This is a genomic window from Paenibacillus aurantiacus (genome assembly GCF_042431225.1).
In the GTDB taxonomy this organism is placed as follows: Bacteria; Bacillota; Bacilli; order Paenibacillales; family Paenibacillaceae; genus Paenibacillus_Z; species Paenibacillus_Z aurantiacus.
The window spans coordinates 461,374-518,211 of record NZ_JBHMDO010000047.1 but is presented as its reverse complement, the minus strand read 5'-3'; the positions used below and the strand labels follow the sequence as shown (position 1 = coordinate 518,211).

Here is a 56,838-nt window from a genome sequence, read left to right as displayed (position 1 = left end):
ATCCGCAAGCGGCCAGTACAAGCACGAGCGCCGCGAGCGTCAGCAGCATGAGCCATGTTTTCTTGAACAAGGTGGTACCCCTTTCCATACGTGGACTTATGTATTGGTGATTCGTACTTAAGTATACCGTTATTCGGACAAAATACCAGTGACGAACTATTGAAGGAATTGGGGGAAGGCTCATGAAGCGGACATAAAACGGGCCCCGCATGAACGCGGGGCCGCGCTTTATTGAGGCGGATTGCTCCGAGACCCGAAAATGCATGTGCTTGCGAACGCGTTAGCCACGCTCTTCCCGGCGTCCGGCCTCGTACGGCGTGCTGACCGGAATGAACAAGTCGATAATCCCGATCACCAGGGCCGCGAGGATGGCGCCGAGCCACGTGACGGCTACGCCGCTGACGATGAATTGCGCAACCCAGATGACAGCGGCGCTGGCGATGAATCCGACGATGCCTCGTCCGAACGGCGTCACGCGTTTGCCGAAGATGCCTTCAATGATCCAGCCGAAGGCGGCGATGACCAGCGCCAGGAAGAACGCGCTCCAGAATCCGCCGACGCTGAACTGTGGAACGATATAGCCGACAATCATCAAGACGATCGCAGCCACGATGAAACGGACGACGTGACCCAAAAAATGCATGACGAAACCCTCCTAAACGAAAGTGTTTGACGCAAGTTTCGTTGCAACAACTAGTGTCCCCCCGGACGTAAACGTCATGCATCCCAGCTTCCGTCATGGCATACGCATACAGCTTCGGCTATAATAAGGAACGAGAGGAGTTGTGCTCTGATTGGACACCAAAATACTGCAAACCTTAGAGTTTTCCAAGATTGTACATAGATTGACCTCCCATGCGGCGACGTCGCTTGGCAAGGCGGCTGCCGAAGCGTTAAGCCCTAGTTCGGACTTAGAGGAAGTAAAGCTGCGCCTGCAGACAACGGACGAAGCCTATAAGGCTGACCGGCTGAAAGGCAACGCGCCGTTCGGCGGCGTAACCGATATTCGGCCGCAGCTGCTTCGCTCCAAGATCGGCGGCACCCTCAACCCGGCCGAGCTGCTCGAGGTCGCCGAGACGATCCGCGGTTCGCGCAGAGTGAAGCGCCATGTGCTTAATCTGCATGAGGACGATCCGATCCCGCAGCTGGCCTTCCATGCAGAACAGCTCACCGAGCACAAAACGCTCGAGGACGCGATTCTCGCCTGCATCGACGATCAGGCGGAAGTGATGGATAACGCAAGCAGCGAGCTGGCCGCGATCAGGCGGGAGATCCGCGGCGGGGAAGGCCGCATTCGCGAGAAGCTCGAGAGCATGATTCGCTCCTCCTCCGTGCAGAAGATGCTCCAGGACGCGATCATCACGATTCGCGGCGACCGCTACGTCATTCCGGTCAAGCAGGAGTACCGCTCTCACTTCGGCGGTATCGTGCACGATCAATCCGGATCGGGCGCGACGCTGTTCATCGAGCCGGAAGCGATCGTAGCAATGAACAATAAGCTTCGGGAGATGCGGGCGGCCGAATCGCGCGAGATCGAGAAAATTCTCCAGATTCTCACGGCGCAAACGGCTGAATATGCAGATGACCTGCTGCTCGATCTCGATGTGCTCGCCCAGCTGGATTTCGCGTTCGCCAAAGCGCGGCTGGCTCACGGCATGCGCGCCAGCCTGCCGATGATGAACGACCGAGGCTTCCTGAAGCTAAAGCGCGGCCGCCATCCGCTCCTCGCGCCGGAGAAAGTCGTGCCGCTGGACGTGGAGCTGGGCAATCAATATTCCGCCATCATCGTGACCGGCCCGAACACCGGGGGCAAGACGGTATCCCTCAAGACGATCGGCCTGCTCAGCCTGATGGCGATGTCGGGGCTGTTCGTTCCGGCCGAGGACGGCTGCCAGCTGTGCGTGTTCGACGCGATCTATGCCGACATCGGCGACGAGCAAAGCATCGAACAGAGCTTGAGTACGTTCTCCAGCCATTTGACCAATATTATCCGCATCTTGAAAGGGATGACGCCGAAGAGTCTTGTTCTGCTAGATGAGCTCGGCGCAGGGACGGACCCGGCGGAAGGCTCGGCGCTGGCGATCGCGATCTTGGAGCACATGCACAAGATGGGCTGCCGGATCGTGGCCACAACGCATTACAGCGAGCTGAAGGCATACGCCTACAACCGCAAAGGCATCATCAACGCGAGCATGGAGTTCGACGTGCAGACGCTGAGCCCGACGTATCGGCTTCTCGTCGGCGTGCCCGGCCGAAGCAACGCGTTCGCGATCGCCGAGCGGCTCGGCCTGCAGCGAGCGATCATCGAGCATGCGCGCGGGGAAGTCAGCGAAGAGGATATGCGCGTCGAGTCGATGATCGCTTCGCTTGAAGCGGATCGTCTCGGCGCCGAAGCGGAACGGAACACGGCCGAGGCGCTCCGCAAACAGATGGAAGCGCAGCGGGAGCGCCACGAGGAAGAACTCCGGCGATTCGAAGAGCAGCGCGACAGGCTGCTGGAGAAAGCGCATGAAGAGGCGCGAGAAGCGGTGGCGAAGGCGAAGCGCGAGGCGGAGACGATTATCGCGGACCTGCGCAAGCTGGCGATGGAGGAAGGCGCTTCGGTCAAGGAGCATAAGCTGATCGAGGCCAGACGCAAGCTCGAGAACGCCGCGCCGGCGCCGAAGCTTTCGAAGAGCGCCAAGGCGAAGCCGTCCAAGTCGCAGCAGATCGGACCTGGCGACGAGGTGACGGTATACAGCCTGAATCAGCGCGGCCACGTCGTAGAGCTCAGCGGATCCGATGCGCTCGTTCAGCTAGGCATCATGAAGATGAAAGTGGCGCTGTCCGATCTTGAGCTCGTGAAGCGGGCTGAGACGGCGAAGACGCAGCAGCCGAAACAAGCGGCCAGCCTGAAGCGAACGCGCGACGAGAACACGCGGATGGAGCTGGACCTGCGAGGGGCTAACCTGGAGGAGGCGATCCACGAGGTGGACCGGTTCTTGGACGAATCGTTCCTTGCGGGGCTTGGCCGGGTGTACATTATCCATGGCAAAGGAACCGGCATTCTGCGTACGGGCATTAGCGATTTCTTGCGCCGCCACAAGCACGTGAAAGGATACCGCCTGGGCGATTACGGCGAAGGCGGAACGGGCGTTACGGTAGCGGAGTTGAAGTAAGCTTACACACAGGGGGGGCCCGCAGGTGGAACGCGAGGTCGATCAATTGCTGAGCAATCCGTATGCGGCTTCGCTCGCGTACGTATCGGTTGCGGTTTTGGCCCTAATCGTGTTTTTATTTCTGTTCGAGGTCGTCACGCGTTATAATTGCTGGGACGAAATTCGGAAGGGCAACGTCGCGGTGGCGATGGCAACAGGCGGCAAAATATTCGGTATTTGCAATATTTTCCGTTTCTCGATCGAAGCGAACGAATCGGTCTATGCGAGCATGGGCTGGGCGGGCTTTGGATTTGTTCTGCTGCTCGCGGCGTACTTTTTGTTTGAATTTCTGACACCCGTTTTTCGAATCGACGAAGAGATCGGCCGGGATAACCGGGCTGTCGGATTTATCGCCATGATGATATCAGTCGCGCTATCCTTTGTCATTGGCGCTACCGTTATTTGAGGGGCGGCCATCATTGATGATGCGGGAAGGGACGTTTACTGGGGATGAAATATTTATGGGGAACGCTGCTTACGCTGGCCGTGCTGTTCTTTGCGCTCGGCGTCTGGTATGTAACCAAGTAAGGAAACTATGTTAGTTTAGTCCGGAGGAACAGGGAATGAGCGAATTAGAAACAACAGCGGTGTGTCCATGGTGCCATACCGAAATTATTTGGGATAGCGAGATCGGACCGGAGAAGCATTGTCCATACTGCGGTAACGAACTATCCGGCTATCGGACCGTACAGATCGGCATCGATCAAGCGGAGGATGAGGACGGAGAAGAAGAGGACGAGGAAGCAACCGGCGGCGCTCGAGACAACGAGGCTTACGACGATCTATGGGATGATGAGGAGGCGGGAGCACCTCGCGCGCGCGCTGGCGGCAGCCGCGGAGGCTCTATTGGCGTCGGCGGCGGTCATCTGGCCGCGCAGGCGACCGTCCAGCAGCTGCTGGACCAGCAAGCGGACATGCCAGAGTGCCCGGTATGCCGGGAGTTCCTGCTTGAGGCGGGCACGCAGACGGTCGCTGAGGGCACGTTCGCGCCGGTCTACTCCAAGCTGCTGAAAGGTCCGCTGCTGGCCGCACCGTTCCAAGTCGTCACGTACGTATGTCCGGCATGCTTCCACGTGGAGAATAAGCTGGCCAAGTCGGATCAGGACCGAGTGATTCAGACGCTGGCGGAAGCGGCGGACGATCTGTAATCTCGCTGCCTAGCTTGCAGATTGGTAACTGAAGCCAGACGCATCGGCTATGGCATCGTTCCTCCTCCTGCGGGGTATCTTACGTCAAGAGCACGTAAGCAGCCAAGGTGGGAGGAACGAGAGCTATGGAGCAGGGCAAACATTCGGTGCAATCCCGATGGATGGCCACGATGGCACGCGGGAAGATGCGCGCAGAATCGTTCGGCGGCGGTAAGCGCAACTACGACAGCCGCTCGCTGGACGGGCAGGCTGTTCTTTTGCTGGTCGTGCAGGGACTGCTCGGCATTGCCAATGCGTTATCGGGTACATTCGTGCCCGTCTATTTATGGAAGGCGAGTCAGTCGCTGGCGCTCATCGGCTGGTTCAATCTGTTTCAGGCCACGGTAAGCGGGCTGACGTTCTGGCTGGCCGGCAAATGGGTCAAGGAGCATAATAAGATGCACTGCCTCCGGCTGGGCGTGGCGCTGTCGGGGGCCTTTTATTTAACGGTGCTCCTGATCGGCAAATCGGCCGTCGATTACGCGATTGCGCTTGGCGTATTGAACGGGCTTGCGCTCGGTCTCTTTTGGCTCGCGTACAATGTCGTCTATTTCGAGGTCACCGAACCGGGCAACCGCGACCGTTTCAACGGACTGGCTGGTTTTCTAGGATCGGGGGCCGGCATTCTCGCCCCGTGGATTTCGGGTCTCATTATTACATCCCAAAAGGGAGAACGCGGGTATTCGATTATTTTCACGATATCGGTCGTCTTGTTCGCAGTGGCGGTCGTCATGAGCTTCTGGCTGAAGAAGCGGAAGGCGGTTGGCCGGTATGAGTGGTTTCACGGCGTACGCCAGCTCGCGCGCAAGGGCAGCCCATGGCGGCGCGTCGTGCCGGCGATCATGGCGCAGGGCGTACGCGAAGGCGTATTCATGTTCTTGATCAATCTGCTGGTGTATATCTCGACGAACAACGAGCAGAAGGTCGGCAACTTCTCGCTCATCACGTCCTTCGTCGCGCTGATCAGCTTCTGGCTCATCGGCAGACTGCTGACTCCGCAGCGGCGCAAGGCCGCGATGTTAATCGGCGCCATCATGGTGACGGCAGTCATTATTCCGCTGTTCTGGCCGCTGCGCTATGGCACCTTGCTTATGTTCGGCATCGGTTCGGCGATTTTCATGCCGCTCTATATCATCCCGATGACGTCGACGGTCTTCGATTTGATCGGGCAGTCCGAAGAGAGCGCCAGCCAGCGGGAGGAATTCATCGTCCTGCGCGAGGCGGGACTTACGATGGGGCGCGTCATCGGGCTGACGTCCTACCTGTTCGTGCTGCCGATCACGAAGGGGACGCCGGAGGCGGTGCCGATTCTGCTGCTCGCGGTCGGGATGTTCCCGATTATCGGCTGGCTGTTCATTCGGCCATATATTTCAAAAGTGAAGCGACCTGCATAAGGAGCGGCTCATAAGGGAGAGAAGCGCTTATGGTGCGTATAGTGAATAATGTGGCGGAGCTCATCGGCGACACGCCTGCGGTTCGGCTGCGGCGACTGGTCCAAGAGGGCGACGCGGAAGTATTGGTGAAGCTGGAGAAGTTCAATCCGAGCGGCAGCGTCAAAGACCGGGCCGCCTCCTCGCTCATCGCCGACGCCGAGCGGCGCGGCATTCTGCGCCCCGGCGCGACGATTATCGAGCCGACGAGCGGCAACACGGGAATCGGGCTTGCGATGAACGCCGCCGTGAAAGGCTACAGGCTCATTCTGGTCATGCCTGACAATATGACGAAGGAGAGGATCGGGCTGCTGAAGGCGTACGGCGCCGAAGTCGTGCTTACGCCGGCAGCCGAACGCATGCCAGGTGCGATCGCGAAAGCGAAGGAGCTGCAAGTCGTTAACCCCGGCAGCTTCATTCCGAATCAATTCGAGAATAGCGCCAATCCGGATATCCACCGGACGACGACGGCGCCCGAGATTATCCGTCAGACCGGCGGACGACTGGACGCATTCGTGGCGACTTCCGGGACGGGGGGCACCGTGACTGGAACCGGCGAGACGCTCCGCGCCTCCATTCCGGGCTTGTACATCGCCGTCGTCGAACCGAAGGGATCGCCTGTCCTATCCGGCGGTCAACCCGGACCGCACAAGCTGGTCGGCACAAGTCCCGGCTTCATCCCATCCGTGTTGAACACGGAAGTGTACGACGAGATCGTACAGGTGTCCGACGAAGACGCGCTTGCGACGATGCGAGCGCTAGCGCGCGAGGAAGGACTGCTGCTCGGTCCGTCTTCAGGCGCTGCCGTGTGGACTGCGCTGCAGCTGGCGCGCAAGCTAGGTGCGGGCAAACGCGTCCTGTGCATTGCGCCGGATAGCGGCGAACGTTATTTAAGCATGGATATTTTTTGACACATTTCCTTACATGGCATAAGGAAGAACCCGCAGCCCGCGTAATCCGCGGTCGCTGCGGGTTCTTTTTTTGCGCTCGTCAGCTAATCCCGCCACTCGGCGAGCTGCGTGAGCAGCACTTCCCGGCGTTCCCGGATGAATCGGCTGATGATTGCCGCCTCACCCAGGAACGTGTCGAACGGCCACTTGCGCGTGAAGTCATCCCGCACGTCGCCTTGGATGTGGTCCATCATGTCTTTGACGATCGGTTCAATGGCGCGAGTGGTGAACGTCTCGTTCAGCAATCGTTTCAGCAGGCTGCGGTACCGGACGCGAACCGATCGGTAAGCCAGAAGTTTGCGCGTCAACGTATTCATTCCCCGTACCGGCACGAGGTCGCTTGGACACAAGCGGCCAAAGCAATTTCGCCCCCACGTCCCTTCGTAATCCCAAGGCACAATCCGGTATTTGTTCGTTGCCCGGTGTTCATATAGCGCATAGTTCTGATCGAATCCGTCGTAATTGTTCGTCAGCACCGCGCCGGCCAGCCAGCGCAAATATTGGTCGATGTCCAGCCGCTTGCCGAGATAAGCACGCAGCGCGGGACTTGCTGGTCGGTTCACATTCGTGATGAAGGAGGCGAGCCGCTTCTTCGTGCCGTCGCCCCCCTTGACGAGCTGATAACCGGAGAACAACGAGCGTTTGCGTCGTTTGGTCTCGTGGTCGATCAGCGTAAAATCGGCGTTGTCGTTCACGGCATAGACGAGAGAGGATGCGCCGATGCGCCGGCGCCGAAAGAAGCTCCCGTCGACCGCTTCGATCTCGACGTATACGCCGTGCGGCTTGCCGTTCCAATGCAAGAGGACATGGCGCGTACGCGGCGCCGGGACGCCGATCTCGTTGAAGAAGCGAAAGGACAGCGCGTTGCGGATCAGCGACGGGTCATCGTACTCGGCATTCCAATGCAGCGTGCGGCCTTCCGTCTGAATCTCATACGATTTCTTCAAATAATTGCGGGTATGGCCGCCCCGGATGCGGATGCGGGCTTCGGCCCCCTTGCCGTCCTCAATCAGCCGCGCGGGCACGTAACGGTCGCTCCACACGTCCCGAAGCAGTTCATGACTGGCGCCGGGTTCGATCGCGATCGAGCGAACCGGCAATCCCTTTCCGGCCATGGGATCATCCTCCAGGCATCAGGCTTCGGCCTGCCCCTTCCGAATGGCGGGCAAGCCGATATACCTTACTCTATGCGCGAGCCCGGTCAAAGGTGTGCAGCAGCGCGCTGAACCGTAAGAACGCGGCCAAGCACGGGGGAAGAGCGGGCGATGGTGGAATAGGATCGAATCTAGACTGGCGTACATCTGGTAGAAAATAGATTGCTACCCTAGTCCCTTTGAGAGTGGGATACATATAAATATATTACAAACGTCATCCGGAAGATTCGGGGAAAAACGGCGGCTGGAGGCGGGTTCTTCAGGCAGGGCCACTCGATAGATTGGAAGGATGACGCGCATCAAGTTTTCTATTTTCTTCACTCATACTATATCAAACGGGAGGAATTCGAGATGGCTTACGAGTACCATGGCAAGTCGTTCGGCAAGAAGTGGGACGGCCACAAATCCGACGGCCATAAATCGCACGATAAGAAATGGGAGCACAAATCGTTCGACAAAAAATGGGAGCACAAATCGTTCGACAAAAAGTGGGAGCACAAATCCGACAAGGATCGCTCCCATGGGTTCAAAAAGGAAGAGGACTGGAAGTGTTTCATCAAGAAGCACGTCATCATCAAGCTGAAGAAAGGCTGTCCGGATTGGATCGAGGGCGTGCTGATCAACTTCGACTGCCACAAAATCGTGCTGTGGACCAAAGGAGGCGTGGTGTTGGTCGACGTCTCCTGCGTGAAACGCATCTTCGAGAAGAAAGAGAAGAAGGAGCATTGCAGCTGCGGCAAACACGACGGCCATCATTCCGGCGGACACAAAAGCCGCGGACACGACGATTGCCGCAAGGATCATCATAGCGGCAGCAAAGGCCACCACAGCAACGGCATAGGCTTCGGCCATGGCTTCATGGGCGGCAACGATTGGTTCGGTGGTCATCGGACGAAAGGTGGAGACGGTCTGCGCAGCGAAGGGCACCGCGGCTCCGACAAAACATGGGGCGATAAAGACGGAGGCCACCACACCAGCGGCAAGAAGGAACACAAAAGCAAACACGACTGCAAGTGCAAACATGGCCACAAAGGGAAAGACGGCCACAAAGGTCACAAAGGCGGCTGCGGCTGCAAATGTAAATGCGGCAAGAAAAAAATCGTCCGGTAACACGGCACGGTAAACCTGACATCGTCACCATCGCATGATGCATCGCGGGCTCCGCGCGCTTCCATAGCGCGCTTGCCCGCGGCTTTAAGCATCTATCGCCGCTAGAGGAGGAAAGGGAAAGCCATGAGAAATCTACGATCGCTCCTTAACCGTTACGTCGAGCTTCAAATCAGCGATGCCGCTCAGCCGATCCGCGGCTGGCTGGCCGATCTTGGACAAGACATTCTCGTCGTCTACACCGGTGCGAATTACGTCTACGCGCCGCTCGTTCATGTCCGGCGTCTTAAATTGCTGAATGCGTCCCCGCCCCCTGCCGGACTGCCGGAGATGCCGTACGAGAACATGAATGACGGAATCTCGTACCGCAAAATACTTATGAACGCCAAAGGGATGTTCTCCGAGCTGTGCATAACCGGGGAGCAAACGGTTCACGGCTATGTCAACAGCGTCATGAACGATTTCTTCGTCTTTTATTCGCCTGTCCATCACTCCGTAATCGTATCGCTCCAGCATCTCAAATATTTGATCCCCTATCCGCAAGGCGAGACGCCATACGCGCTGACGCCCGAGCAATTCCCCCTTAAGCCTTCGCCGCTCACGTACGCCCGTTCCTTCGACCAACAGCTGCACAAGCTGATTGGGGAGTTCGTCATTCTCAATCTTGGCGAACAGGCGAGCTGCATCGGCGTGCTGAAAGGGATCGACCAGCAGATCGTGGAGCTGTCGGACGCGAGCGGAACGCCAGTCTTTCAGCATTTGAGCCACATCAAGACGGTTCACTTGCCTTAATATGTTGGCAGGAACAACCGCTTCTTTCCAAAATCGGGAGGAGCGGATACATATTTTGGATGCGGTCCGTTCATAATACGAAGGGTTTGAAAAAATGGCGATAAGGAGGGGAATCGCTTGTTACAGCCGATGTCCTCAAAAGAGTTGGAGTATATCATCGATTCGATTTCGAATGAAGACTTGCTCATGAAGCAATGCGCGGTTGCGGCGACGTCGACGTCGAACCAGGCGCTCGTTAACGTGTATCAGCAAGCCATCAGCCAACACCAGCAGCACATCCAGACGCTCATCCAGTCGGTCCAGCAGCATCAGCAGCTGGCTCCTTCGCAGCCGCAAGGGTAAAGGTCCGGCGAGGGACAAGCTCTCGGCAATGCGCGAATGAAATCATTGACAGCGACCATAAGGAGGTTATCCACGTGTTCCAACAATCGAACGGCCAGAAACAGGCGCATACGCATCTATTGGCAGAAGAAGATTTGGCGTATTCGGTGCTTGCCGACTTGAAGCGGGTGTCCAAAGAGTATGCGACAGCCGTGACCGAATCCAACTGCCCCGAAATCCGTCAGATGTTCACATCGCTGCTGAACAGCACGATTCGTCTGCAGGGCGAGCTGTACAGTGTGATGAGCCAGAACAATATGTATGACACGCCGACGGCCGCACTGCGCCAAGAGGTGGACAAGCAGCTCCAGAAACAACAGCAGACCCAGCAGAAAGGGGCGCAGCTGCTCCAGCAGATCGGCCTGCAATCGCAAGCGCAGTTCCAGCAGCAGCAAGCGCAGCCTCAGTTCCAGCAGCAGCAAGCTCGTCAGCAGTTCCAACAGCCGCAGCAAGCGCAACCGATCAACGCGCAGGAGCAGCACTTTCAGCAAACGCAAACTCCGGTGGCCGCGAGCGCTTTTAATCAGAATGGACAGCAGCGCCAACAGTTCCAACAAGCTCAATATCCGATCCATGCGAATGCGTTCCAAGGGAACGAGCAGCACGCGACGGCGCATTATCAGCCCGTTCACCAAGCGAATGCGTTCCAGCAGCAATCGGGCATTAGCCAGCAGCAGTACCAGCAGGCAAGACAGAACCAGCAATCGCAGCAGTTTCAGTCGACGGCGCAAAATCAGGCGTTCAAGACGAACGTCCAGTCTTCAGCCCAGCAGGCGCGTGCAAACGCGGGCAGCAGTTTCATCCCGCTCCAGCCGCTCCATCAGACGCCAGGCGGCAACCAGTCGAATTATTTCTCTTAAGCGCGAAGCCCCCATCCAGGGGCTTTTTTAGTTAGGGAATTGCAGCGGGAGCGACGTTGCGGAGCCATCGGGATCGCCGTCAGCGACCCCAAGCTTCCGCCAGCCTGCAGATGCCGGGGCCTACCCGTTCGATTGGGATGCCGCCGTAGCCAAGGAGCACGGTGCCGGGGGCGGCCAACTCGGGAGCAAGCGCATAGATGGAGGTCGGGTAGACGAGCACGCGCGCGGATTTGGCGGCGGCCACAAGCTGTTCTTCGCTCCGACCGTCACGGTCGCGCAGCAGCAGATGCAGCCCGGAGCCTTGTCCGATGACCTCGGCGCGCTCTCCGAGCTCCTCTCGGACGGCGGTCAGCATCGCATCCTGCTTACGGCCGTACACGATGCGCATGCGGCGGATATAACGCTCGAAATCGCCGGCGCGCATGAACTGGCGCAGCGCGGACTGGAAGATCGGCGAGGCGAGCTGATCGTAGCTGTGGTCCATCGCCCTGAAGTCTGCCAGCAGCTCCAGGGGCAAGACGAGATAGCTCAGGCGCAGCGACGGAAAGAGCGCCTTGGAGAAGGTGCCCAAGTAGATGACGCGGCCAGCGGAATCCAGCCCTTGCAGGGACGGGATCGGCTTGCCGCCGTAGCGGAATTCGCCGTCGTAATCATTCTCGATAATATAAGCATCCTGTGCCTTAGCCCAGGCGAGAAGCTGCATGCGTTTGGCGATGGAAGTCGTCATGCCGTACGGAAATTGATGCGAAGGCGTGACATAGACGGCTTGGGCGGAGGTGGCCCGGAGCTCCTCTATGCGGATGCCGTCGGGCGCGAGCCGGATCGGCTTGACCGGCACGCCTGCTTGCAGCAGCAGCGACTTGACGCCGTCGTTGACCGCCTCTTCGGCCGCGATCTCCCCAAGACGCGGACGCAGCAGCTGAAGCAGCAGATCGAGCGAATGATACGTGCCGGCCCCGACAACGATCTGCGCGGGGGAACACCGGACCCCGCGGGCGTGGAGGAGATAAGCGGCAATCTCCTCCCGCAGTCCTGCATCGCCCTGATAATCGCCATACAGCAGCGTGCGTCCATTCTCGGGCAAGAAGCAATCGCCGACGAGCTTGCGCCACCGGCCGTGCGGGAATTGGGACAGGTCGACCGCTCCATAGCCGAAATCATAATCCGCTTCGGCCGCATCAGCGGCATGGTAGGCGCGCGGCGGCAGAGCACGATTATCCGCGAGCTGCGGTCTTGAGGAGAGAGGCGGGGTCTGACCGGTTCCAGCAGGCTGACCTACCTCCGGCAGATGAGCCGTTATATCTGCGACGAAGAGCCCGGAGCGGGGACGGCTGACCGCATATCCTTCCGCAACGAGCTGGTCATAGGCCAATGCGACTGGCGTCCGGCTTCGGCCGAGCAGCGAGGCGAGCAGGCGGACCGAGGGAAGCTTCTCGCCAGGCTTCAGCTGCCCGGCGCCGATTCGATCTTTAATATAAACATAGAGCTGCATATAGACGGGGACGTCGGAGGCGTCGTCGATCGTAGGCATGAGCGAATGCATGCGGTTTTCCTTCCTTTCCCTAATCTGTCACATGAGAAAAGTATAAACTGTACATTTTCCATATGACAATCCTGCATTACGATGGGTTCAAACCGAAGGAAGGGAAGGAATGCAATGATTCGTACTTACGCGTTGCCTCATATTGAACGGCTGGAGCCCTATGCCTTGGGCGAGCAGCCGAAGCCCGGGCGGGTATGCGCCAAGCTGAACCAGAACGAAAGTCCGTATCCGCCGTCGCCGGCCGTGATGGAAGCGCTGCGGGCAATGCCCGAGGAATCGCTGCGGAGATACCCCGACCCTGCGGCCGCCGCGCTGCGGGAAGCGATTGCGGAGCGGACGGGACTTGCGCCGGAGCAGCTCTACTGCGCGAACGGTTCTAGCGAAATCATCTCGCTCTTGTTCAAGCTGTTCGTCGGTCCGGGCGGACGGGCGGCCGTAGCGGATCCGGGCTTCGGGCTGTACCAGACGGAAGCGGCAGGCTATCAAGCGTCGTGCGTCCCGATCCCGCTGCTGCCGGATTACCGCGTGGATATGGACGGACTGCAAGCTAGCGGCGCCGATGCGATCATCTTGATCCATCCGCATGCGCCGACCGGGCTATTGACGGACACAGGGGAACTCGAGCGGCTCGTCCGCACCTTCCCGGGATTGGTCGTCGTCGACGAAGCGTATATCGACTACGCGCCATCCGGTTCCTCTGCGCTGCCATTGATCGCGAAGTATCCGAACCTGCTCGTGCTGCGGACCTTCTCCAAGTCGTATGGCTTGAGCGGACTTCGCGCAGGTTATTGCGCCGGGAACGCGGCGTTGATCGAGGCGTTAGCCAAGGGCGGCGGCATCTATAACGTCGACGCGCTCGCCCAGTCGCTGGCGCTGGCCGCGGTGAAAGACGACGCTTATATGAGAGACAGCGTCTCGCGCGTCGTTGCGACCCGGGAGGCTTTCGCAGGCGAGCTGCGCCGGCGCGGATATGTCGTGCTGCCGTCGTCGACGAATTTCATCCTGTGCGCACCCCCCGCAATCGGCCCGGACGCCCGAACCTTATACCGGAGACTGGCCGAGCGGGACATTTATGTCCGGCACTACGAGCATCCCCGCCTTCAAGCGCTTCTTCGGATCTCGATCGGAACGGACGCAGAGATGGAATGGCTGACGAAGGAGCTGGACAAGCTCGCGACGGAATCCGGTTAAGGGCCGAGCGGGGAGAACCGACGGGCAGACTCGATTCTTCCTGGTCCTCCGATAGGAAGCTGGAATGGCGGCAGGCCGCAAGCCGAGCCGCTTTTTCCGCTTTGCAGGAAGCTTGGATTCGTTGTAATATAGACTTTATTACTTAGTGACACATCATGTAAAATTATGCCCTGCAAGCAAGGCGCGAGCGCTTTACTGTTTGAATGGGCAAGCGGAGGTATTGACGATGAGTGAGCTTAAAACGAAGATTTTGGAGCTGCTGAAGGAAGATGCGCGGCGCAGCGCGGAGCTGATTGCGACGATGCTGGATGCGGAGGCCTCGGCGGTGACGCAGGCGATCGCGGAACTGGAGCAGGAGCACGTCATCGTCAAATACGCGGCCGTTGTGAACCCGAGCAAGATCGACGAGGAGAAAGTCACGGCCTTGATCGAAGTGCAAATTACGCCGGAACGCGGCCGCGGATTCGAAGGTATCGCGGAACGGATCTACCAATATCCAGAAGTACAGTCGGTCTACTTGATGTCCGGCGCTTATGACTTGCTGGTCGAAGTACAAGGGAAGACATTGAACGAAGTCGCTTCGTTCGTATCGAGCAAGCTGTCGACGATCGATGCGGTGCTCTCGACGAAGACGTTCTTTATTTTGAAGAAATACAAGCAGGATGGCATTATATTCGAGGAGCGCGAAGACGACCAGCGTCTTCTCGTCTCGCCGTGAGGATGATGAGCCATGATTAAAGAAGAAGAGAAACCGCAGCCGCAAACGCAACCGCGCACCATGAGCGATTACCTCGCGCCGGGCGCGCGTGACATGAAGCCGTCCGGCATTCGCCGCTTCTTCGACCTGGCGGCGGGACGCAAAGACATTATTACGCTGGGCGTCGGCGAGCCGGACTTCGTCACGCCCTGGCATGTGCGCGATGCTTGCATCTATTCGCTCGAGAGAGGCAAGACGCAATATACGTCTAATGCCGGCATGCCGGAGCTGCGCGAGGAGATCGGCCAATATCTGAGCAATAGCTTCCAGGTGAATTACAACCCGGCGAGCGAAATTCTCGTAACGGTCGGCGGCAGCGAAGCGATCGACCTTGCGCTGCGGGCATTGATCACGCCGGGCGACGAAATTCTTGTGCCGGAACCATGCTACATCACCTACTCGCCGATCACGACCCTGAGCGGCGGCGTGGCGGTTGGCGTTGAGACGTTCGCCGAGGACAATTTCAAGCTGCGCGTCGAATCGCTGCAAGCGGCGCTCACGCCGCGATCCAAAGTGCTGATACTTTGCTACCCGAGCAATCCGACCGGCGGCATTATGACTTACGAGGACTGGCTGCCGATTGCCAAGTTCGCCGAAGAGAACGACCTGATCGTCATCTCCGACGAGATCTACGCCGAGCTGACCTACGGCATGAAGCACGTCAGCTTCGCGGCCATGCCGGGCATGAAGGACCGGACGATTCTCGTCAGCGGCTTCTCCAAGGCGTTCGCGATGACCGGCTGGCGGATGGGCTACGCTTGCGGTCACCCGGAGCTGATCGGCGCCATGCTGAAGATTCACCAATACACGATCATGTGCGCGCCGATCATGGGCCAGGTCGCGGCGCTCGAGGCGCTGCGCAACGGGCTGGATGAGAAAGACCGAATGGTCGAATCGTACAACCAGCGCCGCCGGATCGTCGTGCAGGGCTTCCGCCAGATCGGGCTGGAATGCCACGAGCCGCAGGGTGCGTTCTACGCGTTCCCATCGATCAAATCGACGGGGCTGACTAGCGAGGAATTCGCGACCCGTCTGCTGCAGGAATACAGCGTGGCGGCTGTGCCAGGCGACGTATTCGGCAGAGGCGGCGAAGGCCATCTGCGGTGTTCGTACGCCAGTTCGATCGCGAATTTGACGGAAGCGATCGAGCGGATCGGACAATTCGTTCAGAAATTGAAGGCAAACTAAAAAAATAGTTTCATTATTGGCAGACTTTGTTATAATAAATTTAACAAATCTTTATAAACATAGTTTGCACAAGCGATTACGGCAACCGATATCGATGGCAGAAGGAGGAATGAACATTGGCTTGTGCGGATTATGAGTTCCCGTTTCGCAACGAATCGGGCGCCATGCAAGCGAAGCAGTACTCCTCCTCCATACGCGTATTGGAAGACGAGATCTACGAGCTGCGTCAACGAATGGAACAATCGTACCTGGAGCAGAAGACTTTCAGCTCCGACATCGTAATCGACTTAAGCCGCAAGCTCGACATCAAGATTAACGAATACATGCGGTTTATGGTCAGAAGAAATTCGCTCCAATAGCATGATACAGCAGCCGGCCGACAGGCCGGCTTTTTTGCGCGCCGGGAACGACCCAAGGACAGGAGACGGATTTACAAACAAGAACATGTGTTCTATTATAAGGGAGCAGGTTCAAGCAATGAAGACATTTCGTTCAAAGGGGAGAGAGTCTACGATGGTGAGCAGAGAGCAGCTTCTGCATGATTTCGCCGCGCTTATTCCGTTCGCGGAATCGCTGCGCGAGCTAGAGGAGGCGGCTTGGACAGCGCCGGTCGCGGCAGACAAGTGGGCCGTGCGCGATATCGTATCCCATATCATGCTGTGGGACAAGTATTTTCTGGAAGAAGCGATCGAGCGGATTACCCAAGGCGAACCGCTTACGGTGCGGCATCTGGATTACGATGCATTCAACCAAGACGCCGTCACCTTTGCCGCGACCCGCAGCCCGAAGGTGATCCTGGACCTCGCCATTCGCTTCCGCAGCGAGATCATCCGCCAGCTGACGATGCTTGGGGAGGAGCGGGCGGCGCGCCTCTACGTCGATGCGGACGGGCATCCATTCGAGGTGAAGCAGTACGTAACGGATTTCATCGCGCATGATGCGCATCATATGGCACAGATCCGGCGCTTCTTGGGCCGGGGAACGGACGGCGCGATGGCCTCGGATTCGCCGCAGCTTACATAACTCGCCGGACGCTGCCGTCAGGATAGAAGCGAGCGCGTTCTCCCGCGGGGGAGAGTGCGCCGTTTGTCTTTTTCGTGACGAAGGAGCTAGGAATCTCTTGAACCTATCGCCTCCCGGATGTGGGGAGCGAGTCAGATATGATATAGTGGACGTAGACACTTATGCCAGTGGAGGGAGCTTATTTGCCGAAGATGAAGAGAACGAAGAGATTTGCAGCGCTGCTGCTCATTCTGTCCTTGTTTGGCGCGCTGCTCGCGGGCTGCGGGGATGAGCCGGATCTGACGGTGTTCATCATGCCGAAGGAATATATCAATCCCGACGCGGCGAAGAAGCTCGAGGATAAAGTGCAGGCAGGATTCGGCGAGACGAAGTCGATCGCGGTGAACGCAAGCCCGATGTATAACGCGCAGAAGCTGGTCGTCGAGATCGCGGCTGCGGGCAACGGGATTATTGTCATGCCCAAGGACGCGCTTCAGATGATGATCGAGCAAGGGCCGGCCGTGCAGCTTGACGATACGTTCAAGGCAGCGGATTATCCGGATGGCGTCATGGACAGCATGGTCGAAGGCGAGAATGGCGAGCTGAAGAAGGTGAAGGGCTTGTTCGCGATTCCGGTTGATCAGATGCCGGCGTTCAAGGCCGCAGGCTATGAAGAGAAGGACGTCGTGGCGATCATTCCGGTGAACGCGCCGGATCAACAATTGTCCAAGCAAGTGATGAAGGAGCTTATGAAGCCATGAGACTATATACGAGAACTGGCGATAGCGGACAGACTTCCGTCAAAGGCGGACGGGTGCGCAAGGACGACATCCGCGTCGATACGTATGGTACAATCGACGAGCTGAACAGCTTCGTCGGACAAGCCGCCGCTGTGGCGGTACGCGAAGGGAAGCAGGAGGCGCTGGTCGCCGAGCTGCTGGAGATCCAGCAGGAGCTGTTCGACTGCGGTTCCGATCTGGCGTTCGCCGACCCGTCTGGCCGCGCATTCAAGATGGACGCGCAGCCGGCCGAGCGGCTGGAACAATGGATCGACGCGCATATCGCGGCGGCGCCCGAAGTAACGCGCTTCATTCTGCCGGGCGGCAGCGAGACATCGGCCGTCCTTCACGTCTGCCGCACGGTCTGCCGCAGAGCCGAGCGCCGCGTCGTGACGATGGCATCGGAGATGGAGATCAATATGGATGTGCTTAAATATATCAACCGTCTCTCGGACTATTTCTTCGCCGCGGCTCGCTCGGCGAACGCCGTGCTCGGCGTGCCGGATACGGAATACGTACGAAGCGCGGAAGTGTTCCGCAAGAAGAAGAAGCCATGACGATGAAGTATTACCCGCCCTTATCCGTGCGCGTGGAAGCGAAGGACGCGGGGATGATGGTGCGCACGCTTGTCGAACGCCGACTCGGCGTCTCGCGCAAGCTGCTCTCCCGTCTGAAGCTGACCGAGCAAGGCATAACGGTCAACGGGCGGCGGGTGTATGTGAATGACCGTGTACAGGAAGGCGACATGGTGGAGCTGCGGATGGAGCAGGAGCGGTCGGATGACATACTGCCTGAACCAATGTTGATCGATATTGTGTACGAGGACGCCGATCTGCTCGTCGTTAATAAGCCGCCGGGCATCGTCGTGCATCCGACCCACGGTCACTATACGGGCACGCTCGCGAACGGCGTCGTCCATCATTGGCAGACGCGCGGCGAGATCGTCCGGTTCCGTCCGGTTCACCGGCTGGATGAAGACACGTCTGGTCTTGTCGCGATCGCGAAGACGCCTTACGTGCATCAGCAGCTGTCCGAACAGCTGCAGGCCGGCGAAGTCTATAAGTCGTACTATGCCTATGTATATAGCGCGCCAGCGGCGATGGCCGGCACCGTCGATGAGCCGATCGACCGGGACCCGGCATCGCCGCATGTCCGAATCGTGACGCCGGACGGTTACCCATCGGTGACGCATTACGAGACGGCTGCCGTATTCGGAGGCGGCATCGCGTCGAAGGTGAAACTCAAGCTTGAGACAGGGCGGACGCACCAAATTCGCGTGCATATGAAGCATCTCGGCTGTCCGCTGATTGGCGACGCGATGTACGGCTTCGCTTCGCCGGAGCGGCTGGCGGATGGTCTGCCGAAGCTCGAGGCGCTAGTGGCGCGCCAAGCGCTGCATGCTGCCGTGCTCGGCTTCACGCATCCGATTCGTCGCGAATGGATGCAATGGGAAGCATCGCTTCCCGAGGACCTGCGCAGCTTGGAGGCGGCGCTCGACAAGCAGGATTTTTGATGACAGATAGGAGCAATGACATCATATGAGTAAACTTACGGTATATGAATATCCCAAATGCGGCACATGCCGCAGCGCGCTAAAGTGGCTGAAGGCCAATGGCCATGACGAGATCGAGACGCATGACGTGTTCACGAAGGCGCCCTCCGCCGATACGATCGCGGAGCTGATCGCGCGCAGCGGGCTTGATATCAAGAAGTTCTTTAATACGTCCGGCGAGGTGTACAAGGAGCTCGGATTGAAGGATAAGCTCGGCGCCATGACAGACGAAGAGAAGATTGCGCTGCTCGCGTCGAACGGCAGACTGATCAAGCGCCCGGTCGTCACGGACGGCCGCAAGGTGACCGTCGGCTTCAAGGAAGAGCAATACGAGCAGGAATGGAAGAAGTAAAGCCGGAAAGCGGCGTGCTGTTGCCGGGCATCATGGCAGGCGGCGCGCCGTTCGTCGATATAGGGGAGGCGCGAGAAGCGATGAAGAAATCTTGGCGGGCAGAGAAGCTGGACCGGCTCGGGTCCTCGATCTTTGCCGAAGTGAGCGGCTGGAAGCGGGAGGCGGTCGCAGCGGGGCTTAACGTGATCGACTTGAGCATCGGCAGTCCCGACCAGCCGCCGGCGCCCGAAGTTAGGCAGGCGCTCGCGGATGCGGCGCTTAGACCAGACGCTTACGCTTATCCGGGCACGAAAGGCAGCCGCGGCTACCTGAGCAAAGTCGCGGCGTGGATGGCGTATCGGTTCGGCGTCGAGGTGAACCCGGAGACGGAGCTGCTATCGTTGATGGGGACGCAGGACGGGCTTGGGCACCTGGCTCTGTCGCTTTGCAATCCCGGCGATATCGCGATGATTCCGAATCCGGGCTACCCGGTGTACGCGGCTGGACTAGCCGTGGCGGGCGTTGAACCTTACTTGATGCCGCTGCGCGAGGAGCGCGGATATTTGCCTGATTTCGATGCCATTCCGGATGAGGTCTGGCGCAGCGCGAAGTTCATGCTGCTGAACTACCCGAGTAATCCGCTGTCGGCTGTCGCGGATTTGGCCTTCTACGAGCATGCGGTCGCGGCTGCGAAGCGGCACGGCGTTCTGATCGTGCATGACTTGGCGTATTCGGAGATGGCGTTCGATGGCTTCCGCCCGCCGAGCATTTTGCAGGTAGAAGGGGCGCAGGACGTCGCGGTCGAATTTCATTCCATGTCGAAGAGCTTCAATCTGGCTGGCGGGCGGATCGGCTTCGTGGCAGGCAATGCGGAGGCTGTGTCTGCCATGACGGAGCTGAAGGGAAACATCGACTTCGGCGTGTTCCTTCCTGTTCAGGAGGCGGCCATCGCTGCGTTGGAGCGCGATATGACGGGAACGGTCGCACCGGTAGACGGGTTGTACGAGCGGCGGAGAGATCTGTTCCTCAGCGCGCTAGAGGCGGAAGGGTGGATCGTGCCGAAGCCGAAGGCGACGATGTTCGTCTGGGCGAAGCTGCCTCCGATGCGGTGGGAAATGGCGGAACCTTGGAATTCGCGTCGAATTTCCCGGGAAATGCTGGCTCGGCAAGGGGTCGCGGTCATCCCGGGCGATGCGTTCGGTTCGGAGGGCGAGGGGTACGTGCGGATTGCGCTCGTCGAAGATGAGGCGAAGCTGCTGGAAGCGGCGCAGCGGATCGGCAGGTTTATCCGGGGTGAATAGCTGGCAGGCTAGCGAACGGAATATTGACCCAATGATGCTGCCCGTGAAGGAAGAGGCGTGTATTAGCGAAGCTTGAGCGGCATGGCCGAGCGGGAGCGGTTGTGTACGCTGTTAGCAATGTTTTGGCATTGCAGGCTCCTTGTACAGTGCTCTATGATGAGTAGTAGCAAGTATTACGGTATGGGGATGGAAGCGAATGAACGAGAACAAAATTTTGATCGTGGACGGCATGGCCTTGCTGTTCCGGGCGTTTTTCGCCCAATCGTACAGTGCGAGACGGCTTGAGGACGGGACGCCGACGAACGCCATCTACGGCTTCATGCAGTACCTGTTCGACGCGGTGAACGAATTCCAGCCGACGCATGTGGTGTGCTGCTGGGATATGGGAAGCAAGACGTTCCGCACGGAATTATTCGCGGATTATAAGGCGAACCGGCCGGATGCGCCGGAAGATCTGATTCCGCAATTCTCGCTCGTGAAGGATATCGTCGCCGCCCTGAACATTCCGAATATCGGACTAGAGGGTTACGAGGCGGACGATTGCATCGGCACGGTATCGAGCAAGCTGAGCGAGCTGGGGCATGTCTACATTCTTACGGGGGACCAGGATATGCTGCAGCTGGTGAACGAGCGCATCCACGTCGTCATCATGAAGAAAGGCCGGAACAATTACGCGGTATACGACTTAGATTTCCTGAAGACGGACAAAGGTATACATCCGTTCCAGGTCGTCGAGATGAAGGGGCTTACGGGGGATACGAGCGATAATTACCCTGGCGTCAAAGGAATCGGCGAGAAGACGGCGCTGAAGCTGCTGGCGGAATTCGAATCGATCGACGGGATCCTGAGCAACCTCGAAGCGCTGCCGAAGAGCGTCAAGGCGAAGATCGAAGCCGACCTGGAGATGCTCCACCTGTCGCGGACGCTCGCCCGCATCAACATCGATGTGCCGGTCGCCTGCAGTCTGGAAGAGTGCACATGGAGCGTACCGCTCGAATCGGCATCCGAAGTGTTCGATAAATACCGCTTAACGAACTTATTGAAAATGATCGGTTAATAGGAAGGCTAGGAAGCCCTTTTCCCGCTCGTGGGAGGAGGGCTTCTTTTTGCTAAGTATAAGCTGCTGTTCGAAGTAACTTGCATGGGTCGGGCGAATGTCAGCCGAAAGTAGCGGCAGCTGCTGATGCTTTGGCCCCATACAATAAATTCCACCGACAGAAGTCAATTCCGTCGACTAGCGGGGCCGGCGAAGGCCGACTACAATATCCATTGTAAGCGCTTTAACGAGAAGGTGATGCTTAGCTAATTGTGCAAACGTTTGAACAAAAAGGGAGGCGGTATCGCAATCCGGCGCGGGAGGCGCGCCGAGGAAATCATGCCGAAGCGAGGCACAGATCGCAATCGGCCATACAAGGGAGGATTATTCGTACATGCGAGCAAGAACATTCAGCAAGCGGATTATGGCATGGCTCATGGGCTTGGTCGTGCTCATGACTTCCGGGGTTGTTCCGCCGGCGGCGGTAACGGTCGTCCAAGCGGCGGAGTCGTCCGCAGGCACGGCCGTCGTCTATTACTACACGCCAACGCGCAATTGGAGCACGGTCTACATTCATCACAATGGAAGCGGCACATGGACGCAGGTGCCAGGTACGAAAATGGATGCGGCTTGCACGAACTGGACGCGGTCGACCGTTACGCTCGGCACCGCGACCACATTCGAGCTGGTCTTTAACAATGGCTCCGGCACTTGGGATAATAACGGCGGCGCTAACTATAAGGCAGGCGTAGGCGAGCACCAAGTGAAGGACGGTAAGCTTACCGCTGGCGCTGGCAATCCATGTGGCACCGGAGGAGCGGATACGACGGCGCCAAGCGTGCCTGCCGGTCTGACGAAAGGGACCGTGACCAACACGACCGTGGCTCTCTCGTGGACGGCTTCGACCGATAACACGGGCGGCAGCGGGGTTGCCGGCTATGACGTCTACCGCGGCGGCGCGCTCATCAAGAGCGGCGTAACCGGCGTCACCTACACGGACACAGGGCTCGCGCCTGCCACGACATACAGCTACGCCGTCGTGGCCAAGGATGCGGCAGGCAACCAGTCCGCCCCGTCCGCTGCACTGTCGGTCACCACTGCGGCCGCGGGCAATCAAGCCACCGTCTATTACTACGCGAAGACGAAAGGCTGGACGACAGTTAATCTGCATTACATGCCGGCTGGAGGCAGCTGGACGGCGGTGCCCGGCGTGGCAATGAACGAGACCGCCTGCGTGGAGTGGGTGAAGAAGACCGTCGATTTGGGCTCCGCCACCTCCATGAAGGCGGCCTTCAATAACGGCTCGGCCTGGGATAACAACGGCGGCGCCGATTATACGCTGGCCGCGGGCGTTGCGACTGTGAAAGATGGCGTCGTGACGGCCGGTGCGGCGAACCCGTGCGCGCCGCTGCCGGATGACGTTACCCCTCCGTCGGTACCGCAAGGCGTCGCGGCGGTCGCAAGCGGGCTCGCGATTACGCTGACCTGGAATGCTTCGACGGATAATGCCGGCGGCCGAGGCGTAGCCGGCTACGAGATTACGCGTACCGGCGGCACGGCCGGTACGAAGACGTTCACGACATCAAGCACGTCGTTCCGCGATGCTTCGCTGGAAGCGCGCACGGCTTATACTTATACCGTGAAGGCGTACGACGGCGCACAGCCTGCCAATAAATCGGCGGCAAGCACGGCAGCAAGCGCCACGACGGGCGATGCGCCGCCTCCGGTGCCGGGCGGAACGCCGATCGGAACGGATATGCGCGAGGACTCGATTTATTTCGTCATGACGGCTCGCTTCTATGATGGCGACTCCTCCAACAACCGGGGCGGGTCCGCGCATGTCACGAGCGGCAACGCAGCGAACAACGACCCGATGTTCCGCGGGGATTTCAAGGGGTTGATCGCGAAGCTAGATTACATCAAGGCGCTCGGCTTCTCGGCGATCTGGATTACGCCTGTCGTGCTGAACCGCTCCGATTACGACTACCACGGCTATCACGGCTACGACTTCTTCCGCGTCGACCCGCGGCTGGAATCCACCGGGGCTTCGTATCAGGATTTAATCAACGCGGCGCATAACAAAGGTCTCAAGATCATCCAGGACGTCGTCTACAATCACTCGAGCCGCTGGGGAGCCAAAGGCTTGTTCACGCCGAAAGTGTTCGGCATCCGCGACACGCAGTGGAGCTGGTACTACGACGAACCGGTCGCCGGCGCCGAGTATGACGGGCTGACCGTCAATGCGAGCGGCAAGCCGTACAACGGCGATCTGTGGTCGACGACCGAACCGGCCGGCAATACGTGCCGCAACTGGGGCGTGCCGACAGGCGCGACGAGCAAGGAAGGGTACAAAATCTATAACTGCCAATGGCCGAATCCGACGAGCGGCATGTTCCCGTCGAACCTGTACCATCAATGCTGGATCGGCAACTGGGAAGGGGAGGACTCCCGCAGCTGCTGGATTCACGAGGATTTGGCCGACTTTAATACCGAATCCAAGCCCGTGCAAGATTATTTGATCGACGCCTACAACCGGTTCATCGACATGGGCGTAGACGGCTTCCGGATCGATACGGCCGTTCACATTCCGCGCGTCACCTGGAATCGTCATTTCCTGCCTGCGGCGCAGGAGCACGCGGTCGCCAAGTTCGGCGACAAGGGCAAAAACTTCTTCATGTTCGGCGAGGTCGGCTCGTTCGTGAACGATAAGTGGAACCGGGGTTCGGTCAACCATTCCGCCCAGTTCTTCACGTGGAAGGAGCGGAAGACGTACAGCGCGGACGATACGGCGGCGGCCTTGGAGCAATACAACTACGAGAATACGATGGGCACTGGCAACCAGCCGACGTCGACGAATGCGTTCTTAAGCGGCAATGCCTATCATCAGCCCGATCATTCCCAATTCTCGGGGATGAGCGTCATCGATATGCGCATGCATATGAACTTCAGCGACGCGGGTAACGCCTTCTGGAACGGCAAAGATTCGGATGATAGCTACAATGACGCCACGTACAACGTCGTCTACGTCGACAGCCACGATTACGGTCCGAACAAATCGTCCACCCGTTATGCAGGCGGTACCGCCGCTTGGGCGGAGAACATGAGCCTCATGTGGACGTTCCGCGGCATCCCGACGCTGTATTACGGCTCCGAGATCGAGTTCCAGGCCGGCAAGCCGATCGACTGCGGCCCGACCTGCCCGCTGGCGACGACGGGACGCGCTTATTTCGGGGACCATCTGGAAGGTTCGGTCGTGGCTAGCGGCTTCGGCCAAGTCGCTTCGGCTTCCGGCACCGTCGCCCAGACGCTCCAGAAGCCGCTCGTGAAGCATCTGCAGCGGCTGAACCAGATTCGCCGCGCCATCCCGGCGCTTCAGAAGGGGCAGTATTCGACGGAGAACGTCAGCGGGGGCATGGCCTACAAGCGGCGTTATACCGACGCGGCCAAAGCCGTCGACAGCTTCGCGCTGGTCGCGGTCAGCTCCTCGGCCACCTTCAGCAGCATTCCGAACGGCACGTACAAAGATGCCGTCACGGGCGACGTACGCATCGTAACGAACGGCACGCTGACCGTGAACGTGAGCGGCCAAGGCAACCTGCGCGTGTATGTGCTCGACCTGCCGGGCAATCCGGCGCCGGGCAAGATCGGCGAGGATGGGCCATACTTGAAGGCCTAGATCAAGTTCTATTGTTGTAGGAACAGTAACGGAGATGAACCGTGAAACCCGCGCCACGTTGCGCGGGTTTTTGGCTATCTAGGAGGTGTGCTATACCGCGCCAGTCCATTGTTTGCATCTTTTCCATAAACATGCAACATCCCTTTATAATGGAGCGTTATTTAAATATAGCAATGATCGCATGAAGAGCGGAGCAGCCAAAGGGGGAATGGCAGTGCGATTCAAGCGAAGCTATTGGATTCTACTCATGGTCTTGCTTCTGACGGAATGCGAACCAAGCAGAAACGAGGTACTCGCCAAGCTGGTCTCCCATGAGGAAGGGCGGCTTCGCATGCATATTTTCTCGGCTTCTCAAGAGTGGGATCTCGCGGTGAATCGAGTGCTTAATGCCAGTCCCGTTCTTCTTGCGCGCATTCAACTCGTGGAGATTCACGCGGAGAAGGATGAGATTGCTTGGCTCAAGGCGATCGGCTTGGAAGAGCAGCTTCCCGTAGTTCTTGTATTCGATACCGAGCAGCTGGTCTTTCAGACGAATAATCCCGAGGAGCTAGAAGCTTTTGCCGATACGCTTGTGGAATAAGGTTCGTTGGCGGCGTTGGGGGAGTCGGGTGACAACAATCTATCAAGCCTCGAAGCGTCAAAAAGGCTGAACAGGCCGCGACCTGTTCAGCCTTTCTTTCGCTGTAAGCGAGAGCCGTCCCCTATACGATGATGTCGATATCCGGTATCGAAATGACCGGCGGCGTCGTGATCGTCGACGTCGTATTCGAGAAATCGGCGACCTCCAGGACGACCGGGGCGCCGACAGGGATGTCCACCGTGTTGATGACAAGCGAGGCTGTCGTTAGCACGGAGAGGTTCGCTTCCTGCATCATGCCGTTGACATGCACGTTCAAGTAGCCGTTCGCCGGCGGCGCGGGCAGGTCGGTTATCGCATCGCCGTTATCGTTGACGAAGCCGGCGGCAGGAATCGTCGTCACGTTGCCAGCGATCATCGGCGCGGTCACGGCCGCGGCGAAACGGGATACAGCCGGAACGACGTTAGTCGTCACCGCGCCGCCGGAGGCGACGGGAGCGGAAGCGCTGGCGGTGATGAACAGTTTGATAAGCGAAGCTGGCATCGCATTCACCCCCTTTCGTTCAGGCTAGAATCTGGATCGACTGGACGATGATCGGCACGCCCTTCTGCGGAATATCCTCCGACAAGAACCGGATGGAGCCCTTGCGGATCCGGTACATGTTCGCCGGCTGCAGCACGGCGTTCACGAATATCTGGAACAGCGACATGTCGCGCGGGTTCGGAATGCGATTGGACCCTCCGTAGCCGTCGACACGGTCTTCGTCGCGGTATACCCGCTTGACGCCGTCCGCAACGGCATAGAAGAGATACACCTTAGTTCGCACCGGACGGCGCGTCCTTCCGCGGGTGGCCTTGCGCTTCGGTTTTCGGGAGACTCGTTTACAGGTCGAATGCCGGCTGCGCACCTGGTCGTCACCTTCTTGGCCGGAAATGGGATTCCTTTACAGAATATGCGTTCGCGCTCGTGCCCGCGTAGCCGTATGACCGCGGTGTGAATGACCAAAAATGTGATCTAGCCTACACTTTTCTATTGTTGGAAGTCCTGCAAGGATGCTATCTTTAAACTAGACGGATATCCAATAACTAGTTCTTACGAACGACTATAATCCGGCGACAGAAAGGGCTGAGGGAGATCGTTTTGCTTCGCTGCCTCCATATTTGCACCATGATTCTACTTCTAAGCATGTGTTTGCCCCGAACGCTTCACGCCGAAGAGGCTGTCCCACAGGCGCCTGTACTCCAGTCGGAAGCGGCAATTCTGATCGACGCCCGCTCCGGAACCGTCCTATTCGAGAAGAACGCGACGGAGCGACTCTATCCTGCCAGTATTACGAAGATCGTCACCGGCATTATCGCGCTCGAATCGGCCGACCCGGAAGAACTCGTAACCGTTTCCAAGGAAGCGCGGAACGAAGACGGTACTCGGGTGTATTTGGCCGAAGGCGAGCAGGTGACGCTCGGCAATCTCGTCTACGCGCTCATGCTCAATTCCGGCAACGATGCGGCGACCGCGATCGCAGAGCATATCTCGGGTTCGAAAGCTTTGTTCGCGGACAAAATGAATGCGTTCGCGAAGGAAACCGTCGGGGTATTCGACACGCAGTTCACCAATCCGCACGGCTTGCCCGATCCGGAGCATTACACGACAGCTTCGGATATGGCGAAGATCGCGCAATATGCGATGCGCAACGAGCGGTTCCGCGAGATCGTCGCCACTGAGAAAATGCCGTGGAACGGCTTGGAATGGCAATCCCAGCTCGTCAATCATAACAAGCTGCTGACGACCTACGAAGGCACGCTCGGCGTCAAGAACGGCTATACGCAGGCCGCAGGCAATACGCTCGTCATCGCGGCGCAGCGGGACGGCATGGAGCTGATCGGCGTCATTCTGAAGGCGAGCACGAACAAAGTGGTCTATGCCGAGATGACGAAGCTGCTGGATTACGGGTTCGCGGCGTTCGAGCCGAGGCAGCTGTTCGCGGCGGGTGAAACGTACGAATATGGCAGCGTCGAAGCAGGGGAGACGTCGCGCATGTTCGTCGCCGTTGAGGAGCTATGGACAGCGGTCCCTAAGCATGAAGTCGCCGATATGCAGGTCGACGCGCTCGGCGCGATCACGATGAGCACCCCGTCGCGAACGTGGACGGCCGGCATGCTGAAGCTCCAGGAGCCTCCGGTTGCGAACGCGCAGGTCATGTCGGCGGTAGACGCAGGTACGGGAGTTTCCGACGCGAGCGAGGAAGACGGCGCAGCCGCCAATTCCGACTGGGAGCTTCCCATTGCCGGCGCCTGGCTGCTCATGAATGTCATGTTGGGCACGATCGCGTACCTGAAGCTGCGTAAGCGCGCGATGCGCAGAGCGTAGCGCTTGAATATTCGCCCGCACATAAACTTGTCCGATACCAGGAATATCGCGTCTTGGCCGACTGTCGGTCGAGGCGCTTTTGGCATGACGCGACCTTCGTAACAAACAACACAATCTTCGTAACGATGCACATCGCACAGCCGGAGGTCCTGTACGATAATCGACTTGCAACCATAACGAATCGAAATGGATGCGAGGCGCATTTCTCGGTGGTTCGCTTGGCGATGCCGCCGCCGACCCCAAAGGGGAATGAATGTTCACGGGCGGTCTACTCAAGCGGACAGTCTTTAGCTTAAATATACAGACAGACGAAGTTAAGCGGCCGGAGGGGAACTACGCTGAAAATCGGACTGACGAACCCGATCACGCAGCTCAACGTCAAGCAGCAGGTGATGCTGCTTTTTGCCGTCATGGTCATTCCGATCCTGCTGCTGAATTTCTATGGGAACAGCAAGGCGGAGCAGATTTTGAAGGGGCATGTGACGAACGCGTATCTGGAGCTGAACAAACAAAATCTCGATTTGATCAACCGGGACATCGATACCGTCAACAAGGTCACGACGACGATCATCCAGAACCCGATCACCCAATCGCTCGTGCCGCGCGGAAATGAAACCGTTTACCAGCGGGTGCGAAAGTTTGCGGAGATGGACAAATTTCTTGCGAGCTACTCGGTCGGCGTCAAAGGCGGGGAGGCGGTGTACTACTCGCTCTACGTCTACGATCCGAACGACGATTATGCCTTCGCCCCTTACGATCCGCAAATTAAGAAGGCCGGCGTCTACTTCTTCTCGGATGACGACAAGCCGGCCTGGTTCGACGAGGCGGTACGCAAACGGGGAACGGGGTATCTGGCTATTCTTGATGAGATCGGCACGCTGCCGAACAAGACGACGCTGGCCTACATCCGCTCCGTGACGAACATCTCGCTTGGCACCGGCGTCATCGGCGTGCTCGTCACGACGAATATGGACGAGAAGATCTCGGAGTCGCTCCGCTCGGTTAGCCTGCCGGACGGCGGCATCTACCTGACCGACTGGCACGACCGGATTCTCGCGGCGGCGAACCAGCAGATCGGGGAGCGGTTGACGCTGCCGGAGAGCGACGGCGCGACGCTTGCGAGCATCGGCACGACGGATTTCATCGCAGCGGGCTTCCTGCATGTGATGAGCTATAACGCTACTCTGCAGCAGAAGCTGGTCTACCAAATTCCGATCGCCTCGCTCCTGCAGAAGCAGAACGAGCTGAAGCACGTCATCCAGCTCATCTCCATCGTCTACACCGCGGTCACGCTCATCATCATGATCTACTTCTGGCGTTCGCTCATGACGCCGCTGCAGAAGCTCGCCGTCTTCGTGCGCTCGTACGAGCCGGGCCGGAAGCTGCCGGCCGCCGCGGGCAAGCGCCGAAAGGACGAGGTCGGCGTCGTCGTCTCGTCGGTCTACGATATGGCCGGCAGACTGAACACGCTGATCGAAGACCGTTACCAGATGCAGATTCGCGAGAAGGAAGCGCAGCTTCAAATTCTCTACCACCAAATTAACCCGCATCTGCTCTATAACACGCTGGAGAGCATCTATTGGAAGAGCTCGCTGGAAGGCAATTCCGAATCGGCGGAGATGATCAAGGAACTGTCGCGGCTAATGAAGATTAGCCTGAGCCGCGGCCGCGAGCTCATCACGATCAAAGAGGAGCTGGAGCATGCCGCCGCGTACATCGGGTTGCAGGAGAAACGGTATCAGTACGGCTTTCGCGTGAAATGGGACGTCGATCCGGACATCGAGTCTTACTTGATTCCGAAGATTACGCTCCAGCCGCTGCTCGAGAACGCGATGATCCACGGCGTGCGCAACATGGAGGACGACGGCGTCATTCGAATAAGCGGCGAACGCCGGGGAGACGAGGTCGTGCTGCGGGTCGAGGATAACGGCTACAAGGAGGTCGACTTCGCCTCCATCGACCGGCTGCTGCGCGAGGAACGGCCGAACCCGTCGCTTGGGTACGGCATCCGCAACATTCACCAGCGCATTCAGCTGCATTTCGGAAGCGAGTATGGCTTGAGCTACGGGCCGAAGGATGGCGGCGGCACGGTCGTGACGATCGTCGTGCCGATCCGGATGGAAGAGCAGCCCTCTTCGGGCTCATGATACGAATGCGGGAAGAACGGAGTGAACGACATGCATAATATCCTGATCGTCGACGACGAGCCGCTCATCTGCAAAGGCATCAGCAATATGCTGGCAGGGGCGGGGCTCGGCATCGGCCAGATCTATATGGCGCATAACGCCTATGAGGCGCTCGATTATTTGCGGATGGAGGATGTCGATCTGCTCATCACGGATATCCAGATGGGCGCGATGAGCGGCCTCGAGCTGATGCAGCAGGCGAAGCTGATCAAGCCTTGGGTACAGACGATCGTCATCTCGGCGCACGAGACGTTCCACTATGCGCAGACGGCGATACGCCTGGGGGCGAAGGATTACTTGATCAAGCCGCTCAGCGGCACGCAGGTGATGGATTCGGTTCGGGACGTGCTGCTGCAAGCCGGGAAGTCGGACAGACCGGATGCCGGCTTCTCGCCGAAGGTGCAGGAGGACTACCGGATGGAGTCGCCGCTAGAGGAGCGGATGGCGCTGCTGCGCGAGCTGATGGCCGGCAAGGACGGGGGGCGGGAAGCGCGGGAACAGCTGGCGCTGCAATACGGAATCGAGCTGCGCGGTCCGTATTTCGCCGTCATTACCGTCCAGCTTCGGCTGCCGGACGAACTCGGGGAGCGGGATCGGAATTTGCTGCGGTACGCGGCGCTGAATATCGGGGGCGAGCTGACCGGCCAAGGCTGCGCGGCGCTCGGGTTCTATACCGGGCCGGCAAGTCTGGGGCTGCTGCTCCAATGGGATGAATCGCAGTACGCGTCGCTTGGTCCGAACAAGATCAACGGGCTCGACATGACGGGGCGCAGCCTGCATTTTACGATCAAGCGGATGCTGAAGCTGGATGCCATCGTCGGCCTCAGCCAGATTTTGCGGGGAGAGGGGTTTGTGCCGGAGCTCTACGACCAAGCGCAAAAAGCGGCGCGGTGGCACAAGGAACTCCCCGACCACGAAGTATTCTATTACGGGGATTTCAAGTGGAGCCAGTCGTCGCATGAGCCGACGGAGGAGGAGCTGGCGGCCCAAAACAATATGACGGTCGAGCGGGCCATGCAATATATCCACGACCATTACAGCCAGAAGGGACTTAGCCTCCATGAGGTCGCGCAAGGAACGTTCGTCAGCCCGAACTACTTGAGCTATCTGTTCAAGAAGAACACCGGCACGAATCTGTGGGAATACGTGACGAAGCTGCGCATGGAAGAGAGCCGGCGGCTGCTGCTGGAGACCGACCTGAGACGGTACGAAATCGCGGAACGGGTCGGCTACGATTCGCCGGAGCATTTCGGCAAAATGTTCAAGAAGCATTACGGCATCAGCCCAAGCGAGCTGAAGCGATAACGGCAGGAACAAGGAGGCGCAACCGATGCGCAAATTCGCGGCCGCGTTAATCGCGCTGATCATGGCCGTTAGTACCGGGGGATGTATCGGCGATCGCGGCGGGCCTTCGGGTCAACCGGCAACGGACGGAGGCGGGGTATCCGGTCCGTCTGCTGCGCACGAACGGGTCACCATCAGCATCTATTATCCGACGCCGGATCTGCCGGAGAACCGCGCGCACGAGGACGACAAGATCCGGCGGTTCACGGCGCAATACCCGTATGTCGATATCATCAAGAGCAATTGGCAGTACAATCCGAACGAGATCGGCATTAAGATGGCGTCCGGCGAAGCGCCGACGCTGTTCAACACGTTCGCCTCGGAAGGGCGTTACTTGGCCGAGCGCGGATGGGCGGCGGATATTACGGAGCTGTACGACGCCTACGCGCACAAGGAGCAGATCAATCCGCTGCTGCAAAACCAATTTATGATCGGAGGGCGCGTATACGGTTTGGCGGAACGGGGCTACGTGACCGGCATTGTCGTCAACAAGCGGCTGCTGGATGAGCGTGGCGTGAAGCCGCCGTCCTACGACTGGACGTGGGACGATCTGCTGGAAGTCGCCCAGGCGGCGTCCAATCCGGCCAAAGGCGTGTCCGGCATCGCGCCGATGGGCAAGGGCAATGAATCGGGCTGGAATTGGACGAATTTCCTGTTTGAAGCAGGCGGGGAGATCCTGACCGTGGACAAGGGAAAGGTGCGCGCGGCCTTCCATGGGGAAGCCGGACTGCGCGCGCTGCAGCTGTATCATAAGCTGGCTTGGGAAGTGCGAGCGATTCCGAAGGACTGGGCGGTCGGCTGGAACGACGCCATCAGCATGTTCGTGCAAGGCAAGACGGCGATGATCATCTCGGGTCCGGACAGCCCGATCATCCAGGCGCTCAACCAGTGGCGGATGCCGCCAGAAGACGTGCTGTTCTATCCGATGCCATCCGAGAAGGCGGGCGGGAAGCATACGGGCATCCTCGGCGGCGACTATCTCGTTATCAATCCGAATGCGACCAGAGCGGAGCAGGAGGCGGCTTTCCTATACGCGACATTCGACATGTTCACCGATCAGAGCTTGGAAGCGCTGGATGCCGAAATCGCGGAGCGCGAGCAAGACGGACAATTCTACATTCCGCCTTTCATCCCGTACTTCAAGAACGATTCGGATTTCGGCCGGCGGGTAAAATCCATCTATGGGCGTCATACCAACGTGTATGCGTACGACGAGGATGCGGCACGCTTGTTCGACGGTAAAGTCGAAGGCCAATATAACACGCAGCAGTATTACGGTGCGGTAACCTCGATGGTGCAGGCGGTCTTCGCCGATCCTGGCGTAAATTTGAACCAGCTGCTGCAAGAGACGGCGAAGAACGTACAAAGCCAGAATTTCGACAAGTTAACGGTGCTGGGGCTCCCGTAAGCGATTTGGCGGAAGACGGCAACATGCGGTATACTAATGCTGGCCTTGTTGCTAGCGAATATATGTTGAAGAGGGCGCGCGCTTTTCGGATGAACCGGAGGCTCGCGCCCTTCCTTGCCGTCCGGGTGGTATGGCCTCCGGTCATTTGGCGGAAACTGGGTACAGAAGGAGTGGACATGCAATGGATGGGCAACTGTGGGTAGGCTTGGTGGAGCTGATTCTGATCAACATCGTCTTAAGCGGCGATAACGCCGTCGTCATCGCGCTCGCGTGCCGCAATCTGCCGGCGGAGCAGCAGAAGAAGGCGATTTTCTGGGGAAGTATGGGCGCGGTGCTGCTGCGCGTCGTGCTGACGTTCGTCGCCGTCTGGCTGATGGAAGTGCCGCTCGTGCAGGTGGTCGGCAGTATTCTGCTGCTTTTCATCGCGATTAAGCTGCTGCGCGGTGATGAGGGCGAAGAGAATATCGCCTCCAGCGGGAACATGAAGGAAGCGATCAAGACGATCGTAGTCGCCGACCTCGTCATGAGTCTCGACAACGTGCTGGCCGTCGCCGGCGCGGCGAACGGCAATATGCTGCTCGTCATCATCGGCCTGGCGATTTCGATTCCGCTTATTATTTGGGCGAGCCAGCTGTTGATGGGACTCATGAAGCGGTTCCCGATTATCGTCATCCTCGGCGCGGCGCTGCTCGGCTACACCGCGGGGGAGATGATCATGAGCGATCGCATCGTCGGCGAGCATCTCGAATCGTGGGTGCCGCACATCCACTACGCGCTGCCGATCGTGCTGGCCGTGTTCGTGGTGCTGGCCGGGAAGCTCGGCGGCCGCAAGGACCGCGACGATCATGAGCCGGTGACAGGGGAACGGTGAAAGGTGAGCATGGGTGGAATTTTCCGGCTGGCTGCTTTGGGTCGAGCTGTGGGATCGTGAATTGAAGAGATCGGACAAGCCGCTGCGGGATGCAGCGGCTTTTGTTATTATGCAGTGATGATTGACACGGATCGCAGATCATGTGACGATAGCGAGGAAATTAGAGCGAAGGAACGGGCAAACGCAATGGACAACAAGCCGCGAAAAAGAACGCTTTCGGCAGGAACATGGATCAATTTATTGTTCGGCGGTTGGCTGAATGGGACAGGCTGGACGCTGCTGATCGGCGGGTTGATTTTGAATGCGCTGCTTATGCCGGGCATGGATATGACCTTCATTCACGCGGATCGCGAAGCGGTAGAGGTCAAGGGCTTTGTAGTGGATGTGCAGGTAGCTTACTACATGGGCAAGAAGCGGAATAAAAAAGCAGTGTATGCGACGGAGTGGTACTCCCCCTTACCATCGGGCAAGCGATTAGAAGGGACATCATACGTGGGAGGGGAACAGCCGCGACGCGGAGGTGATGTTCGGATCGTTTTTCCTTTAGGTCATGACGACGAAGCCAAGATCGAGGGCAGTCTCGCTCGGCCTTTGCCGCCGAGTTGGCTTGTACTCTTGCTTATCCCGCTCTTGGGAGGCATTATAGCGGTAGTCCGGTTGCGGCATTCATGTCGCAAGGCATATCTTCTTTCGCGGGGCGCGCTTACGCAAGGCTCGTTGGTATCGAAGTTACGCACAAACGTACAGGTGAACGAATCTCCCGTTTATTGTCTGACATACACCTATGCGTCAAGAAGCGGAGAATCATTCGAGATATCCGTTCGTACGGGCGATTCGGCTCGAATCGAAGGCGAGAATGCGGCGATGGTTGCATACGATCCCAGGCGGCCAGCGCGAGGGTTGATCGTGAGCACTTTGCCCGGCAGAACGAGAATGGAATCGGAACGTGTATGGACGGAAGTCGATAGCGCGACGATGGCGTTCGCTTGCTTCTTCGGCATGTTGCTGTTTGGCTTAATTGCTTCTTGCTTATATGCGACGATGATGTTTCAAGCAAGGCCGTTTTGGTGATGCGGCCAAATGGCGTGGATTCACGGTTCACGTTGGCCGCAAGACAGAAAGGAAATCCGCCGGACTATCGGCGGCTTTTTTGTTTTCCGCGAGGCTTTCGCAACTTCCCGCCCTCCGCTAACGTCTAATTTGCGCTGGAACATGGAATTTCTGGAACAAATGGGCGGAGATGCTTGCTTTCCGATCGGTATTGTCACTCGAGTTCTGGGGCTGAGGTGTAACGCGCGGCCGACGAGGATGACGCGATTCATTCATTTAAGGAGTGTAGAACATGCGAACGAAACTTCACGCTATTCGGTCCATAATCGATCCGGTCAGTTTGCGGGAATGCTTGCAATCGGACTATGACTTGGGAACTTGGCAGCAATGCATATTGTGGCTGCGCGGTCTGAATGATACCTATCGCGTTCGGACGGAGCGCGGAGCGTATGTGCTTCGGCTGTATCGTCCTGATATTGTAGAGGCTGACGTGCGGTATGAGATCGAATTGCTGAATCGCTTGGCGTTAGAGCTGGAAGGCCGCGATACGCGGGTTGCCGCGCCGGCCGTCAGACGAGACGGGCGCTATCATACCGTACTCGAGGCGCCGGAGGGCGAGCGAGTCGCGGTGCTCTTCCCATATATTGAGGGAGCAGATAACGCGCTTGCCGACGAGGCAGCTTGCTTTGCCTTCGGCCGTTCGGCAGGCGAGCTTCACGCGGCGATGGATGGCATGACGCCGACAGCGCCGAGACAGCCGTTGGATGTTCATTTTCTCGTTCAGGAGTCGCTTGCGCGAATTCTCGGCTATATCGGTGCAGACCATGCTGCTGCGCCGTTCCTGCGTGCTTATGCCGAAGAACTTGTCGCGCGAATCGAAGCGGCGGCAGCGAAGGGGCTGGATTATGGTATCTGTCACGGGGACATGCACGGCAACAACAACGCGTTTGAAGCGGGCGGCAGCTATACGCACTATGATTTCGAGTGGGCGGCGCCGGGCTGGCGTGCATATGATCTGGCGCAGGTGAGGGCGAGGAAGCGCCAATCGCCGGGGACGAAGGACAAGCTATGGGCGCAGGTGCTGGCCGGCTACCGTTCGGTGCGGGCGTTCAGCAAATCGGATGAGGAAGCGGTCGAGCTGTTCGTACTGGCGCGGCGGTTGTGGATTATGGGCTTGGACGTGATGTTCATTCCGTCCGACATGGGCGCGCTCGATTATGGCGACGAGTGGCTCGATGGATTCGTGCAAGAGTTCAGAGACTCGGGATTGGTGGCAGAGGCGGTGCAGTAAGCTCTCGGAGGTTGAGGAATGTCTTTCTCGCTCTTGCCGACGAGCCTTCGCGCCCTGTGACATCGGCGAACTCCCTGCGCTTGCGGTATGGAATCAGATCGTGCGCGGGAGCGATGGCTTTGGCTTTTAAGACGATATCAAGATAACCTCAAAGAGCACAACCGAAGTCAGGGACTTCGGTTGTGTTTGTTAATAAGCGCAAGTTATAAAATTGCTATGTTTAAAGGAAAGTGTTAGTGGTTCGCGAATGATATGTTACGTAAATCGTATCGTGAGGATGTAAGAAAGGCGGACATTACTTTGGAGAGGAAGTTCTATCACTACTTAATTGCACAATATTCCATTGTGTTGATGCCTCCAGCGCTAGCAGCAGCATCGTTTGAGGTGAATCCCTATACCTCTAGCTTTTTGGAAGAGTATGTTGGATATTTAGCAGGAATCTCAGGCTTAATACTCCAGCTTATTTTATATCCGTTTTTGCATAATGAATTATGGATTGGTTGTTTCCTTTTGGCAGCTAAGGTTTTTAGCTTATATCCATTCTTCGTTATTATGTACCTCAAAATAAGAAGATACAAATGGCTGCCTATACTGGTGAACGCTGTGCTGAGCATATGGGGAATACTGGTCGGGCTTTTATGGATGACCGCTGCCATGCAGTGAATCTTGTATTGGAATAGAAAAAAATAACCGATTTTACATGTATTCGCCAGGCTTTCTCACCGCAACAAGCAGGAACATCGGCCGACGGAACTCGTCTTTCCACGCGGCCGCAAGCTCCGGCGTAGGCGGCAGCTCGGACAGCTTCGTAATCGCGAAGCCCGCCGCGAGCAGCGCGTTCAGCTGGGTCGATACGGTGCGGTGGTATTTGACGACGTCGTTGTCCAAGAATCGCGCCTGGCGTGCGCCTTCCTCGTGGTAGTCGTCCAGCGGCCAGTGGAGACGCTCGCCATTGGGACCGTAGTGCCAGTCCTGCGCCGCGCGAGCGGTGAAGATGGGATGCTCGACGGAGAAGACGAACGCGCCGCCTGGCGCGAGATAGCGGTAGACGCGGCGGCACAATTCCGCGAAATCCGCGATGTAGTGAAAGGCAAGCGAACTCAGGACGACGTCGAACGCGCCATCCGCGAAGTCAATATCCTCCATCGCAAGCTGCCGGTAGTCGATGGCCGGATCGTCGGTCATCGCCCGAGCGCGCTCCAGCATGTTCGCGGACAGATCGACGCCAACGACAGAGGCGGCGCCATGCTCGCGGGCGTACCGGCAATGCCAGCCGAAGCCGCAGCCCAGGTCCAGCACCCGTTTGCCGCTCAGATCGGGAAGCATCGCGCGAAATTCGTGCCACTCGCCCGCGGCCTCCAAGCCGCCGACCGAACGGGGCATTTGGCTGTAGTTGGCGAAGAAGCCAGCATCGTCATATTTGTTCTGTTTCATAGGGAACCTCCTAGCGATAATAGATTCACTTCGTGCGAATGAAAGAAGCGAACGGCTTCCACCAGGGATCGCGCAGGCACGAACCCAGGCGGACAGTCTCGCAGGTCATCCAAATAGAGGTTTGCAACTTCCTCCCCCATCCTCGTCTCACTCCTTCAAGAATCGCTGGCGGTATTGCCGCGGCGATAACCCCTCATACTTTGTAAAACGCGACGCAAAGTAGGCCGCTTGATGGAAGCCGACCTCCTCGGCGATCCGCGCGATCGTGAAATCCGTCCGAAGCAGCAGCAGCTTCGCTTGCTCGATCCGGTAGCGTAGCAGGTACTCGATCGGCGAGCAGCCGAACTCGGCCTGCATGCAGCGGGCGATGTAGATGGGATGAAAGCGGAGATGCTCGCCAAGCTGCTCGGCCTTGATGTCTTCCTTGTAATGTCGGCGCAAGTACGCGGCAGCCTGCTGCGCGCAAGCGGCGCGCGGAGAACTGGCCTGCTTGCGCAGCGTGCCGGCAAGCTGCTGGAGCACCTGCTGGAATAACGCGTCGATCTGCCAGCGGGTAATGCCCAGATAGGACGTCTCGTTCAGCGCGATAATCCGGTCCAGCAGCGCGTACATGCTCGCCGGCTGAGGCAGCGCGGCGAATTGAGGCAGCTGCAGCCGGTAAGGCGTCGGATCGAAGGAGTGCAGCATGCGCGGCGCGCCTTCCTCCGGCCTAGCGATCTGCGTGTCCGAGCCTTCGCCTTCCTCCGCGCTCCAGTCCCCGGCTGTCTGAAAATGCACCCAATAATGCTCGGTCCGCTCGCGGCAACCTTCGAAGCCGTAGTGGTAAGCGTCCGGCCGCAAGATGAGCGCGCGTCCCGGCGTCAATTCATACTTGCGCTCGTCTTCCCCGACGAACAGGCAGCCTTTGCGGATGATCAACAGATCGAACACGCCGATGCCTTGCCGGCTCAAGTGGCGGTCGCCCTGGGCGAAGTCCGACAGCCCGCCGAGAATGTAGAAGGGAAGCGGCGGCGCGCGAAACGTCAGCACATTGGTCACGCTATCATTTCCACCTCTTTCGCGTTCAGGTTGGAATCGTGAAAGTTCCCGTTCGAATCCTGATACATGAGTCTCAGTATAGCACGTATAATGTGTTCAGAATAGTTCGCTCATGATCAACATCACGGGAGAGACACGAAGAGGTTGGAGGTTGGAATGATGAAGGGGATCGATCGGAAATTTACGCTATGGGCGCTGGCGTGGCCGATTTTCATTGAAGTGTTTTTGCAGACGCTGCTCGGGACGGTGGATACGCTCATGGTCAGCGAGGTATCGGATGACGCGGTTGCGGTCGTCGGTTTCTCGAATCAATTATTTAACGCGCTCATGACGCTGTTCATTACGGTCGCCAGCGGGGCAGGTATCTTAATCGCCCAGCGAATCGGCGCCAAGCGGGAAGAGGATGCCCGTACGATCGCGATCATGTCGGTCACGGTCAGCGGCGCGATCGGCCTTGCCATCAGCGCGATCCTATACCTGTGGCCGCAAGCGATCGCCCGCGTGCTGCAGATGCCGGAGGATCTGATGCCGCTGGCGGATACGTACATCTCGATCGCAGGCGGGGGTATGGTGCTGACGGCAGTCATGGCGGCCTTCAGCACGGCGATTCGCAATACCGGCAATACCAAGGGGCCGATGTATGTCATAATCGGCGTCAACATCGTGCATGTTGTTATGAACTACGGGTTCATCTATGGCGAGCTTGGGTTCCCGCAGTGGGGATTGACCGGCGTTGCGATATCGACGCTGGCCAGCCGCGTTATCGCCTCGGCCGTGCTGCTCGTTATGTTCCTCCATGCGTTCGGCCGCAAAATCACGCTGCCGGAATTCTTGCGCTTCGACCGCAAGCTGTTCGGGGAGGTCATGCGCATCGGCTGGCCGCTCGGCGTGAACATGTCGTGCTGGGTGTTCACGCAGCTGCTCATCTATACGTTCATTGCGATGCTCGGCGCGGCGGAGCTGGCGGCCCGTACGTACATGAATACGCTTGAATCGTTCTGTTTCATGCTCGGTTACTCGTTCGCGCTGGCGCTGCAGATCCAAGTCGCGCATCTATTCGGCGCATCTCGCACGCGAGACGCCTACCAGGCGACGTTCCGCGCGATGTGGATCGGTCTTGCGGTCGTCACGGTCAACGCGCTCGTTATCTATTTGATGGGCGGTTGGCTCCTCGGGCATTTCACCGACGATAACGAGATTATCGCGATCGGCGTCACGCTGCTCGGGATGAACCTGCTGCTGCAGCCGGGCAAAATGATCAACATGGCGCTGGGCAACGCGCTGAACGCCGTCGGCGATACGCGCTTCGTCATGTACATCTCGCTGGGATCCATGTGGGCGATCGCGGCAGGATGCTCGTACCTTACCGGCATCTCGCTTGGCTGGGGACTCGTCGGCATCTACGGCTGCATGATCGCGGACGAATATTTGCGCGGACTGCTCTCGCTGCGACGGTGGCGAAGCCGGACGTGGATGACGCGGAAGTCGCATGTTCCTGCGGATAGCGGAGCGGCGGCTGGCGAGGCCGTGCAGGCCTAGGATATAGGAAGCAGCACCTCTTGCATCGATGCGCCACGTTTAGGTGGGGCGGCATCGGCCGGCAGGAGGTGTTTTTGCTGTTGTCCGGCTCGGGTGCGATTCCACCTTCTCCGAGGTTACCATAGTCGTCCTGATACAAGCCGGCCGATTCCCGGGTAATAGAGAGACACAGGTTGAACCGGAACCCAAAGGAGGCGCGACTATGGAAACGATTAAAATCGGCATTATCGGCGGCGGCTTCATCGGCCCGGCCCATGTCGAGGCGGTGCGGAGGCTGGGGTTCGTCGAAGTGAAGGCGTTCGCGGGGTCAAGCGAAGAACGCGCGGAGCAGCAGGCCGCGGAGCTTGGCATTCCGGATTACTACGGCGACTATCGGGAGCTGCTGCGCGACCCCGAGATCATGGCGGTGCATAACTGTACGCCGAACGATCTGCATTTCGAGATTAATCGGGCGATCATCCTCGCGGGCAAGCATGTCCTGTCGGAGAAGCCGCTGGCGTTGAACAGCCGGCAATCCGGCGAACTGCTGAGGCTCGCGCGATCGAGCGGCGTCGTGCACGGCGTCAATTTCAATTACCGGCAATTCCCGATTTTGCAGCAGCTGTCGGCCATGGTCGAACGAGGCGAGCTCGGCGATCTTCATCTTATTCACGGCAGCTATTTGCAGGACTGGCTGCTTTATGATACCGATTACAGCTGGCGGCTCGATCCGAAGATCGGCGGCGCGACGCGGGCGGTGGCGGATATCGGGTCGCACTGGTGCGACACGGTGCAGTATGTAAGCGGCAAACGGATCAGCGAGGTGTGCGCCGACTTCTCGACCGTCTTCCCGGTTCGCCGCAAGGCGCTGAAGCCGAAGCAGACGTTCGAGACCGCGGCTTCGGAAGCAGTCGGCTCCTCCGAGACGGACGCGTATAAGGATTACGAGGTCGAGACGGAAGATACGGCCTCGGTGCTCATTCGCTTCGAGGACGGGAGCAAGGGCAGCTTTACGGTGTCCCAGGTCAGCGCCGGACGCAAAAACAGGCTCAGCTTCGAGCTGAGCGGCAGCCGGCAGTCGGCCTTTTGGAATCAGGAAGAGCCGCAGAAATTGTGGATCGGCCATCGGGACAAGCCCAACGAGGTGCTGCTGGCGGATCCGTCGCTGTTCGCGGAAGAAGCGCGCGGCTCCATCCATCTCCCCGGCGGACATAACGAGGGATGGCCGGACGCGCTCAAGAACAATATGCTGCAGTTCTATACGTTCATTCGGGAAGGTAACGACCCGGCTGCGGGCGGCATGCCGTTCGCCACGTTCGAGGACGGGCACTGGTCGATGCGGATCGTCGACGCCATATTGACGAGCCATCGGGAGGAAAGATGGGTGAAGTTGTCCGAGCTGGGGTAGGCTGTTTTATTTCATCCCATCTGCCGGTAAGTTTCGCCCAAATGCTCGGCAAAATTGTTCAACGTTGCGTAACCGACGAGTATCAAGAGCAGCATGAGAAGAAGCGCGATCAATGCGCCGGGTTTGGATTTCATGAAAATCCTCCAGTCTATGTTCCCATTTCGTGATGGGGTTAACCATTTCACTTAGAGACGAACGGATGGGACGAAATGTTCCTGATGCGTTACATCAAAAAAAAGAGTCGCCTGCGCGGTTGCGTCAGGCGACTTGTGTCTATGCATGGCTTACATCGCGATTAATTCTGCCAGTCCACCGTTACCGTCGCCGTTCCGCTCGCAGGCGCGGTGAAGGAGTGGTTGGTGCCGCCTTCCCATGTGACGGCCGTGCCGTTCTTCTTCAGGAACTTGAACTGAATCGTCTGGCCGGCCGGCACGCTGACGTCGTAGTACCACTTCGGATACGCGGCCACGACTTGGTTGAACATGGAACCGACCGCGGCAGACGTGTTCCAGTTGCCGAGCTCCGCCACGCTGCCAGCCAAGTAGACGCTCTGGCCAAGCGACGTCGTCGCATTGTTCACGATGAAGCGCACGGTGACCTGTTCGCCGGAGAGGACGTTCACGCCGCCGACCGCGTTGCTGTCTACAGCGCCTGCGGTGCGGACCTTGACCGCGTATTTGCCTGCGGCGACCGTCGGCACGTTCACCGTGATTTGGCTATCTTCCCAACCGGTGATCGCCGCGCCGGTGACGGCCGTCGTACCGAAGTAGACCGTGCCCTTGGTAGAGCCGAAGCCGCGTCCGTCGATCGTGATCGTATTGCCGGCTTTGGCCATCATCGGACCGACATGGCCGACGACCGGAGCCGTATCGGCGGTATTGTACTGCCAGACCGCAACCGCGCCTGCCGCGAGATTGAACGCCGATGCCGCGCCGCCGCTTGCCACGGTAAGGGAATTGCCGTTTAGCGTGCCGCCGAGGACGTCTGCGTACGTTCCAGCCGGCAGGCTCGTCACGAGGCCGCTGACGGACGTCGCCGTCGTCTGGCTGCGATTGACCGCAACCACGGCCACATGCGTGCCGAACTTGCGCTCGTAGATATAGACGTCGTTGTTGATCCAGCGCTGCTGCGTCGAACCGTAAGCGATCGCTGGGTTCGATTTGCGAAGCGGCGCGAGCTTTTTGATGACGTTATACGCGGTGCTCGTCTTCGCGAAGGAGGTCATCTTCGCGCGGTTGTTCGGATCGCCGTTGCCCGTCATGTACTGCTCGGTGCCATAGTAGATGGCCGGCACGCCGCGGGACGTCAGCGTGAAGGCGAGCGCCTGCTCCAGCTTGCGGTTGTTCGCGCCGGACGTCTGGAAGCGGTCCATGTCATGGTTATCGATGAACGTCACTTGGTCGCTCACTTGCACGTAATCGGTGGCGGTGCCGCCGATCATCGCATCCAAGCCGACCATCGTGTCGGTGCCGTCGCGGAACACTTGGCGTACTTTCTGCGCGAAGCGGAAGTCGAGCAGGCTCATGCCGCTGTCGTTGGCGAAGGCATGATTGTTCGGGTCGACCTCGTTCGCGCCGAGGAACCATTCGCCGAAGGTGAATACCGGCTTGTAGTTATAGATGGACGCCATCCAGCTCTTCTGCCAGCCGAAAGGCATATGCTTAACTGCGTCGACGCGGATGCCGTCGATGCCGAGGTCGAGCCACATTTTGATCGCGCTCTTGAAATACGCGTCGATCGTGGCGTTGTTGTGGTTAAAGTCGGCCAAATCGTAGAGGTTCTTGTAAATGCCGTTCTCCAGGGAAGAGAAGTCCGAGCCGCCGTTATGGTGGAACAGCCCTTGGGAATCGCCCGTATAGCCGCCTACGAGCGTGCCGTTATCATACAGCTTCCCGTTCTCGCCGAATGCCGTGTTCGTCTCCATGGCCGGTGAGGTATGGTTAGGCGCGAAGTCGATAATAATCTTGATGCCTTTGGCGTGAGCCGCGGCGACGAGCGTCTGGAAGTCAGCGATGCTGCCGAACGCCGGGTTCGTCTTCTTGAAGTCGCGCGCCCAGTAGCCATGGTAAGCCGTGTTATTTACGCCGGAGTAATTGATGACGGCATAGATGTTCTCAACCGGCTGGGAAATCCACAGCGCCGTGATGCCCATGTCGGTGAAATAGCCATCGTTGATTTTGTTCGTCACGCCCTGCCAGTCGCCGCCGCAGTACAACTTCAAGTTCGAGCAGGAGCTATCGTAAGCGGCGCCGGTCGGATTGTTCGCGGCATTGCCGTCCAGGAACCGGTCGGTCACGATTTGATAGATGACGTCCGTGCTGAAGTTAGCCTTGTTCGAAACAGAGGTGTCGGGCGCCGCGCCGGCCGGTACGGCCCAAGCGGATGCGACGGAGAAGGTGAGCAGCGTCGTGGCTGCCATTTTGGTCAAACGCGTTTTCATAATTAGCCTCCCATGCGGATAAATTACGATAAAACGACTAGCGATGAAACCTACAGACGACGGACAACAGAATAGACAGCACAACTGCAAACGCTTACAAAACAACTGCCATTCGGATGCGGCCGCAAAGACAAGCTGGGCAGACGACAAACAACCCCGGATTCTCGCACAAGGAGATTCCGGGGTTGTTCTCAAATCGGCGGCTGCCGGCATTTGAAAATGCATAGCCCTCAAATTGTGGCCGCACCGGGCGGCTGTTCGGTTAGCGTTCGTTCGATGAATGCTGCGTTCCAATGCTTGAACGCAAACCAATCATCGTCGATGAATGCTGCGTTCCCTTACGATGAACGCAAACCAATCATCTCGATGAATGCTGCGTTCCCTTACCTTGAACGCAAACCAATCATCGGGTTCGGTCTTATTTTAATCACGCCTTCGCGCGTTTGTCAACGAGGCGTTTTAGATTATTTTTCCTCTCGGGCGGCGATTACGGCTTTTGCTCCGTCGTTGTTTTATAATCCGCCAAGCACGCTTTGCATATGCAGCGCTGTCCGCGAAGTTCGGCCGGAACCTGCTCCAGCAGCTCTTCGGGGAAATGCTCGGCAAAACACCAGCAGGACGGATGTTGTTTGTCCGCTTCGTACCCGCAGTCGCTATCGCGGCCGCATATCGGGCAATTCATCGCTTCTCAGCTCCTTGGGAGCCGGCCGCGCTAAAGTCGCATCGTCGCTTAAGGTTCGTCGAGGGCGTCAGGCGTCGTGTCGTTGTAATCCTCGCCCGGATAGCCGCGGTTCAGGCCGTTATGCAGCTCGCGGTTCTCGTAGTCGAACCGGTTGGCTGGGCGCTGATCGACGCGCCAAGGCTTGCTCTTACCCAGCTGCTCCGACGTAATCGAGGAACCATACGGGCCTTCCGGGAACTCTTCGAATGTCAAGTCATTACGCTGGGACTCCACCGTGGATAGATCGGTATACGGCCGGCGGTCTTCGTCCATAAATCGGCTCACGCGCATCACTCCTGTATACGGTAGTGGCATTACCGTTACAGTGTGCCCACCTTAGTCGGTAAAATTCACCGTTCCGACGATCAAATAAAGAAACTGGCTCAGCTCCGCCGCTTCTTCTTCGCTAAGCTTGAAGGTGAATTCCAAATATCCTTCTTCCTCTAGGTCGTCCGGGCCAATAATCGCCGTCTTCCCGCTCTGAAGATCGGTGACGAGCTTCTTCCCGTAGAAGCGGCTGGTCGTCGTCACGGCCAGGTCGAATCGCTTCAGGCTTGGCGTTATAAAGGTCGTGAACCGAGTCGACGTTTCTTCCGTCATGTCGGACATAAAATCATAATCGGGCAGCATGCTAAAGTCCTCCTTCAATATTGGGCCTACCGTTTTTGGTCCTGTATGCCAAGTATCATAGCATCCGTCCATGGAAGCGGCAATAAGTACCGGGACTTAAGGCTGTGTTCCCCTTGTCAATCTTTGTCAGCCTATGCTATGATGATCCCAATCAAACGACTGAACGTGGGGAAGCACCTCTCGATGTCCGGATAACCGGACGCGGGAGGTGCTTTTTGCGTTGTCCGCATAACCGCTCCCCTACGCGCAGAGATTGAGGTTGATATTATTACTTATAGGAGGTTGTCCGAATATGCAAGTTGTTTTTATGAACACGTTCGAGAGATCGCTGGAGCAGTCGCAGCCGATTCAAGCGCAATTGTCGATTTGCGAGCAGCAAGGAAGCTGGTCGGTGATTTGGTCCGGAGAAGAGGGAGCCGAAGAGGACCAATCGGTATGGTTCGAAGGGAATTCGTGGGAAGAGATGCTCGCAGCCTTCCGGCACGGCGTAGCCGTGAAGATGGGCGAAGGTTATGTGCCGGTTATTGACGGCATGCTGGAAGAGCGCAAACCGCTTGCCGCGGCATCCAGCATGTATGCGATGCTGCAATGTTACGGCGAGATCAACGCCAACGCCGCTTTGTTCGACGCGCTCCGGGATTGGCGCCGGGCCAAGGCGGCGTCGGAGAAGAAATCCGCCTATATGGTCGCGAATAACCGTATGCTGCTGATGATCAGCGCCTACGTCCCGAAGCTTCCCGAAGAGTTGACCCAGATCCCGGGTTGGGGCGAATCGAAGCTCACCGCATATGGCGAGGACATCCTGAAGATTACGGCCGCCTTCGAGCAGCCGCTTCCGTTCCCGCTCGACTGGGTGACAGATGAGCTCGATCCGAAGCTGTTCACGCAGTGGATTTATAAGCAGAAGGAGAATAAATATAAAGCTGTCCTCGACCGTCAATCCGAGAAGAAGCGTCTGCTTGCTGCGATTGCGGAAGGCAGATCGATCGTGCAGATGCAGACGGAGCTGGATATGCCAAGACGCGATCTAATGGAGAAGATCGAGCGGCTGGAGGTGGAGGGCTACGATCTCGAGCCGTTCATCGCGCGCGAGCTCGCGGATATGCCAAGTGTCGAGCAGGAGCAGGTGTGGGAAGCGATGACGATCATCGGAGACCGGTATTTGAAGCCCGTGCTGCATCAGGTTTACGGCGAGGAGCTGCCGGCCGGGCAGCCGGTCGACATGCTCTATGACCGGCTCCGTCTCATTCGTCTGCGGTTCCGGAGACACGATAAGGCGGATGCCGTCTAGAGCGAAAGTTAGGCAAGATGTACTAGGTTACGTGCCAAATGAAGGAAACAGCCTTTTCCGAGCGTGTGCGTATAAACAAACCTAAATCCTTTTCCGATATATCCATTATCCCGAACATAGTTCGACAAAATCAGGGTCGTTCCGAGTTTTCTGAAAAAGGTATAGTATACTTGACCTAACTTATCTAGTATAATACGAGTTAGCTAGGTAGATGGGGAACTCGAAACGAGTCGAAAAAGGAGCGTTACCTTGAGATGAAGGCTGAGTATATTAATCCATTCTTGGAGTCTGCTAAAATAGTCATCGAACAGGTGGTTCAAATTCGGCCGGCGACAGGAACACTTGGCGTTAAAGACGTAAAGTTCGTTGAGAACTACATTTGGATTCAAATCGGTCTAAATGGCCAGCTTAACGGTGACATCGTGCTGGGCTTGAGCGAAGAAGTAGCCATTAAGATGGTTTCGGCCATGATGGGCGGATTCGCAATTTCCGAAATGGACGAGATGGGCAAGAGCGCGATTTCCGAGCTGGGCAACATGATCAGCGGAAACGCGAGCACCATGCTGTTCAATCAGGGCGTCCGCGTGGACATTACGCCGCCGAAGGTGCTTCATTCCGCCCAGTCTGCCGGCTTTGAGACGAAGAAAGCTCTGACGATTCCGCTCATTATGGATGGTATCGGCGAAATGGATATTCAAGTTCTTATTGCTTCCTAAAATAAGTACTCCCGCATCACCAGCTCCCGTATGGGAGCTTTTTTTATATAGAAAGTATATATTCACGCTTACTATGTCACCTTTATGAACCGCGCCGCGCCGCTAAAAGGCGGCGACGGCCGTTTCACTTTGTTTGGGGCTACTTTCGCATTGCCTTCTGCTCTGTTAAAGTAGAGCAAGAGCGGCCATAATTGGAAGGAAAGATGGAATGCGTGGTGAAACAACGAAGTCAATTGCAGCACCGGATCGTCGTCATTACGGGCGCCACAAGCGGCATAGGCGCGGTGACGGCTGCCAAGCTGGCCGAGGCGGGCGCGGTGCCGATTATTACCGGCCGAAGCGCGAGCAAGCTTGCGGCGATGCGCGGCAGCGTGCCTGGTCCTTGCGGATTTTACGAGCTTGATGTGACGGACGCTGCCGACGTGCAGCGGGTCATCGACCAGATCGCGACGGATTTCGGACGGATTGACGTGCTGGTCAATAATGCGGGCTTTGGACTATTCGAACGATTCGAAGACGCGCCGCTTGAACATTTCGCCAAGATGATGGATACGAACTATATGGGCACTGTGCGCTGCGCGAAAGCGGTGCTTCCTTATATGAAGCGTCAAGGTGACGGGCATATCGTCAATATCGCCTCGATGGCAGGCAAGTTGAGCACGGCCAAGGCATCGGGCTACGCGGCGACCAAACACGCGGTGCTCGGGTTAACGAACGCGCTGCGCGCCGAGCTGGCACCCGAAGGGATCGCGGTATCGGCTGTTAACCCCGGACCGATCGACACGCCGTTCCTCGCGACAGCCGACCCAGGCGGCGGTTACGCGGCGAGCGTCAAAGGATATTTGCTCAAACCTTCACAAGTGGCAGATGCGATCGTGCGGGTGATCGCGAAACGGACGCCGGAAGTGGATCTCCCGCTGTCTGCAGGGATCGGCATCCGTCTTTATGGACTAGCCCCCCGGTTCGCTGATAGAACCTTCGGCAATTTATTGAACCGCAAATAGAGCGTAAGCTAAAGGAGCAAGACGGGAAATGAATGTAATATGGGAAACAATGGGCATCAAGGCCGAATTGGCTGCCAAGTTGAGAGATAACGGTATTGATCAGCCGACGCCGGTGCAATCGGCGGCAATCCCCGAGCTGTTAGCCGGCAAGGACGTAACGGCGCGGTCGCAGACGGGAACGGGCAAGACGCTGGCGTTTATTCTGCCGGCGCTCCAGCGCATCGAAGCAGATAGCGATGCGCTGCAGGCGATGGTGCTGGCGCCGACGCAGGAGCTGGCGATGCAGATATTCCGGGTCGCCGAGCTGTACGGCGAAGAATTGTCCATTCGCGTCCAGCAGCTGATCGGCGGCGCCTCGATGCAGCGGCAGGTGGAGAAATTAAGACAGAAGCCGCATCTGGTCGTCGGAACGCCGGGCCGCATTCATGAGCTCGTGCAGGCGGGCAAGCTGAAACTGCATCAAATCAAGCTGCTAGTCATCGACGAAGCGGACCAAGTGTTCGACCTCGGATCGACGAAGGAAGTGGATACGCTGCTGACCCGGATGGATCGGGGGCGGCAGCTTGCCTTCTTCTCCGCCACACGTCCGCAGACGATGGAAGCGTTCGAGCAGAAGTGGATGAACGAGCCGAAGACGATCGATGTCACGACCGATCAGAAGCTGCCGAATCAGGTAGAGCATTATTACTTGGTGTGCGACAAACGCGACAAGGTCGATACGGCCAGACGACTTATCCGCATGTTGAACCCTCGTTCGGCGCTTCTATTTATTAACGACACCGACGAAATCGCCAATTACGAGGCTAAATTTAGTTATGAGGGATTTGCCGTTGAAACGCTGTACGGTGATGCGGATAAGCAGCGCCGCGCCGCGACGCTCAGCCGGTTCCGCGACGGTCGCTGCCAGATTCTCATCGCTACGGATGTGGCGGCCCGCGGACTCGATATTGCGGGACTGCCGCTCGTCGTTCAGCTCGACCCGGCTACCGACGCCGAACATTACGTGCACCGTTCCGGCCGGACTGGCCGGATGGGGCGCGAGGGCACGGTCGTCACGATCATTACGCCCCAGCAGCGCTTCATTATGAGCAAATTCGCCAAGCAGCTGGGAATCGTGCTGCAGGAGAAGCAGATGTATCGCGGACGGCTGTGGGATGCCGATGAACAGCCATCTTACCAAAGCGGCCCGCAGCGAGAGGGGAGAGGGCGCGAGGGCGCCTGGCGCTCTGAAACTGGCGCAAGCCGCGCGACTAGCGGCAAGCAAGCCGGATTCGGACAGCAGCGTTCGGCTTCCGGCTTCGGACGGGAGGCGCACGGATCCGGCTCGCAGCCTCGGGTCGAACGCAGCGCCAACCACGACCGTACCGGCAATGCCGAGCGTGCGGAAGCTGTCCAGTACACGCGCAACGAAGAGGGAATCGTTCGCAAGAAGAGCGGACCTGCGACGACCTCGGCCAAATCCTTGCCGTCGTCCAAGCCGGCTCAGAAAGCAGCCCGCGAGCGCGACCGCAAAGATAAAGGCGCGCCGAAGTGGCTGAAGGCGAAACGAGACTCGCAATAGAGCAAGACAACCGGGAGCGAACTTTGGCCGGGGATGCTTCTGCGTCGCATGGATCATAGGCTCAGCCAAGGCAGACAGCCCGGTCTACATCGAGAGCATGAGAGCAGGATCGAATTTATTGGCGTTTCGGGAGGAGAAACGGATACATGCAGCCCTATTATTTGTTTTGCCTTCCCCATGCCGGCGGATCGGCGATGATCTATGCGCGTTGGCTGGAGACCGTGGATCCGGCGATCAAATTGGTGCCGCTCGAGCTTCCGGGAAGAGGCACGCGGTTCAAGGAGCGGCCTTACGAATCGATCGGCCCGCTAGTGGAGGAGCTGCGTCGTAAGGTGAGCCAGCAGAACGCGGGTGGTGCCGACTATGCTTTGTTCGGCCATAGCATGGGAGCGCTTCTGGCGTACGAGCTGACGCGCCGCATCGCGGAGTGCGGAGAGCGCATGCCGCGCCATTTGATCGTCTCCGGCTTGAAGGCGCCGCAGCTGATCAACCGGGCATGGGAACCGCTGAGCCATCTGCCGGATCATCAATTGAAGGCGCGATTAATCGAGATGGGCGGTACGCCGCAAGAGGTGCTGGACCACGAGGAGCTCATGCAGCTGTTTTTGCCCATTATCCGCGCCGACTTCCGGCTGCTGGACGAATATGTGCATGAATCGAAGGAGAAGCTCGAAGTGCCGATGACCGTGCTAACGGGGGACCAAGACCGGATGACGGAGGACGAAATGCTCGATTGGCGAGAACTAACGAACGGTCATTGTGAGCTGCATACGTTCCCAGGCGGGCACTTCTATATCGCGGATCATCCCTGGGGAGTCTCGGATCGCATCAGCGAAGCGCTGCTGAGCGGATACATGCGGCAGTGGATGTGGCGTTGATCGGCATAATGAGAGCTGCCGCCATGGCGACCGGGTGATGATGCATCATAAGGAGGAATGGCGATGAAGCCGCGCATTACGGTGATCACGCTTGGCGTGGATAACCTGGAGAGATCGCTCGCGTTCTACCGGGACGGGCTGGGATTGGCGACCGAAGGCATTATCGGTCAGGAATTCGAGCATGGGGCGGTCGTCTTTATCGATCTGTTGGGCGGATTGAAGCTCGCGCTGTGGGAGCGGCGGAACATCGCCCATGACGCGAAGGTCGCCTTAGCGCCTCCTAGTCCGACGGAGATGACGATCGGCCACAACGTCGGCAGCAAGGCGGAGGTCGACGAGGTGATGGCGCAAGCCGTCGGAGCCGGCGCGGTCATCGCGGTATCGCCGCACGATACGTTCTGGGGCGGGTACTCGGGATACTTTCAAGATCCGGACGGGCATCTGTGGGAAGTCGTATGGAACCCGCAATGGGAGCTGGAATAGGCAGCATAAAGAAGACAGCCGGCTGTCTTCTTGCATTCGTGTGATCAGCCTGTGGTCCATTACCCTACCATAATATGGTTGGTATTGGGTGCATAAAGTGCAATCTGCGCAAAAGGCCCCTGTCTGCGAAATCATTTTTAAAAGTTTTTTCGCGCCACCCCCACAAACCGAAAGAGCCCGGACGAATAGTATGGGCGAAAGCAAATCGCGGCACGGACCGCAGCTAAATGGGAGAGTGGCAGTTGATGAACAAAGCAATGTTGAAAAAGACGGCAGTGGCATCGATGGCGGTACTGACGCTGGCAGGCGGCGCGACGAGCGCGTTCGCAGACGGCAAGGGTAAAGGCAATGATCATCATAAGGGCAACGATGACCGCAAATCCGGCTACAGCCAAAAGAAAGACAAAAACGAGTACAACATTAACGTCAATTTCAAAGACGAAGAGGAATTGAAATGGGCGCTTGAATATATCGTTCGCTTGGCATCGAAAGGCGTCTTCACCGGTTACGAGGACGGCACGTTCAAGCCGAACAAAGTGATCACGCGCATCGAGGCGATCACGGCGGCCGTTCGTCTGATGGGGCTGAAGGAGCAAGCGGAATCCGCCGAAGAGATGGCGACCTCCCTGAATTTCAAAGACGCTTCCGAGCTGAAGAAGAAATATCCGTGGGCAGTCGGCTATGTGGCAGTCGCGCTCGAGAAAGATTTGTTCTCCGAGACGGATACGAGCATCCAAGCCGACAAGCCGGCAACCCGCCTGTTCGCGGCGACGCTGCTCATCAAGGCACTCGGTCTCGAGGCCGAAGCTAAAGCGAAAGTCAACACGTCGCTGAACTTCCGCGACGCAAAGAACATCCCGGCGGCATCTGTCGGCTATGTGGCGCTTGCGGTTGAGAAGGGGCTTATCACGGGCTACAACGATAATACGTTCCGTCCGAACCAGCCGGTTACCCGCGCGGAGCTTGCGGCGCTGCTTGATCGCACCGACGAGCAAATGCCGAATGACGACCAAGACGCGCAGGCGATCAGCGGCAAGCTGAAGGCGGCTGCAGCGGACGGCAAAATCACGATTGTCAAGTCGGATAACTCCGAGACGACGGTTCCGCTGGCATCCAACGTTTTCATTTTCCGCAATAATGTCAAAGCAAACGTCGCATCGCTTGCGGCAGGCGACGAGATCGTTGTTCGCACGTACGGCGGCAGCGCGGTATTCATCGAAGTAACGAAAGCAGCCGAAAGCACGGTTACCGACGCTTCCTACGCGGGTAAGCTGAAAGCCGTCGTATCGGGCAAATCGATCACACTCGTGAAAGCCGACAATTCGGAGGTAGCTATTCCGCTTTCCCCGAACGCTTTCATCTTCCGCAATAACGTGAAGGTGGCGGCATCCGCGCTGGTGGAAGGCGACGAAATCGTCGTTCAGGTATCGGGCGGTCAAGCCGTATTCATCGAGGTCACGAAGACAGCGGTGCAGCAGCCAGCCGACAAATCGTACAACGGAACGCTGAAAGCGGCGGTATCGGGCGACTCCCTGACGCTCGTGAAGGCGGATAAATCCGAAATCGCGATCCAGCTCGACGCCAATACGTACATTTTCCGCAACAACGCGAAGGTGGCGGCATCCGCGCTCGTGGCTGGCGATCAAATCACGGTCAGCGTAGCGAATGGCAAAGCGGTATTCATCGAAGTCACGAAGACGTTCGAGCAGCAGCCTGTCGAAGCGACGTACACAGGCAAACTGAAGGCGGCGGTTTCGAATAACTCGATTACCGTCATTAAGGCGGACAACACGGAAGTGGCGATTCCGCTCTCCTCGAACGTGTACATCTTCCGCAATGACGTGAAGGTAGCGGCATCTGCGCTCGTAGCCGGCGATGAGCTGCTCGTTCGCACGTACCAAGGCAAAGCCGTCTTCGTCGAGGTGACGAAGAATTATGCGCCGCAAGTCGTGACGCAAACGGGCAAGCTGAACAGCGTAAGCCTTGGTGCAGACGGCAAAATCAAAACGATCTCCATCACGCAGGATGTTGCTGGCGGCACGCAAGCGCTCCTGCTGAATGTCGCGTCGAACGTGACGATCGTCGGCGACTCGTCCAAGCTCGTGGCAGGCGCTACGGTTGAGCTGAAAGTAACGGACAGCGCGGTAACGTCCATTGAAGTGAAGGCCTAATCGTTTTATCATCCGAGCTATGACCCGAACCCCCGTCTACCGGCGGCGCTCCCCAGCGCATGTCCGGCGGACGGGGGTTTGGCGTTGAATGGCAAGAAAATAAGCGAAGGGTATCGTGTCGTCAAGTACGACGTTAGCCATTTCGCCTTACTCGCTTAATTTCGGTATAATGGTGGACAGTGAGGTGAGCTGGATGAATCCGGTATTGGAAGTCCGCCAGTTGACTGGCGGTTATAGTCCGCGCAAGCCCGTGCTGCACGATCTGTCGTTCCGGGTGGACCCTGGCGAGATGATTGGCCTGATCGGCTTGAACGGCGCAGGCAAAAGCACGGCGATCAAACATATTCTCGGTCTGATGCACCCCCACAAAGGCGACGTCCGCATTCAAGGACAGACGCTCGCGGACAATCCGGAGCAGTATCGCTCGGCGCTCGCCTACGTGCCGGAGACGCCGCTCCTGTTCGACGAACTGACCGTTGAGGAGCATCTTCGGCTGACAGGCATGGCCTATGGCGTGGAGGAGCGGGATTACGAGACGCTGTCCGCCTCGCTGCTCGGCGAATTCCACATGAAGCCGAAGACGAAGTCCTTCGCGGCCCATCTCTCGAAGGGGATGCGGCAGAAGGTGATGATCATGAACGCCCTGCTCGCTCGGCCGCCGCTGTACATTATCGACGAGCCGTTCCTGGGACTGGATCCGCTGGGCATCCGGTCGCTGCTGGATAAGTTGGTCGAGGTGAAGCAGGAAGGCGCGGCGATCTTCATGAGCTCGCATATTCTGTCGACCGTCGAGTCGTATTGCGACCGTTTCATCGTGCTGCATCACGGGCGGATGATCGCTTACGGCACGTTATCGGACGTGTGCGAGGCGGCCGGGATGCGAAGCGACGAGCGGTCGCTGGAGGAAGCGTTCTACCGGCTGACGATGGCGCCAGGAGGCCCGGATGGAACGAATAACGATTGAAGCTATATGGGCCAAGCGGTCGTCGTCGTTCTGGAAAGGCTCCATGCCGTATCTTGTCGATATGGCCAGAAGCGGCGTGCCGTTCGTCACGGCCATGGTGCTGCTGACGGCGCTGGCGTCCTATACGTCGCTGCTGCGGGCGATGCCGCCCGATTTTCCGTTCACGTTGGTCGGTATGGCCGCGCTCACGCCTGTTATCGCGTATAGTCCGCTGCGGACTTGGCTGCGAGAGGCGGATATCGTATTCCTGCTGCCTCGCGAGGGCGAGATGCACCGCTACATAAGACGTTCATTCCGGTACAACGGCATACCGAGTCTGATTGCCGTACTAATCGTTTGTCTCATCTACCTGCCAATCTATACGCGCGGGCCGGGGGAGACCGCATCGCTTGCGCTGGTCGTCGCCGTGTTGGCAATGAAGGGCTTGAGCATCGCGGCTGCGTGGCAGGAGCGCAGACTGGTGTGGCGGAACGGCAGAAGGTGGATGCGAGTCGCCAGGTGGATCGTAACGGCTGTATGCACCGCGGCTTTCGTGCAGAGCAGTCTCTGGATCGCGTGCAGCATGGCGGGGGCGTCGATCGTGTTGCTCGCGCTGCTGTACCGGAGCCTACCGAAGCACCGTCTGCCATGGCAGACGCTGATCGCCGAGGAGAAGCGGACGCAGCGCCGGTACACCGTCTTCTTCGGCGCGTTCGCCGACGTACCGGCGGAGACGGCGCAAGTGGCGCGCCGCGGATACTTGAGCTGGCTCGCGAGCCGAATCCGGTATTCGAACGCGCAAGCTTTTACCTATCTCTACGCGCATACGCTCATGCGGACGGAGCTTGGCGGCATCGCGATCCGGCTGACGCTGCTCGGCATGCTCTCCGGCATGCTCGCGGCGGACGCCGGTTTGTGGAACGGTTGGGGGGCGGCTGGCGTCTACGTGCTGTTCGTCTGGCTTGTCGGCCTGCAGTTGTCGGCGCTCACGCAGTCGCACCGGCATTCCGTCTGGCGCCATGTTTATCCGCTGCCGGAGACGCAGCGGGTTTCGGCCGTCGTTCGAGTCGACCGGTTCGCGTTCCTGATCGCCGCCGCGCTGCTGTTTGTGCCGCATGCGATCTTGCTGCCGACGCTAGGTCAGACGGTGCAAGCGCTGTTGGCGCTGGCCGTAGGACTTGCCTTTATCCTGCTGCTACGGCCAGCTAGAATTAGACGCAAAATGAAAACCGATTGGGAAGAAGAAGACTAAATAAGTCGATCTAATGACCTGACAAATGAACCGCTTCGCTAGAGTGATGATCTTCCGATCGCTGTTGTTCATGGATATCTTGATCTTATTAGTCTAATGTTGATATCCACTCACAAAGGCGACCGTTGCACTTCTCCAGATTCATCTCTCTTTCTTCGCTCTTTTGTCTAGTCTAATGTCAACTTATTTATATAAGGGGAGGAAAGAAAATGGCGGATCCACGTGTAGGCGAACTGGCGAAAGTGCTGGTTGGCCATTCGATTAAAGTCAAACCGGGCGAACGCGTCCTTATCATCGGGGAAGCAGAGACGGCGCCGCTCATTCGGGCCGTGTACAAGGAGGTCCTGCGAGCGGGCGGGCATCCGGTCACCCAGGTGACGCTGCCGGAGATCGAGCGCATCTTCATCCAGGAGGGCACCGATGAACAGCTGGACGACATTCAGGTCATGAAATGGCTGTACGAGCAATCGGACGCGGTCATTCGCATACTGGGCGAAGCGAACAACAAGGAGCTGACGAACGTCGATCCGCTGCGCATTCAACGCCGGCGGAAGGCGACCGCGGAGCTGTCCCAGTACTTGATGAAGGGCGGCGCCCGGTGGGTGCTCACGATGTTCCCGACGCAAGCGCAGGCGATGGACGCGGGCATGTCGCTGGAAGAATACGAGGACTTCGTCTACAGCGCGGTGAACGTGGATTACGAGGCGATGCTCCAATCGATGCTGGCCGCTTCCGAGAAGTTCAACGCGGCTTCCAAGGTGCGTATCGTCGCAAAGGAGACGGACCTGACGGTCGACATCGAAGGGCGTAAGGCCGTCATGTGCGCGGGCTACCGCAACGT

56 protein-coding genes (2 of these 56 cut by a window edge) are annotated in these 56,838 nt (G+C 58.2%); 42 read left to right on the top strand and 14 right to left on the bottom strand.

All coding sequences use genetic code 11. The features are described 5' to 3' along the window. Window positions 1–70, bottom strand: the 5' end (the start) of a protein-coding gene (locus ACFFSY_RS30620; RefSeq protein ID WP_377501392.1) for a cupredoxin domain-containing protein. Its footprint begins 314 nt before the window's first position; the window shows 70 of its 384 coding nt (coding positions 1–70); the start codon lies at window positions 68–70; its stop codon lies off the left edge, out of view. A 210-nt stretch (window positions 71–280) separates the two neighbouring features. Further along, window positions 281–643: a phage holin family protein gene (locus ACFFSY_RS30615; RefSeq protein ID WP_377501390.1), complete on the bottom strand. Its 363-nt coding sequence runs from the start codon at window positions 641–643 to the stop codon at window positions 281–283. Window positions 644–794: 151 nt separating this feature from the next. Here ACFFSY_RS30615 and ACFFSY_RS30610 point away from each other — a divergent pair, with 151 nt between their 5' ends. The 5 genes from ACFFSY_RS30610 to cysK all read left to right on the top strand — a co-directional run bounded on the left by ACFFSY_RS30610 (window position 795) and on the right by cysK (window position 6,725). Then, complete coding sequence (locus ACFFSY_RS30610) at window positions 795–3,158, top strand: endonuclease MutS2 (protein ID WP_377501388.1); 2,364 nt, start codon at window positions 795–797, stop codon at window positions 3,156–3,158. A gap of 25 nt (window positions 3,159–3,183) precedes the next feature. Beyond that, the gene (locus ACFFSY_RS30605; RefSeq protein ID WP_377501386.1) at window positions 3,184–3,603 is read left to right on the top strand and encodes a DUF350 domain-containing protein; all 420 of its coding nucleotides are present in this window, start codon (window positions 3,184–3,186) and stop codon (window positions 3,601–3,603) included. A gap of 157 nt (window positions 3,604–3,760) precedes the next feature. Next, window positions 3,761–4,345, top strand: a complete 585-nt coding sequence (locus ACFFSY_RS30600; RefSeq protein ID WP_377501384.1) for a hypothetical protein — start codon at window positions 3,761–3,763, stop codon at window positions 4,343–4,345. Between the two features lie 125 nt (window positions 4,346–4,470). Further along, window positions 4,471–5,778, top strand: a complete 1,308-nt coding sequence (locus tag ACFFSY_RS30595) for an MFS transporter (protein WP_377501382.1) — start codon at window positions 4,471–4,473, stop codon at window positions 5,776–5,778. A gap of 29 nt (window positions 5,779–5,807) precedes the next feature. Continuing rightward, entirely contained in the window at window positions 5,808–6,725 is a 918-nt protein-coding gene (gene cysK, locus ACFFSY_RS30590) for a cysteine synthase A (RefSeq protein WP_377501380.1), read from the top strand. Window positions 6,726–6,808: 83 nt separating this feature from the next. Here cysK and ACFFSY_RS30585 read toward each other — a convergent pair whose 3' ends face one another. Further along, entirely contained in the window at window positions 6,809–7,879 is a 1,071-nt protein-coding gene (locus ACFFSY_RS30585; protein WP_377501378.1) for a CotH kinase family protein, read from the bottom strand. A gap of 390 nt (window positions 7,880–8,269) precedes the next feature. Between ACFFSY_RS30585 and ACFFSY_RS30580 the strand changes: the two genes are divergently transcribed. The 4 genes from ACFFSY_RS30580 (at window position 8,270) to ACFFSY_RS30565 (ending at window position 11,058) form a co-directional block, all read left to right on the top strand. Continuing rightward, window positions 8,270–9,028: a hypothetical protein gene (locus ACFFSY_RS30580; RefSeq protein WP_377501376.1), complete on the top strand. Its 759-nt coding sequence runs from the start codon at window positions 8,270–8,272 to the stop codon at window positions 9,026–9,028. A 123-nt stretch (window positions 9,029–9,151) separates the two neighbouring features. After that, window positions 9,152–9,817 carry a YwrJ family protein gene (locus tag ACFFSY_RS30575; RefSeq protein WP_377501375.1) on the top strand — a complete coding sequence of 222 codons (666 nt, stop codon included), beginning with the start codon at window positions 9,152–9,154 and terminating at the stop codon, window positions 9,815–9,817. Between the two features lie 129 nt (window positions 9,818–9,946). Further along, window positions 9,947–10,159: a hypothetical protein gene (locus ACFFSY_RS30570; RefSeq protein WP_377501585.1), complete on the top strand. Its 213-nt coding sequence runs from the start codon at window positions 9,947–9,949 to the stop codon at window positions 10,157–10,159. Between the two features lie 74 nt (window positions 10,160–10,233). Next, the gene (locus ACFFSY_RS30565) at window positions 10,234–11,058 is read left to right on the top strand and encodes a spore coat protein (RefSeq protein WP_377501373.1); all 825 of its coding nucleotides are present in this window, start codon (window positions 10,234–10,236) and stop codon (window positions 11,056–11,058) included. 79 nt (window positions 11,059–11,137) lie between these two features. Here ACFFSY_RS30565 and pdxR read toward each other — a convergent pair whose 3' ends face one another. After that, window positions 11,138–12,601, bottom strand: a complete 1,464-nt coding sequence (pdxR, locus tag ACFFSY_RS30560) for a MocR-like pyridoxine biosynthesis transcription factor PdxR (RefSeq protein WP_377501371.1) — start codon at window positions 12,599–12,601, stop codon at window positions 11,138–11,140. A gap of 114 nt (window positions 12,602–12,715) precedes the next feature. Between pdxR and hisC the strand changes: the two genes are divergently transcribed. The 13 genes from hisC (at window position 12,716) to ACFFSY_RS30495 (ending at window position 25,994) form a co-directional block, all read left to right on the top strand. Further along, window positions 12,716–13,792: a histidinol-phosphate transaminase gene (hisC, locus tag ACFFSY_RS30555; protein ID WP_377501369.1), complete on the top strand. Its 1,077-nt coding sequence runs from the start codon at window positions 12,716–12,718 to the stop codon at window positions 13,790–13,792. Between the two features lie 226 nt (window positions 13,793–14,018). Next, on the top strand, window positions 14,019–14,510 hold the full coding sequence (locus ACFFSY_RS30550; RefSeq protein ID WP_377501367.1) for an Lrp/AsnC family transcriptional regulator: 492 nt from the start codon (window positions 14,019–14,021) through the stop codon (window positions 14,508–14,510). Between the two features lie 12 nt (window positions 14,511–14,522). Further along, entirely contained in the window at window positions 14,523–15,737 is a 1,215-nt protein-coding gene (locus tag ACFFSY_RS30545) for an aminotransferase class I/II-fold pyridoxal phosphate-dependent enzyme (protein ID WP_377501365.1), read from the top strand. 116 nt (window positions 15,738–15,853) lie between these two features. After that, window positions 15,854–16,096, top strand: a complete 243-nt coding sequence (locus ACFFSY_RS30540) for an aspartyl-phosphate phosphatase Spo0E family protein (RefSeq protein ID WP_377501363.1) — start codon at window positions 15,854–15,856, stop codon at window positions 16,094–16,096. A 154-nt stretch (window positions 16,097–16,250) separates the two neighbouring features. After that, the gene (locus ACFFSY_RS30535) at window positions 16,251–16,760 is read left to right on the top strand and encodes a DinB family protein (protein ID WP_377501361.1); all 510 of its coding nucleotides are present in this window, start codon (window positions 16,251–16,253) and stop codon (window positions 16,758–16,760) included. A gap of 191 nt (window positions 16,761–16,951) precedes the next feature. Continuing rightward, on the top strand, window positions 16,952–17,500 hold the full coding sequence (locus tag ACFFSY_RS30530) for a hypothetical protein (RefSeq protein ID WP_377501359.1): 549 nt from the start codon (window positions 16,952–16,954) through the stop codon (window positions 17,498–17,500). Then, window positions 17,497–18,075, top strand: coding sequence for a cob(I)yrinic acid a,c-diamide adenosyltransferase (locus tag ACFFSY_RS30525; RefSeq protein WP_377501357.1), 579 nt, complete (start codon window positions 17,497–17,499; stop codon window positions 18,073–18,075). Before ACFFSY_RS30530 ends, ACFFSY_RS30525 begins: the two co-directional genes overlap by 4 nt. Next, window positions 18,072–19,031, top strand: coding sequence for an RluA family pseudouridine synthase (locus ACFFSY_RS30520; protein WP_377501355.1), 960 nt, complete (start codon window positions 18,072–18,074; stop codon window positions 19,029–19,031). Before ACFFSY_RS30525 ends, ACFFSY_RS30520 begins: the two co-directional genes overlap by 4 nt. A 25-nt stretch (window positions 19,032–19,056) precedes the next feature. Then, window positions 19,057–19,422: an arsenate reductase family protein gene (locus ACFFSY_RS30515; RefSeq protein WP_377501353.1), complete on the top strand. Its 366-nt coding sequence runs from the start codon at window positions 19,057–19,059 to the stop codon at window positions 19,420–19,422. 80 nt (window positions 19,423–19,502) lie between these two features. Continuing rightward, window positions 19,503–20,702, top strand: coding sequence for an aminotransferase class I/II-fold pyridoxal phosphate-dependent enzyme (locus tag ACFFSY_RS30510; protein WP_377501583.1), 1,200 nt, complete (start codon window positions 19,503–19,505; stop codon window positions 20,700–20,702). 196 nt (window positions 20,703–20,898) lie between these two features. Then, window positions 20,899–21,759: a 5'-3' exonuclease gene (locus ACFFSY_RS30505; protein ID WP_377501351.1), complete on the top strand. Its 861-nt coding sequence runs from the start codon at window positions 20,899–20,901 to the stop codon at window positions 21,757–21,759. 433 nt (window positions 21,760–22,192) lie between these two features. Continuing rightward, window positions 22,193–25,414, top strand: a complete 3,222-nt coding sequence (locus tag ACFFSY_RS30500; protein WP_446686140.1) for a carbohydrate binding domain-containing protein — start codon at window positions 22,193–22,195, stop codon at window positions 25,412–25,414. 214 nt (window positions 25,415–25,628) lie between these two features. Next, window positions 25,629–25,994 carry a hypothetical protein gene (locus tag ACFFSY_RS30495; RefSeq protein ID WP_377501347.1) on the top strand — a complete coding sequence of 122 codons (366 nt, stop codon included), beginning with the start codon at window positions 25,629–25,631 and terminating at the stop codon, window positions 25,992–25,994. A gap of 121 nt (window positions 25,995–26,115) precedes the next feature. Here the strand turns inward: ACFFSY_RS30495 and ACFFSY_RS30490 are convergent, their stop codons facing one another. Then, window positions 26,116–26,535, bottom strand: coding sequence for a DUF4183 domain-containing protein (locus ACFFSY_RS30490; protein WP_377501345.1), 420 nt, complete (start codon window positions 26,533–26,535; stop codon window positions 26,116–26,118). Between the two features lie 19 nt (window positions 26,536–26,554). Further along, window positions 26,555–26,818, bottom strand: coding sequence for a DUF4183 domain-containing protein (locus tag ACFFSY_RS30485; RefSeq protein ID WP_377501343.1), 264 nt, complete (start codon window positions 26,816–26,818; stop codon window positions 26,555–26,557). Between the two features lie 359 nt (window positions 26,819–27,177). On the opposite strand from ACFFSY_RS30485, the gene ACFFSY_RS30480 reads away from it, so the two are divergent. From ACFFSY_RS30480 to ACFFSY_RS30445, 8 genes are all read left to right on the top strand, one after another. Next, the gene (locus ACFFSY_RS30480; RefSeq protein ID WP_377501341.1) at window positions 27,178–28,359 is read left to right on the top strand and encodes a D-alanyl-D-alanine carboxypeptidase family protein; all 1,182 of its coding nucleotides are present in this window, start codon (window positions 27,178–27,180) and stop codon (window positions 28,357–28,359) included. Between the two features lie 392 nt (window positions 28,360–28,751). Next, window positions 28,752–30,506, top strand: coding sequence for a sensor histidine kinase (locus tag ACFFSY_RS30475; protein WP_377501339.1), 1,755 nt, complete (start codon window positions 28,752–28,754; stop codon window positions 30,504–30,506). A 30-nt stretch (window positions 30,507–30,536) separates the two neighbouring features. Further along, window positions 30,537–31,850: a response regulator transcription factor gene (locus tag ACFFSY_RS30470; RefSeq protein WP_377501581.1), complete on the top strand. Its 1,314-nt coding sequence runs from the start codon at window positions 30,537–30,539 to the stop codon at window positions 31,848–31,850. 25 nt (window positions 31,851–31,875) lie between these two features. Continuing rightward, window positions 31,876–33,297, top strand: a complete 1,422-nt coding sequence (locus ACFFSY_RS30465; protein ID WP_377501337.1) for an ABC transporter substrate-binding protein — start codon at window positions 31,876–31,878, stop codon at window positions 33,295–33,297. A 181-nt stretch (window positions 33,298–33,478) separates the two neighbouring features. Then, window positions 33,479–34,168: a TerC family protein gene (locus ACFFSY_RS30460; RefSeq protein WP_377501335.1), complete on the top strand. Its 690-nt coding sequence runs from the start codon at window positions 33,479–33,481 to the stop codon at window positions 34,166–34,168. Between the two features lie 186 nt (window positions 34,169–34,354). Further along, a complete protein-coding gene (locus tag ACFFSY_RS30455) occupies window positions 34,355–35,239 on the top strand; it encodes a DUF3592 domain-containing protein (protein WP_377501333.1) in 885 nt (294 codons plus the stop codon). 271 nt (window positions 35,240–35,510) lie between these two features. Then, window positions 35,511–36,509 carry a phosphotransferase gene (locus tag ACFFSY_RS30450; protein ID WP_377501331.1) on the top strand — a complete coding sequence of 333 codons (999 nt, stop codon included), beginning with the start codon at window positions 35,511–35,513 and terminating at the stop codon, window positions 36,507–36,509. 300 nt (window positions 36,510–36,809) lie between these two features. Further along, window positions 36,810–37,172 carry a hypothetical protein gene (locus tag ACFFSY_RS30445; RefSeq protein ID WP_377501329.1) on the top strand — a complete coding sequence of 121 codons (363 nt, stop codon included), beginning with the start codon at window positions 36,810–36,812 and terminating at the stop codon, window positions 37,170–37,172. 33 nt (window positions 37,173–37,205) lie between these two features. Here the strand turns inward: ACFFSY_RS30445 and ACFFSY_RS30440 are convergent, their stop codons facing one another. Genes ACFFSY_RS30440 through ACFFSY_RS30430 form a run of 3 tightly spaced genes read right to left on the bottom strand, consistent with a single transcriptional unit; the run spans window position 37,206 to window position 38,981 of the window. Further along, complete coding sequence (locus tag ACFFSY_RS30440; protein ID WP_377501327.1) at window positions 37,206–37,943, bottom strand: class I SAM-dependent methyltransferase; 738 nt, start codon at window positions 37,941–37,943, stop codon at window positions 37,206–37,208. Continuing rightward, window positions 37,940–38,083: a cyclic-phosphate processing receiver domain-containing protein gene (locus tag ACFFSY_RS30435; RefSeq protein WP_377501325.1), complete on the bottom strand. Its 144-nt coding sequence runs from the start codon at window positions 38,081–38,083 to the stop codon at window positions 37,940–37,942. The genes ACFFSY_RS30440 and ACFFSY_RS30435 overlap by 4 nt, the downstream gene beginning before the upstream one ends. A gap of 7 nt (window positions 38,084–38,090) precedes the next feature. Continuing rightward, window positions 38,091–38,981, bottom strand: a complete 891-nt coding sequence (locus ACFFSY_RS30430) for a helix-turn-helix transcriptional regulator (protein ID WP_377501323.1) — start codon at window positions 38,979–38,981, stop codon at window positions 38,091–38,093. Window positions 38,982–39,140: 159 nt separating this feature from the next. On the opposite strand from ACFFSY_RS30430, the gene ACFFSY_RS30425 reads away from it, so the two are divergent. Continuing rightward, complete coding sequence (locus ACFFSY_RS30425) at window positions 39,141–40,520, top strand: MATE family efflux transporter (protein ID WP_377501579.1); 1,380 nt, start codon at window positions 39,141–39,143, stop codon at window positions 40,518–40,520. A 202-nt stretch (window positions 40,521–40,722) separates the two neighbouring features. After that, window positions 40,723–41,907: a Gfo/Idh/MocA family protein gene (locus tag ACFFSY_RS30420; RefSeq protein ID WP_377501321.1), complete on the top strand. Its 1,185-nt coding sequence runs from the start codon at window positions 40,723–40,725 to the stop codon at window positions 41,905–41,907. Window positions 41,908–41,918: 11 nt separating this feature from the next. Here the strand turns inward: ACFFSY_RS30420 and ACFFSY_RS30415 are convergent, their stop codons facing one another. The 5 genes from ACFFSY_RS30415 to ACFFSY_RS30395 form a co-directional block, all read right to left on the bottom strand. Next, a complete protein-coding gene (locus tag ACFFSY_RS30415) occupies window positions 41,919–42,041 on the bottom strand; it encodes a hypothetical protein (protein WP_377501319.1) in 123 nt (40 codons plus the stop codon). Between the two features lie 161 nt (window positions 42,042–42,202). Beyond that, complete coding sequence (locus ACFFSY_RS30410; protein WP_377501577.1) at window positions 42,203–44,326, bottom strand: alpha-amylase family glycosyl hydrolase; 2,124 nt, start codon at window positions 44,324–44,326, stop codon at window positions 42,203–42,205. 508 nt (window positions 44,327–44,834) lie between these two features. Then, entirely contained in the window at window positions 44,835–45,029 is a 195-nt protein-coding gene (locus ACFFSY_RS30405; RefSeq protein WP_377501317.1) for a cysteine-rich CWC family protein, read from the bottom strand. Window positions 45,030–45,077: 48 nt separating this feature from the next. Next, window positions 45,078–45,359, bottom strand: coding sequence for a hypothetical protein (locus tag ACFFSY_RS30400; protein WP_377501315.1), 282 nt, complete (start codon window positions 45,357–45,359; stop codon window positions 45,078–45,080). Between the two features lie 45 nt (window positions 45,360–45,404). Next, on the bottom strand, window positions 45,405–45,698 hold the full coding sequence (locus ACFFSY_RS30395; protein ID WP_377501313.1) for a DUF3055 domain-containing protein: 294 nt from the start codon (window positions 45,696–45,698) through the stop codon (window positions 45,405–45,407). 292 nt (window positions 45,699–45,990) lie between these two features. Between ACFFSY_RS30395 and ACFFSY_RS30390 the strand changes: the two genes are divergently transcribed. The 10 genes from ACFFSY_RS30390 to ACFFSY_RS30345 form a co-directional block, all read left to right on the top strand. Then, window positions 45,991–46,989, top strand: a complete 999-nt coding sequence (locus ACFFSY_RS30390; protein ID WP_377501311.1) for an HRDC domain-containing protein — start codon at window positions 45,991–45,993, stop codon at window positions 46,987–46,989. 254 nt (window positions 46,990–47,243) lie between these two features. Further along, the gene (locus ACFFSY_RS30385) at window positions 47,244–47,705 is read left to right on the top strand and encodes a chemotaxis protein CheX (RefSeq protein ID WP_377501309.1); all 462 of its coding nucleotides are present in this window, start codon (window positions 47,244–47,246) and stop codon (window positions 47,703–47,705) included. Window positions 47,706–47,917: 212 nt separating this feature from the next. Further along, entirely contained in the window at window positions 47,918–48,709 is a 792-nt protein-coding gene (locus ACFFSY_RS30380; RefSeq protein WP_377501307.1) for an SDR family NAD(P)-dependent oxidoreductase, read from the top strand. Window positions 48,710–48,737: 28 nt separating this feature from the next. Beyond that, window positions 48,738–50,270 carry a DEAD/DEAH box helicase gene (locus tag ACFFSY_RS30375; protein WP_377501306.1) on the top strand — a complete coding sequence of 511 codons (1,533 nt, stop codon included), beginning with the start codon at window positions 48,738–48,740 and terminating at the stop codon, window positions 50,268–50,270. Between the two features lie 146 nt (window positions 50,271–50,416). After that, window positions 50,417–51,148 carry a thioesterase II family protein gene (locus ACFFSY_RS30370; protein ID WP_377501304.1) on the top strand — a complete coding sequence of 244 codons (732 nt, stop codon included), beginning with the start codon at window positions 50,417–50,419 and terminating at the stop codon, window positions 51,146–51,148. A 63-nt stretch (window positions 51,149–51,211) separates the two neighbouring features. Beyond that, window positions 51,212–51,631, top strand: coding sequence for a VOC family protein (locus ACFFSY_RS30365; RefSeq protein ID WP_377501302.1), 420 nt, complete (start codon window positions 51,212–51,214; stop codon window positions 51,629–51,631). 245 nt (window positions 51,632–51,876) lie between these two features. Continuing rightward, window positions 51,877–53,802, top strand: a complete 1,926-nt coding sequence (locus tag ACFFSY_RS30360) for an S-layer homology domain-containing protein (RefSeq protein WP_377501300.1) — start codon at window positions 51,877–51,879, stop codon at window positions 53,800–53,802. Between the two features lie 193 nt (window positions 53,803–53,995). Further along, entirely contained in the window at window positions 53,996–54,766 is a 771-nt protein-coding gene (locus ACFFSY_RS30355; RefSeq protein WP_377501298.1) for an ABC transporter ATP-binding protein, read from the top strand. Next, window positions 54,747–55,997, top strand: a complete 1,251-nt coding sequence (locus ACFFSY_RS30350; protein WP_377501296.1) for an ABC transporter permease — start codon at window positions 54,747–54,749, stop codon at window positions 55,995–55,997. Before ACFFSY_RS30355 ends, ACFFSY_RS30350 begins: the two co-directional genes overlap by 20 nt. A 209-nt stretch (window positions 55,998–56,206) precedes the next feature. Continuing rightward, window positions 56,207–56,838: the 5' portion of an aminopeptidase gene (locus tag ACFFSY_RS30345; protein WP_377501294.1), read on the top strand. It continues 436 nt past the right edge of the window; 632 of the gene's 1,068 nt are visible here — the first part of the coding sequence; the start codon lies at window positions 56,207–56,209; its stop codon lies off the right edge, out of view.

Bases quoted from the DNA above. Each gene is read 5' to 3' on its own strand.
- ACFFSY_RS30615 (WP_377501390.1), bottom strand. From the start codon at position 643: ATGCATTTTTTGGGTCACGTCGTCCGTTTCATCGTGGCTGCGATCGTC.
- ACFFSY_RS30600 (WP_377501384.1), top strand. From the start codon at position 3,761: ATGAGCGAATTAGAAACAACAGCGGTGTGTCCATGGTGCCATACCGAA.
- ACFFSY_RS30595 (WP_377501382.1), top strand. From the start codon at position 4,471: ATGGAGCAGGGCAAACATTCGGTGCAATCCCGATGGATGGCCACGATG.
- cysK (WP_377501380.1), top strand. From the start codon at position 5,808: ATGGTGCGTATAGTGAATAATGTGGCGGAGCTCATCGGCGACACGCCT.
- ACFFSY_RS30585 (WP_377501378.1), bottom strand. From the start codon at position 7,879: ATGGCCGGAAAGGGATTGCCGGTTCGCTCGATCGCGATCGAACCCGGC.
- ACFFSY_RS30580 (WP_377501376.1), top strand. From the start codon at position 8,270: ATGGCTTACGAGTACCATGGCAAGTCGTTCGGCAAGAAGTGGGACGGC.
- ACFFSY_RS30575 (WP_377501375.1), top strand. From the start codon at position 9,152: ATGAGAAATCTACGATCGCTCCTTAACCGTTACGTCGAGCTTCAAATC.
- ACFFSY_RS30570 (WP_377501585.1), top strand. From the start codon at position 9,947: ATGTCCTCAAAAGAGTTGGAGTATATCATCGATTCGATTTCGAATGAA.
- pdxR (WP_377501371.1), bottom strand. From the start codon at position 12,601: ATGCATTCGCTCATGCCTACGATCGACGACGCCTCCGACGTCCCCGTC.
- hisC (WP_377501369.1), top strand. From the start codon at position 12,716: ATGATTCGTACTTACGCGTTGCCTCATATTGAACGGCTGGAGCCCTAT.
- ACFFSY_RS30550 (WP_377501367.1), top strand. From the start codon at position 14,019: ATGAGTGAGCTTAAAACGAAGATTTTGGAGCTGCTGAAGGAAGATGCG.
- ACFFSY_RS30545 (WP_377501365.1), top strand. From the start codon at position 14,523: ATGATTAAAGAAGAAGAGAAACCGCAGCCGCAAACGCAACCGCGCACC.
- ACFFSY_RS30535 (WP_377501361.1), top strand. From the start codon at position 16,251: ATGGTGAGCAGAGAGCAGCTTCTGCATGATTTCGCCGCGCTTATTCCG.
- ACFFSY_RS30530 (WP_377501359.1), top strand. From the start codon at position 16,952: ATGAAGAGAACGAAGAGATTTGCAGCGCTGCTGCTCATTCTGTCCTTG.
- ACFFSY_RS30525 (WP_377501357.1), top strand. From the start codon at position 17,497: ATGAGACTATATACGAGAACTGGCGATAGCGGACAGACTTCCGTCAAA.
- ACFFSY_RS30520 (WP_377501355.1), top strand. From the start codon at position 18,072: ATGACGATGAAGTATTACCCGCCCTTATCCGTGCGCGTGGAAGCGAAG.
- ACFFSY_RS30515 (WP_377501353.1), top strand. From the start codon at position 19,057: ATGAGTAAACTTACGGTATATGAATATCCCAAATGCGGCACATGCCGC.
- ACFFSY_RS30510 (WP_377501583.1), top strand. From the start codon at position 19,503: ATGAAGAAATCTTGGCGGGCAGAGAAGCTGGACCGGCTCGGGTCCTCG.
- ACFFSY_RS30505 (WP_377501351.1), top strand. From the start codon at position 20,899: ATGAACGAGAACAAAATTTTGATCGTGGACGGCATGGCCTTGCTGTTC.
- ACFFSY_RS30500 (WP_446686140.1), top strand. From the start codon at position 22,193: ATGACTTCCGGGGTTGTTCCGCCGGCGGCGGTAACGGTCGTCCAAGCG.
- ACFFSY_RS30490 (WP_377501345.1), bottom strand. From the start codon at position 26,535: ATGCCAGCTTCGCTTATCAAACTGTTCATCACCGCCAGCGCTTCCGCT.
- ACFFSY_RS30480 (WP_377501341.1), top strand. From the start codon at position 27,178: ATGTGTTTGCCCCGAACGCTTCACGCCGAAGAGGCTGTCCCACAGGCG.
- ACFFSY_RS30475 (WP_377501339.1), top strand. From the start codon at position 28,752: ATGCTGCTTTTTGCCGTCATGGTCATTCCGATCCTGCTGCTGAATTTC.
- ACFFSY_RS30470 (WP_377501581.1), top strand. From the start codon at position 30,537: ATGCATAATATCCTGATCGTCGACGACGAGCCGCTCATCTGCAAAGGC.
- ACFFSY_RS30465 (WP_377501337.1), top strand. From the start codon at position 31,876: ATGCGCAAATTCGCGGCCGCGTTAATCGCGCTGATCATGGCCGTTAGT.
- ACFFSY_RS30460 (WP_377501335.1), top strand. From the start codon at position 33,479: ATGGATGGGCAACTGTGGGTAGGCTTGGTGGAGCTGATTCTGATCAAC.
- ACFFSY_RS30455 (WP_377501333.1), top strand. From the start codon at position 34,355: ATGGACAACAAGCCGCGAAAAAGAACGCTTTCGGCAGGAACATGGATC.
- ACFFSY_RS30450 (WP_377501331.1), top strand. From the start codon at position 35,511: ATGCGAACGAAACTTCACGCTATTCGGTCCATAATCGATCCGGTCAGT.
- ACFFSY_RS30440 (WP_377501327.1), bottom strand. From the start codon at position 37,943: ATGAAACAGAACAAATATGACGATGCTGGCTTCTTCGCCAACTACAGC.
- ACFFSY_RS30435 (WP_377501325.1), bottom strand. From the start codon at position 38,083: ATGGGGGAGGAAGTTGCAAACCTCTATTTGGATGACCTGCGAGACTGT.
- ACFFSY_RS30425 (WP_377501579.1), top strand. From the start codon at position 39,141: ATGAAGGGGATCGATCGGAAATTTACGCTATGGGCGCTGGCGTGGCCG.
- ACFFSY_RS30420 (WP_377501321.1), top strand. From the start codon at position 40,723: ATGGAAACGATTAAAATCGGCATTATCGGCGGCGGCTTCATCGGCCCG.
- ACFFSY_RS30415 (WP_377501319.1), bottom strand. From the start codon at position 42,041: ATGAAATCCAAACCCGGCGCATTGATCGCGCTTCTTCTCATGCTGCTC.
- ACFFSY_RS30410 (WP_377501577.1), bottom strand. From the start codon at position 44,326: ATGGCAGCCACGACGCTGCTCACCTTCTCCGTCGCATCCGCTTGGGCC.
- ACFFSY_RS30405 (WP_377501317.1), bottom strand. From the start codon at position 45,029: ATGAATTGCCCGATATGCGGCCGCGATAGCGACTGCGGGTACGAAGCG.
- ACFFSY_RS30400 (WP_377501315.1), bottom strand. From the start codon at position 45,359: ATGCGCGTGAGCCGATTTATGGACGAAGACCGCCGGCCGTATACCGAT.
- ACFFSY_RS30395 (WP_377501313.1), bottom strand. From the start codon at position 45,698: ATGCTGCCCGATTATGATTTTATGTCCGACATGACGGAAGAAACGTCG.
- ACFFSY_RS30390 (WP_377501311.1), top strand. From the start codon at position 45,991: ATGCAAGTTGTTTTTATGAACACGTTCGAGAGATCGCTGGAGCAGTCG.
- ACFFSY_RS30385 (WP_377501309.1), top strand. From the start codon at position 47,244: ATGAAGGCTGAGTATATTAATCCATTCTTGGAGTCTGCTAAAATAGTC.
- ACFFSY_RS30375 (WP_377501306.1), top strand. From the start codon at position 48,738: ATGAATGTAATATGGGAAACAATGGGCATCAAGGCCGAATTGGCTGCC.
- ACFFSY_RS30370 (WP_377501304.1), top strand. From the start codon at position 50,417: ATGCAGCCCTATTATTTGTTTTGCCTTCCCCATGCCGGCGGATCGGCG.
- ACFFSY_RS30365 (WP_377501302.1), top strand. From the start codon at position 51,212: ATGAAGCCGCGCATTACGGTGATCACGCTTGGCGTGGATAACCTGGAG.
- ACFFSY_RS30360 (WP_377501300.1), top strand. From the start codon at position 51,877: ATGAACAAAGCAATGTTGAAAAAGACGGCAGTGGCATCGATGGCGGTA.
- ACFFSY_RS30355 (WP_377501298.1), top strand. From the start codon at position 53,996: ATGAATCCGGTATTGGAAGTCCGCCAGTTGACTGGCGGTTATAGTCCG.
- ACFFSY_RS30350 (WP_377501296.1), top strand. From the start codon at position 54,747: ATGGAACGAATAACGATTGAAGCTATATGGGCCAAGCGGTCGTCGTCG.